The sequence below is a fragment of the Bradyrhizobium sp. SEMIA genome (genome assembly GCF_014844175.1).
Classification (GTDB): domain Bacteria; phylum Pseudomonadota; class Alphaproteobacteria; order Rhizobiales; family Xanthobacteraceae; genus Bradyrhizobium; species Bradyrhizobium arachidis.
The window spans coordinates 2,885,064-2,940,615 of the sequence record NZ_CP046601.1 but is presented as its reverse complement, the minus strand read 5'-3'; the positions used below and the strand labels follow the sequence as shown (position 1 = coordinate 2,940,615).

50 protein-coding genes, 9 pseudogenes and 1 riboswitch (2 of these 60 only partly in view) are annotated in these 55,552 nt (G+C 65.4%); of the genes and pseudogenes, 22 read left to right on the top strand and 37 right to left on the bottom strand.

All coding sequences use genetic code 11. From position 1 onward, the window contains the following. Positions 1–75: pseudogene (mutL, locus tag FOM02_RS14385) on the bottom strand (DNA mismatch repair endonuclease MutL) (it extends 1,159 nt beyond the left edge of the window). A gap of 253 nt (positions 76–328) precedes the next feature. On the opposite strand from mutL, the gene FOM02_RS14380 reads away from it, so the two are divergent. Next, positions 329–646 carry a ribbon-helix-helix domain-containing protein gene (locus tag FOM02_RS14380; RefSeq protein WP_027563069.1) on the top strand — a complete coding sequence of 106 codons (318 nt, stop codon included), beginning with the start codon at positions 329–331 and terminating at the stop codon, positions 644–646. Positions 647–872: 226 nt separating this feature from the next. On the opposite strand, the gene FOM02_RS14375 is transcribed toward FOM02_RS14380, so the two are convergent. The 4 genes from FOM02_RS14375 to FOM02_RS14360 are packed head-to-tail and all read right to left on the bottom strand — an operon-like array spanning position 873 to position 3,844. Then, the gene (locus FOM02_RS14375) at positions 873–2,441 is read right to left on the bottom strand and encodes a GMC family oxidoreductase (RefSeq protein ID WP_265441846.1); all 1,569 of its coding nucleotides are present in this window, start codon (positions 2,439–2,441) and stop codon (positions 873–875) included. A gap of 27 nt (positions 2,442–2,468) precedes the next feature. Beyond that, entirely contained in the window at positions 2,469–3,017 is a 549-nt protein-coding gene (locus FOM02_RS14370) for a hypothetical protein (RefSeq protein ID WP_027563067.1), read from the bottom strand. Between the two features lie 44 nt (positions 3,018–3,061). After that, complete coding sequence (locus FOM02_RS14365) at positions 3,062–3,457, bottom strand: VOC family protein (protein ID WP_027563066.1); 396 nt, start codon at positions 3,455–3,457, stop codon at positions 3,062–3,064. Next, on the bottom strand, positions 3,458–3,844 hold the full coding sequence (locus FOM02_RS14360; protein WP_027563065.1) for a c-type cytochrome: 387 nt from the start codon (positions 3,842–3,844) through the stop codon (positions 3,458–3,460). Between the two features lie 305 nt (positions 3,845–4,149). On the opposite strand from FOM02_RS14360, the gene FOM02_RS14355 reads away from it, so the two are divergent. Beyond that, positions 4,150–4,452 (top strand): hypothetical protein, encoded by a 303-nt coding sequence (locus tag FOM02_RS14355; RefSeq protein WP_027563064.1) that lies wholly within the window; start codon positions 4,150–4,152, stop codon positions 4,450–4,452. Positions 4,453–4,504: 52 nt separating this feature from the next. Here FOM02_RS14355 and arfB read toward each other — a convergent pair whose 3' ends face one another. The 7 genes and pseudogenes from arfB to FOM02_RS14320 all read right to left on the bottom strand — a co-directional run bounded on the left by arfB (position 4,505) and on the right by FOM02_RS14320 (position 13,401). After that, positions 4,505–4,933: an alternative ribosome rescue aminoacyl-tRNA hydrolase ArfB gene (gene arfB, locus FOM02_RS14350; RefSeq protein WP_265441845.1), complete on the bottom strand. Its 429-nt coding sequence runs from the start codon at positions 4,931–4,933 to the stop codon at positions 4,505–4,507. 120 nt (positions 4,934–5,053) lie between these two features. Beyond that, positions 5,054–6,404 (bottom strand): annotated as a pseudogene (locus FOM02_RS14345) (M16 family metallopeptidase). Further along, a pseudogene (locus FOM02_RS14340) lies at positions 6,401–7,689 on the bottom strand (M16 family metallopeptidase). Before FOM02_RS14340 ends, FOM02_RS14345 begins: the two co-directional pseudogenes overlap by 4 nt. Positions 7,690–7,890: 201 nt before the next feature. Then, positions 7,891–8,616 (bottom strand): hypothetical protein, encoded by a 726-nt coding sequence (locus FOM02_RS14335; RefSeq protein WP_027563060.1) that lies wholly within the window; start codon positions 8,614–8,616, stop codon positions 7,891–7,893. 96 nt (positions 8,617–8,712) lie between these two features. Next, positions 8,713–9,207 carry a signal peptidase II gene (gene lspA / locus FOM02_RS14330; RefSeq protein ID WP_027563059.1) on the bottom strand — a complete coding sequence of 165 codons (495 nt, stop codon included), beginning with the start codon at positions 9,205–9,207 and terminating at the stop codon, positions 8,713–8,715. A 10-nt stretch (positions 9,208–9,217) separates the two neighbouring features. Then, complete coding sequence (gene ileS, locus FOM02_RS14325; RefSeq protein ID WP_027563058.1) at positions 9,218–12,226, bottom strand: isoleucine--tRNA ligase; 3,009 nt, start codon at positions 12,224–12,226, stop codon at positions 9,218–9,220. Between the two features lie 203 nt (positions 12,227–12,429). Then, entirely contained in the window at positions 12,430–13,401 is a 972-nt protein-coding gene (locus tag FOM02_RS14320) for a bifunctional riboflavin kinase/FAD synthetase (protein WP_027563057.1), read from the bottom strand. Between the two features lie 229 nt (positions 13,402–13,630). On the opposite strand from FOM02_RS14320, the gene FOM02_RS14315 reads away from it, so the two are divergent. After that, entirely contained in the window at positions 13,631–14,026 is a 396-nt protein-coding gene (locus FOM02_RS14315) for a response regulator (RefSeq protein ID WP_027551917.1), read from the top strand. A 115-nt stretch (positions 14,027–14,141) separates the two neighbouring features. Here FOM02_RS14315 and FOM02_RS14310 read toward each other — a convergent pair whose 3' ends face one another. The 3 genes from FOM02_RS14310 to FOM02_RS14300 all read right to left on the bottom strand — a co-directional run bounded on the left by FOM02_RS14310 (position 14,142) and on the right by FOM02_RS14300 (position 18,195). Next, positions 14,142–14,996 carry a TIGR01459 family HAD-type hydrolase gene (locus FOM02_RS14310; RefSeq protein WP_027563056.1) on the bottom strand — a complete coding sequence of 285 codons (855 nt, stop codon included), beginning with the start codon at positions 14,994–14,996 and terminating at the stop codon, positions 14,142–14,144. A gap of 15 nt (positions 14,997–15,011) precedes the next feature. Next, positions 15,012–16,487 (bottom strand): EAL domain-containing protein, encoded by a 1,476-nt coding sequence (locus FOM02_RS14305; RefSeq protein ID WP_027563055.1) that lies wholly within the window; start codon positions 16,485–16,487, stop codon positions 15,012–15,014. Positions 16,488–16,632: 145 nt separating this feature from the next. After that, positions 16,633–18,195, bottom strand: coding sequence for a winged helix-turn-helix domain-containing protein (locus tag FOM02_RS14300; protein WP_027563054.1), 1,563 nt, complete (start codon positions 18,193–18,195; stop codon positions 16,633–16,635). 123 nt (positions 18,196–18,318) lie between these two features. Between FOM02_RS14300 and FOM02_RS14295 the strand changes: the two genes are divergently transcribed. Next, a complete protein-coding gene (locus FOM02_RS14295) occupies positions 18,319–19,152 on the top strand; it encodes a class I SAM-dependent methyltransferase (protein WP_027563053.1) in 834 nt (277 codons plus the stop codon). Positions 19,153–19,202: 50 nt separating this feature from the next. Here FOM02_RS14295 and FOM02_RS14290 read toward each other — a convergent pair whose 3' ends face one another. The 7 genes and pseudogenes from FOM02_RS14290 to uvrC form a co-directional block, all read right to left on the bottom strand. Then, positions 19,203–20,333 (bottom strand): YihY/virulence factor BrkB family protein, encoded by a 1,131-nt coding sequence (locus FOM02_RS14290; RefSeq protein ID WP_027563052.1) that lies wholly within the window; start codon positions 20,331–20,333, stop codon positions 19,203–19,205. A gap of 1 nt (position 20,334) precedes the next feature. Beyond that, positions 20,335–20,921, bottom strand: a pseudogene (locus FOM02_RS14285) (phage holin family protein). 90 nt (positions 20,922–21,011) lie between these two features. Further along, on the bottom strand, positions 21,012–21,992 hold the full coding sequence (prmB, locus tag FOM02_RS14280) for a 50S ribosomal protein L3 N(5)-glutamine methyltransferase (RefSeq protein ID WP_027563050.1): 981 nt from the start codon (positions 21,990–21,992) through the stop codon (positions 21,012–21,014). Beyond that, positions 21,992–22,459 carry a molybdenum cofactor biosynthesis protein MoaE gene (locus FOM02_RS14275; protein ID WP_027563049.1) on the bottom strand — a complete coding sequence of 156 codons (468 nt, stop codon included), beginning with the start codon at positions 22,457–22,459 and terminating at the stop codon, positions 21,992–21,994. Before FOM02_RS14275 ends, prmB begins: the two co-directional genes overlap by 1 nt. A gap of 4 nt (positions 22,460–22,463) precedes the next feature. Beyond that, positions 22,464–22,715: a molybdopterin converting factor subunit 1 gene (gene moaD / locus FOM02_RS14270; protein ID WP_027563048.1), complete on the bottom strand. Its 252-nt coding sequence runs from the start codon at positions 22,713–22,715 to the stop codon at positions 22,464–22,466. After that, positions 22,712–23,329, bottom strand: a complete 618-nt coding sequence (gene pgsA, locus FOM02_RS14265) for a CDP-diacylglycerol--glycerol-3-phosphate 3-phosphatidyltransferase (protein WP_027563047.1) — start codon at positions 23,327–23,329, stop codon at positions 22,712–22,714. The genes moaD and pgsA overlap by 4 nt, the downstream gene beginning before the upstream one ends. A gap of 93 nt (positions 23,330–23,422) precedes the next feature. Beyond that, positions 23,423–25,467 (bottom strand): annotated as a pseudogene (gene uvrC, locus FOM02_RS14260) (excinuclease ABC subunit UvrC). Between the two features lie 247 nt (positions 25,468–25,714). Here uvrC and FOM02_RS14255 point away from each other — a divergent pair. Continuing rightward, a pseudogene (locus tag FOM02_RS14255) lies at positions 25,715–26,337 on the top strand (outer membrane protein). 71 nt (positions 26,338–26,408) lie between these two features. Here FOM02_RS14255 and FOM02_RS14250 read toward each other — a convergent pair. The 4 genes from FOM02_RS14250 to FOM02_RS14235 form a co-directional block, all read right to left on the bottom strand. Then, on the bottom strand, positions 26,409–26,624 hold the full coding sequence (locus FOM02_RS14250) for a cold-shock protein (RefSeq protein ID WP_008544396.1): 216 nt from the start codon (positions 26,622–26,624) through the stop codon (positions 26,409–26,411). 250 nt (positions 26,625–26,874) lie between these two features. Continuing rightward, a complete protein-coding gene (locus FOM02_RS14245; protein ID WP_027563044.1) occupies positions 26,875–27,735 on the bottom strand; it encodes a 23S rRNA (adenine(2030)-N(6))-methyltransferase RlmJ in 861 nt (286 codons plus the stop codon). Between the two features lie 159 nt (positions 27,736–27,894). Beyond that, positions 27,895–28,587 (bottom strand): ribonuclease T2 family protein, encoded by a 693-nt coding sequence (locus FOM02_RS14240; RefSeq protein WP_027563043.1) that lies wholly within the window; start codon positions 28,585–28,587, stop codon positions 27,895–27,897. A 118-nt stretch (positions 28,588–28,705) separates the two neighbouring features. Continuing rightward, positions 28,706–29,167 (bottom strand): hypothetical protein, encoded by a 462-nt coding sequence (locus FOM02_RS14235; RefSeq protein WP_027563042.1) that lies wholly within the window; start codon positions 29,165–29,167, stop codon positions 28,706–28,708. A gap of 182 nt (positions 29,168–29,349) precedes the next feature. Here FOM02_RS14235 and FOM02_RS14230 point away from each other — a divergent pair, with 182 nt between their 5' ends. Both FOM02_RS14230 and FOM02_RS14225 read left to right on the top strand, forming a co-directional pair. Further along, positions 29,350–29,643 carry a hypothetical protein gene (locus tag FOM02_RS14230; RefSeq protein WP_027563041.1) on the top strand — a complete coding sequence of 98 codons (294 nt, stop codon included), beginning with the start codon at positions 29,350–29,352 and terminating at the stop codon, positions 29,641–29,643. Between the two features lie 45 nt (positions 29,644–29,688). Beyond that, the gene (locus FOM02_RS14225) at positions 29,689–30,219 is read left to right on the top strand and encodes a DUF3617 domain-containing protein (RefSeq protein ID WP_265441843.1); all 531 of its coding nucleotides are present in this window, start codon (positions 29,689–29,691) and stop codon (positions 30,217–30,219) included. 90 nt (positions 30,220–30,309) lie between these two features. On the opposite strand, the gene FOM02_RS14220 is transcribed toward FOM02_RS14225, so the two are convergent. The 3 genes from FOM02_RS14220 to FOM02_RS14210 are packed head-to-tail and all read right to left on the bottom strand — an operon-like array spanning position 30,310 to position 32,987. Beyond that, entirely contained in the window at positions 30,310–31,698 is a 1,389-nt protein-coding gene (locus FOM02_RS14220) for an ATP-binding protein (RefSeq protein ID WP_027563039.1), read from the bottom strand. Positions 31,699–31,716: 18 nt separating this feature from the next. Then, entirely contained in the window at positions 31,717–32,448 is a 732-nt protein-coding gene (locus FOM02_RS14215; RefSeq protein ID WP_027563038.1) for a response regulator, read from the bottom strand. Continuing rightward, positions 32,445–32,987, bottom strand: a complete 543-nt coding sequence (locus tag FOM02_RS14210; RefSeq protein ID WP_027563037.1) for a MarR family winged helix-turn-helix transcriptional regulator — start codon at positions 32,985–32,987, stop codon at positions 32,445–32,447. Before FOM02_RS14210 ends, FOM02_RS14215 begins: the two co-directional genes overlap by 4 nt. 340 nt (positions 32,988–33,327) lie before the next feature. On the opposite strand from FOM02_RS14210, the gene FOM02_RS14205 reads away from it, so the two are divergent. The 6 genes from FOM02_RS14205 (at position 33,328) to FOM02_RS14180 (ending at position 38,599) form a co-directional block, all read left to right on the top strand. Then, a complete protein-coding gene (locus FOM02_RS14205) occupies positions 33,328–34,410 on the top strand; it encodes a branched-chain amino acid aminotransferase (protein ID WP_027563036.1) in 1,083 nt (360 codons plus the stop codon). A gap of 135 nt (positions 34,411–34,545) precedes the next feature. Beyond that, positions 34,546–35,070, top strand: coding sequence for a YegJ family protein (locus tag FOM02_RS14200; RefSeq protein WP_027563035.1), 525 nt, complete (start codon positions 34,546–34,548; stop codon positions 35,068–35,070). 252 nt (positions 35,071–35,322) lie between these two features. Beyond that, positions 35,323–36,843, top strand: a complete 1,521-nt coding sequence (gene hisS, locus FOM02_RS14195; RefSeq protein ID WP_027563034.1) for a histidine--tRNA ligase — start codon at positions 35,323–35,325, stop codon at positions 36,841–36,843. 115 nt (positions 36,844–36,958) lie between these two features. Continuing rightward, positions 36,959–37,162 carry a tautomerase family protein gene (locus tag FOM02_RS14190; protein ID WP_008144861.1) on the top strand — a complete coding sequence of 68 codons (204 nt, stop codon included), beginning with the start codon at positions 36,959–36,961 and terminating at the stop codon, positions 37,160–37,162. Between the two features lie 277 nt (positions 37,163–37,439). After that, positions 37,440–38,069 (top strand): glutathione S-transferase family protein, encoded by a 630-nt coding sequence (locus tag FOM02_RS14185; protein WP_027561228.1) that lies wholly within the window; start codon positions 37,440–37,442, stop codon positions 38,067–38,069. Positions 38,070–38,206: 137 nt separating this feature from the next. Beyond that, complete coding sequence (locus FOM02_RS14180) at positions 38,207–38,599, top strand: thioesterase family protein (RefSeq protein ID WP_027563033.1); 393 nt, start codon at positions 38,207–38,209, stop codon at positions 38,597–38,599. A gap of 115 nt (positions 38,600–38,714) precedes the next feature. On the opposite strand, the pseudogene proC reads toward FOM02_RS14180, so the two are convergent. Then, positions 38,715–39,554 (bottom strand): annotated as a pseudogene (gene proC / locus FOM02_RS14175) (pyrroline-5-carboxylate reductase). Between the two features lie 236 nt (positions 39,555–39,790). Then, positions 39,791–40,291: a YbjN domain-containing protein gene (locus FOM02_RS14170; RefSeq protein WP_027563031.1), complete on the bottom strand. Its 501-nt coding sequence runs from the start codon at positions 40,289–40,291 to the stop codon at positions 39,791–39,793. 403 nt (positions 40,292–40,694) lie between these two features. Next, a riboswitch (FMN riboswitch) is annotated at positions 40,695–40,853 on the top strand. A gap of 74 nt (positions 40,854–40,927) precedes the next feature. On the opposite strand from FOM02_RS14170, the gene FOM02_RS14165 reads away from it, so the two are divergent. From FOM02_RS14165 to FOM02_RS14125, 9 genes are all read left to right on the top strand, one after another. Beyond that, entirely contained in the window at positions 40,928–41,485 is a 558-nt protein-coding gene (locus FOM02_RS14165; protein WP_027563030.1) for a 6,7-dimethyl-8-ribityllumazine synthase, read from the top strand. Positions 41,486–41,789: 304 nt separating this feature from the next. Then, a complete protein-coding gene (locus FOM02_RS14160; RefSeq protein ID WP_027563029.1) occupies positions 41,790–42,980 on the top strand; it encodes an MHYT domain-containing protein in 1,191 nt (396 codons plus the stop codon). A gap of 340 nt (positions 42,981–43,320) precedes the next feature. Beyond that, positions 43,321–44,184, top strand: a complete 864-nt coding sequence (locus FOM02_RS14155) for an FAD binding domain-containing protein (protein ID WP_265441841.1) — start codon at positions 43,321–43,323, stop codon at positions 44,182–44,184. A gap of 11 nt (positions 44,185–44,195) precedes the next feature. Further along, positions 44,196–44,696, top strand: a complete 501-nt coding sequence (locus FOM02_RS14150) for a (2Fe-2S)-binding protein (protein WP_027563027.1) — start codon at positions 44,196–44,198, stop codon at positions 44,694–44,696. Beyond that, a complete protein-coding gene (locus FOM02_RS14145; protein WP_027563026.1) occupies positions 44,693–47,113 on the top strand; it encodes an aerobic carbon-monoxide dehydrogenase large subunit in 2,421 nt (806 codons plus the stop codon). The genes FOM02_RS14150 and FOM02_RS14145 overlap by 4 nt, the downstream gene beginning before the upstream one ends. Positions 47,114–47,115: 2 nt before the next feature. Next, positions 47,116–47,982: an AAA family ATPase gene (locus FOM02_RS14140; protein ID WP_027563025.1), complete on the top strand. Its 867-nt coding sequence runs from the start codon at positions 47,116–47,118 to the stop codon at positions 47,980–47,982. Beyond that, a complete protein-coding gene (locus tag FOM02_RS14135) occupies positions 47,979–49,187 on the top strand; it encodes a vWA domain-containing protein (protein WP_027563024.1) in 1,209 nt (402 codons plus the stop codon). Before FOM02_RS14140 ends, FOM02_RS14135 begins: the two co-directional genes overlap by 4 nt. An 11-nt stretch (positions 49,188–49,198) precedes the next feature. Beyond that, the gene (locus FOM02_RS14130) at positions 49,199–50,035 is read left to right on the top strand and encodes an XdhC family protein (protein ID WP_027563023.1); all 837 of its coding nucleotides are present in this window, start codon (positions 49,199–49,201) and stop codon (positions 50,033–50,035) included. Positions 50,036–50,041: 6 nt separating this feature from the next. Beyond that, positions 50,042–50,500, top strand: a complete 459-nt coding sequence (locus FOM02_RS14125; RefSeq protein ID WP_027563022.1) for an SRPBCC family protein — start codon at positions 50,042–50,044, stop codon at positions 50,498–50,500. Between the two features lie 101 nt (positions 50,501–50,601). Here FOM02_RS14125 and FOM02_RS14120 read toward each other — a convergent pair whose 3' ends face one another. From FOM02_RS14120 to FOM02_RS14095, 6 genes and pseudogenes are all read right to left on the bottom strand, one after another. Further along, complete coding sequence (locus tag FOM02_RS14120) at positions 50,602–51,555, bottom strand: ribose-phosphate pyrophosphokinase (protein WP_167380762.1); 954 nt, start codon at positions 51,553–51,555, stop codon at positions 50,602–50,604. 194 nt (positions 51,556–51,749) lie between these two features. Beyond that, a pseudogene (locus tag FOM02_RS14115) lies at positions 51,750–52,378 on the bottom strand (hypothetical protein). Between the two features lie 198 nt (positions 52,379–52,576). Then, a complete protein-coding gene (gene pgeF / locus FOM02_RS14110; protein WP_027563019.1) occupies positions 52,577–53,344 on the bottom strand; it encodes a peptidoglycan editing factor PgeF in 768 nt (255 codons plus the stop codon). Continuing rightward, positions 53,344–54,459, bottom strand: coding sequence for a class I SAM-dependent methyltransferase (locus FOM02_RS14105; RefSeq protein WP_027563018.1), 1,116 nt, complete (start codon positions 54,457–54,459; stop codon positions 53,344–53,346). The genes pgeF and FOM02_RS14105 overlap by 1 nt, the downstream gene beginning before the upstream one ends. A 21-nt stretch (positions 54,460–54,480) precedes the next feature. Beyond that, positions 54,481–55,326, bottom strand: coding sequence for a prolipoprotein diacylglyceryl transferase (gene lgt, locus FOM02_RS14100; RefSeq protein WP_027563017.1), 846 nt, complete (start codon positions 55,324–55,326; stop codon positions 54,481–54,483). Between the two features lie 14 nt (positions 55,327–55,340). Then, positions 55,341–55,552, bottom strand: a pseudogene (locus tag FOM02_RS14095) (dienelactone hydrolase family protein) (it continues 531 nt past the right edge of the window).

Genomic DNA, 55,552 nt, shown 5'->3' with positions numbered 1-55,552 from the left:
GCTCGCCGGACGCTCGACCACCTCGCCGGCGGCGATGCGGTTGACGACCTGCTCTGGCAATTGGCGGACGGGCATGGGCTCTGGGCTTGGGCTTGCGATCTGGATTCGCTGGCGGCGGCAATCTTAAGCCGTGTTGCGTCAAAAGCATGTGTTGGGCAACAGCGGTGTCGCGGCCTGGGGAAGAGGGCTGCCTATCACATTGAAGACATTGGACGTTCAAGAAAATCGCGCAAGCCGGATCATGCGATTTCCAGTGACCGTCCTGATTGTGGGGTGCGTGGCCGCGGTGTAGCATCGTGAAAAAATGGCAACAGGACGGGAGGACGCCATGTGCCATCTCTTCGCGCACCAGCCCCAACGCGACTACGAATCCCAGACCCGCTCTTTGCGGATCGGCGGGCACTGCACCTCGATCCGGCTTGAGATGGCATTCTGGGACACGCTGGAGGAGATCGCGGCCAAGGAGAGCATGAGCCTCGGCAAGTTCCTGACCACGCTCTACAACGAGGTGCTCGACCACCACGGCGAGGTCAACAATTTCGCCTCGCTGCTGCGGTGTTCGTGTTTGATCTATCGCTCCCGGAGCACGGTGCCGGTGCCGGAGTTCAAGCCCACGGTGGCGCAGATTCTCGACGCGGCCGAGTAGCCGCTACAGCGAGAGCCGTATCCACAATCTCGGTGTCGTCCCGGCGAACGCCGGGACTCATACCGCGGAATCCATCGAGCGCAGGTGATCTGAGTACCGGACGGCTGATTTTCGTCAAACTGCTCCCTGTGGTTATGGGTCCCCGCTTTCGCGGGGACGACATCTTGGGTGGGGATAGGTAATCCCTCTTCATCGCCGTCCGGGCGATCGCGATGGCAACCTGAGGTCAAATCTCCTTCTTCTGCATCGCGCCCGCAATGTAATCCGCCTGGCGGATCGCCAGCGCCACGATGGTCAGCGTCGGGTTGCAGGCCGCGCCGCTGGTGAACTGGCTGCCGTCGGAGACGAACAGGTTCTTGATATCGTGGCTCTGCCCGAACTTGTTGACTACGCCGTCGCGCGGCTTCTCGCTCATCCGGTTGGTGCCGAGGTTGTGCGTGCTCGGATAGGGCGGTGTCGGATAGGTCACGGTGGCGCCGACGGCATCATAGACCGCGGCACCCTGCTTGTAGGCATGTGCGCGCATCGCGATGTCGTTGGGATGGTCGTCGAAGTGCACGCTCGCAACCGCCTGCCCGTGCTTGTCCTTCACGACCGGGTCGAGCGTGATGCGGTTGGTTTCCTGCGGCATGTCCTCGCCGACCAGCCACATGCCGGCCATCCTGGGATAGCCGTCGAGCGCCGACGTGAACGAACGGCCCCAGGCGCCGGGGTTGAGGAACGCGGCCATGAAGGGCAGGCCGATCGACAGCGTCTCCATCTCGTAGCCGCCGACGAAGCCGCGCTTCGGATCGTTGACGGATTCATCGCGGATGATGCCGGCCATGGTGGTGCCGCGATACATGTGCACCGATTTCTCGAACACGGCGTAGACGCTGCCGGTCATGTGCCGCATGTAGTTGCGCCCGACCTGGCCCGATGAGTTGGCAAGGCCGTCGGGGAACATGGTCGAGGCGCTGTTGAGCAGCAGCCGCGGGCTTTCGATCGAATTGCCGGCGACCGCGACGATACGCGCCTTCTGGCGCTGCATCGCCCCGCTCTCGTCGGCATAGACGACGCTGGTCACTTTGCCGCTCGCGTCATGCTCGATCTTGACCACCATGCTGCTTGGGCGAACTTCAAGGTTGCCGGTCGCCTCGCCCTTGGGGATCTCGGTGTAGAGCGTCGACCATTTGGCGCCGGACTTGCAGCCCTGGAAGCAGAAGCCGATCTGCTGGCAGGAGCCGCGGCCATCGCGCGGCTGGCTGTTGATCGCCATGTTGCCGGTGTGCACGGTCTTGTAGCCGAGCTTCCTGGCGCCGGCCTCCAGCACCTTGAAGTTATTGTTGCCGGGAAGTCCGGGAATGCCGTTGGTTCGGGTCACGCCCATCTTGTTCTCGGCCTTGGCGTACCATGGCTCCATCTCGGCCAGCGTGACCGGCCAGTCCAGAAGGTTCGCGCCGGGAATGTTGCCATAGGTGCTCTTCACCTTGAACTCGTGCTCGTCGAAGCGGAGCGAGGCGCCGGCCCAATGGGTCGTGGAACCGCCGACTGCCTTGACGATCCAGGCGGGCAGGCCCGAGAAGTCTTTCGCAACGCGCCACGTGCCGGACGTGGTGCGCGCATCGGTCCAGGCGAGCTGGGAAAAACTCTCCCACTCGTCATTGACGAAATCCTGGTTCTCGATGCGGGGACCTGCTTCCAGGATGACGACCTTGACGCCCTTCTGCGCGAGCTCGTTGCCCAGCGTGCCGCCGCCGGCACCGGAGCCGACGATCACCACAACGCCGCTGTCGTTCAGATCGAATTTTGCCATCTGCGTTCTCCTGAACCTGGGTGGCCTTTAAGCCTTCGGCAGCCAGTCGATATCGGCGAAGCCGCGGTTGATGTAGCCGCCATGCTCGGCGGAGGAGCCCTCGTAGCCGAACCGCGGCCAGACCTCTTTCTGGTTGTAGAGCGAGACGACGAGGTCGCCGCGCACCTTCTGGAAGAAGTCGCTTCCCTCGATCTCCTTCAGCAGCACCACGCGATCGGCTTCCCATTGCACCTCGGCATAGGGCGCCTTGTGACGATCCTTCGCGTTCTGATCGAGCCTTGCGATGCCGTCGCTGATGAGAGCCTTGACGGCGGGATCCTTGGCCGCCTTGCCGTCCCACGGCTTGATCGCGGTGATGTAGTAGCTGTCGCCGAGCACATCGTGCGGATAGATGTCGCGCGCGACCTTCAGCAGCGTCTTCATCGTCGCGGGCGAAAGCGCGGTGGCATCGTCGGCCCAGGCGCTCTCGATGCTGACACCGACGCTGGTGGCTGCGGCCACGACCGGCACGGCGGTCGCCGCGCCCTTGAGAAAGACGCGGCGGCTGTGCTTGCTTCGACGATCGACTTCTCTCATGGCATTCCTCCGTGGATTTTTGTGATTTGGGTTTTTGAACTTGATCAGCCGAAGCGTCCGCCCCGCTGGATCACCTCGATCTTGTAGCCGTCGGGATCGCTGACGAAGAAGAAGCGCGCCAGCGTCCTGCCGTCGTGCTTGAAGTCGCGTAGCGGCCCTGGAGCGAGCTTCTCGCGCTCGAAGCGGGCGTGTTCGGCGTCGAGATCCTCGACCACCACCGCGAGGTGGCCGTAGCCGTCGCCGAGCGCATATGGCTCCTTGCGATCGAAATTGACCGTCAGCTCGACCTCAAAAGGTGAGGAGGGGTGACGCAGATAGATCAGGGCGAAGTCCGCGAATTTCAGATGGTCGGCGACCTCCAGGCCGAAGGCGCGCCTGTAGAAGTCGAGCGAGCGTGCCTCATCCAGCACGCGGATCATGGAATGAACGGGTTTTGCCATTCAGTTCTGCTCCTTGAGGTAGGCGATGATGGCGGCGCGCGTCTCCGGCTTGGCCTGCCGGTACACCATGGTCACGCCGGGAACGACGGCTTGCGGATTGGTCAGCCATGCATCGAGCCTGGTCTCGTCCCAGGCGAAGTCCGCCTTCGCGAGGGCGTCCGAGTATTTGAAGCCCTCGACCTTGCCGGCTGGGCGGCCGACGATCTTCACCAGTGGCGGCCCTTGCCGCGTCGGCTCCGATGCGCTTGTGGTGTGGCACACCGCGCATTGCTGCTTGAACAGCGTCGCGCCGTCCGGCGACCTTGCGGCCGGCAACGGCATTTGCGCATCGGCGATCCGCACCACCAGCACCATCGCGGTGCACAATCCCAGCACGATTGCGCGCATCGTCAAGGCTCGCCCGTCCACATCAAATCCAGCGTGCGCAAACTCTAGGCGTCGCCAAAGATGCGGTGGTAGTAGCGGGCTATTTCGCTGCGCGCGGAGATGTGCGCGGCATGTGGTGTTCCGCGCTGCCTTATATGCGGAGCACAATTCCGCGAAAGCGCCGTCAAATCCCTAAACGATCACCACACCATGCGCATTGCATGTCGACCGCGCCGCTTGAACTCTTTGCGCGATGCGATGGCCGGTGCAGACGAGCGGCGTGGGAGCCGCCGAGCCATTCATCGCGAAAAATCCAGGAGAAATGGATGAAGTTGGTGAAGACCTCGATGATCGCATGCGCCCTGTCGGCTCTCATTGCGACGCCCGTTCTCGCGCAAGGCGCGCCGCCTGCCAAGACCGGCGGCACCGTGCAAAGCAAGCCGATGCAAGGCACGATGGGCAGTGGCGATGAGGAGATGAACGCTCAGCCCGGCGCGGCGGGTGAGAAGACCGGCATGAAGTCGACCAAGGGTACCCGCGGCACGGTCGGCACCACGGGCAGCGCTGTGCACAAGGGGACCGCCGACGATGCCGCGACTGGCGGTGCAGCCCCGTCCAAGCGTTACTAGTCCCGCTGGCTGAAATGGCAAAACTCCGGTCGCCATGCGGCCGGAGTTTTCGCTAGTTGCTTGCTAATCGTTTGAAGCGGCCGCCGCGGCCGGCCTTGACGTCGCTGCGGCGCTTCTTGCCGTCGAGCCGGCGCTGTTTGGAGGCGTAGGTCGGCCGCGTCGCGCGGCGCGGCGTCGGGCGCACCATGGCCTCCTTGAGGATCTCGACGAGGCGGTCGATGGCGTCCTGGCGGTTGCGCTCCTGGGTGCGGAAGCGCTGGGCGTGGATCACGATCACGCCGTCCTTGGTCATGCGCTGGCCGGCGATGCGGGCGAGCCGGATGGCTGCGTCCTCCGGGATGGTCAGCTTGCCTGTGTCGAAGCGCAGTTGCGCCGAGGTCGCGACCTTGTTGACGTTCTGCCCGCCCGGGCCGGAGGCGCGGACAAAGCCGATCTCGATGTCGTCCTCGTCGATGACGAGGTCGCGGGATATCCGCAGCATGATGGCACCATTTCTGATGTCCGGACATATCGCGGACGTCCACGTTCGGCAATGGCGCCGACAAAAACGCAAATGGCCGGGCTAAGCCCGGCCATTTGATGAACCGCATAGGGAAGGGGGTCAGTTCGACTTCGTCGCCGGTGCTGCCGCCGGCTGCGCGGCCGACCACCACGGTCAGCAGGCCCTGGCCCCACAGCCGCTTGGCGGCCGCCTTGGCGTCGTCCAGCGTCACCGCGTCGACTATGGCGTTGCGCTTCTCGATATAGTCGATCGGCAGCTTGTCCTGCTGGTACTGCAGCAGCGCCTGGGCGAGCTTGGAGGAGGTGTCGAGCGCCAGCATCTGGGAGCCCTTGAGGTAGGACTTGGCCTCGTCGAGCTCCTTCTGCGTCGGGCCCTCCTCGGCGATGCGGCGCACCTCCTTGTCGATGGCATCGATGGTGTCGCCGGCACGGTCGGCGCGGGTGCCGGTGTTGCCGATGAAGACCGCCGAATGTTCCATCCAGAGCAGCGATTCGAACACCGAATAGGCGAGGCCGCGCTTCTCGCGCACCTCGCGATAGAGCCGCGAGGACAGTCCGCCGCCGCCCAGGATGTGGTTGACGACATAGGCCGCCATGAAGTTCGGATCGCTGCGCTTCACGCCGGGGCCGCCGAAGGTGATGACGGTCTGCGGCACGTCGAGCGTCACGAAGGTGCGCTGCGGCGGCTTGGCCGCCTCGATGTCCGGGACCGGCGTGAGGTTAGCCTTGGCGGGAAGACTGCCGAAGGTGTGGTCGAGCAGCTTGCCGAGGGTCTCGGGATCGACGTCGCCAACCACCGCGACCTTCAGCCCGTCCTTGGCGAGCACGCGGCCGACATAATCCTTCAGATCGGCGACCGAGATGGTCGGCACGCTGTCGAGGGTGCCGTTGGTCTGCCGCCCATAGGGATGATCGCCGAAGGCGACCTCGAGGAACTTGCGGCTCGCCAGCGAGGTCGGGTTGGTGGTCTCGCGGCGCAGGCCGGAGAGAACCTGCGAGCGGATGCGCTCGACATCGGCAGTGTCGAAATGCGGCGAGGTCAGCGCGCTCCTGAGCAGGTCGAAGGCCTCGTCCTTGTTGTCGCGCAGCATGCGCAGGCTGCCGCGGAACGTGTCGCGGGTGGCGCTGAAGGAGAGCTCGATGGCGCGGCGGTCGAGCCGCTCATGGAAGGTCTTGGAGTCGAGATCGCCGGAGCCTTCGTCAAGCAGGTCACCGACGAGGTTGGCGACACCCGACTTGTCCTTGGGATCCTGTGCCGAGCCGCCGGCAAACGAATATTCCATGGCGATGAGTGGCACGGTCGCGTCCTGGACGAACCAGGCCTCGATGCCGCCGGGGGAGACCAGGCGCTGGATCTTTGCGGCCGCTTGCGATGGCGAGATGCTCGCGAGCGCGAGCGCCGCGCCGGTGGCAAGGGAGAATGCAACGCGTCGAAGGAAGGGATAGGTCACGAACGCTTCTCCTCGCGCTTGGCGGTGGCGGTGTCCTTGATCAGATAGCCGGTCACCGATCGCTTCTTCTCGAGCCATTTCTGCGCAACTGCGCGCACCTGTTCGGCGGTGACCGCGCGGATGCGGTCCGGCCAGCTCCTGATATCCTCGATCGAAAGGCCCGTGGTCAGCGCGCCGCCATACCAGCGCGCGAGCACCGCCTGATTGTCCTGGGCGTAGATCGCTTCGGCAATGAGCTGGGTCTTCACCCGCTCGAGGTCCTCGGCGCGGATCGGGTTCTGCGCGATGTCGGCGATGACGCCGTCGATCACCTGCTCGACCTCGGTAAAGCTGACGCCGGGCTTCGGCGCGGCCGAGATCGCGAACTGGGTCGGGTCGAGCGAGATGCTCGAATAGCTGGCGCTGGCGGAGACCGCGAGCGGCTTGTCGACGACGAGGGCGCGGTAGAGATAGGAGTTGCTGCCGCTGCCCATCAGCTGCGCCAGCACGTCGAGCGCTGCGCTTTCGCCGGCGCGCGGTCGCGGACGCGCCGCGCCGGGATCGCGGGCTGGGCGGGGATCGCGCCGAAATTGCGCTCGACCAGCGGGCGGATGTCGGCGGCCTCGACGTCACCGGCGATCACCAGGATCGCGTTGTTCGGCGCGTAGAAGCGGCGGTAGAAGGCGAGCGCATCCTCGCGATCGAGCTTCTCGATTTCCTGGTGCCAGCCGATCACCGGCCGGCCGTAGGGATGGTTGAGATAGAGCGCGGCCATGATCTGCTCGTTGAGCCGCGCGTCCGGATTGTTGGCGACGCGCATGTTGTACTCTTCGAGCACGACGTCGCGCTCGGGCAGCACGTTCTCGTCCTTGAGGATCAGGCCGGTCATGCGGTCGGCCTCGAACTCCATCATGGTCGGCAGCTGCTCTTTCGGAACGCGCTGGTAGTAGTTGGTGTAGTCGACCGAGGTCGAGGCGTTCTCGTTGCCGCCGACGCGGAGCACGGTCTGGGAGAATTCGCCGACCGGATGTTTCGAGGTGCCCTTGAACATCAGATGCTCGAGGAAGTGCGCGAGGCCGGACTTGCCCGGCGTCTCGTCGGCCGAGCCGACCTTGTACCAGATCATCTCGGTGACCACGGGCGTGCGGTGATCCGGGATCACCACGACCTGCATGCCGTTGCCGAGCGTAAAGCTGGCGGGCGGGGCCGATGTCACAGTGGTCTGAGCGAGGGCGCTGGCTGAGAGGACGCTCGTCGAAAGCAGCGCGGCAAGAAGGCAGGCAGCCGATCGGTAAGAGGACATCATCATCCTTATGAAAGGCCGAGGTCCGGATGTCCGGCTCGGTGGCGCGGTATGCTACACCGCGCGGCTGAGGCTTCGCGTCACGAAGCAGAGAACGCAACGGGTAGGCAAGTTACTGATAGGCAATTTATCGATTGCGTCCGGCGTGCAGGGGCCGCCGGTGCCAGGTCCGCTTCGGTCAGGATGTCGCAGCGGACAGGAACGCTATTGTTCCTTGTCCTTGCCCGACATGATGTCGAAGTAGGTCTTTTTCGTATTGTCCTTGCCGGCGCCGTAGGCGTAGTTCGGCGAAGGCGTCTGGTAGCCCGGCGGGGGCTCGACCAGGGACTGGCGCGGCGGCTCGCTGGTGAATTGCTTTTCTTCGGGCGTGCCGCCCTTCATCATGCCCCACAGGCCGCCCGTGAAACCGAGCTGGGCGGGGCTCAGCGACGGATTGGAGTTCGTGCCCGGCTGAATCGGATCGTTGCTGGTACGCTCGGGGGCTGCGGTCCTGCCGACTTCCATCTCGGCCGGTGAAAGCGTGCGGCCCGCCTGCCAGCTCTCGGTTGCCTTGACGGCCTTCTTCCGCGCGGCGATGGCCTCCTTGCGGCGCTTCTCGTCGGGGTCCTTTGGCCAGTTCGGCGCATTCTTGGCCTGGGCGCCGGCCGGCGGCGGCAGGTCGAGCTTCGGCGGCACGACCAGCGGCGAGCGCTCGCGGTATTCGATGCCGGGCTTTTCCATGCTCTTGGCGCCGATGCCGGACATCAGATTGTCGATGAGCTTCTCTTCGAAGGTCATCCCGTCATCTTCATCATCGTCGTCACCGGCGCGGGCGGCGCCTGCTGCCATGACGAGACCGATGCCGAGCGCGACAGCGGACACTTTCAACGCCCGCCAGAGCCCGCCTTGGGGATCTCGAACCATTGAACCGCTGGTCTTCGAGCTGCGCATCACTGTACCTGTTCCATATTGTGGCAGATTGCCGCTCGCTCGCGGCCTAACCCTCGCAAAAACAGGGTTCCACCTGCCGGTCCGTATCGGCCGGGATCAGGGCGCTTTTGCGGCGGGTACCCCCAGGAAGGAATCATACAATAGCCCCGCCACCCCAGCAACGATGGCCACGTCGGCGAGGTTAAACACGTACCAATTATAGGTATTTCCGGCTATCTCGACGTGGAGCAGGGCGAAATCGACCACCGCGCCATAGGCGAGGCGATCGATGCCGTTGCCGATCGCGCCCCCGATGATCAGGCCGAGCGCGACCGTCGCCAGCAGGGTCTGCGAGCGGGCCATCCAGATCGCCAGCGCCACCACGGCGATGACCTTGACCGCCATCAACGCGATCTGCGCCGCCTGGCCGTCGTTCTGGAGCCAGCCGAAGCTGATGCCGATGTTCCAGGCCAGCACCAGGTCGAAGAACGGCGTCACCCGCACCACGCCGCGACGGGCGAGGTCGAACACGTTGAGCAGCCAGAGTTTCGAGGCCTGGTCGAGGATGACCGTGACCACGGCCGAGAGGATGCCGGCGCGGAGCGGGGTCATGGCTGGCCGATCAGACGCTCACGCCCAACGCCTTCCATTCGCGCAGTGCCTGAGCATCGCGCGGGGTGACGTCGGGATATTCGGCGTCCTCGCCGACGGTCGGCGAGATCTTCCAGGAGCGGGCGCATTTGGTGCCGACCGCCTTCTCGACCACGACCGCGACGCCGGGCACGGCATCGAGGCGGAACGCGCTCGCCGGCGCCTCGCCCTCGCGCACCTCGTAGTTCGAGGTGATGCAGACTTCGGCGAGATCGACATCGAACAGCGTCATCATCATGTCCCTGTCGGCGACATAGATCACCGGCGAGGCCTCCAGCGACGAGCCGATGTTCTTGGCCGCGCGCTCGAGCTCGAGCGCGCCGGTCACGACGCGGCGAATGTCGCGGATCGTCTCCCACTTTGCGGCGAGCTTGTCGTCGCGCAGCTGCTCGATGTCGGTCGGGAACAAGGTCAAATGGACCGACGGCTCCGCGTTGGGGCGGAACATCCGCCAGGCCTCATCCGTCGTGAAGCTCAGGATCGGCGCGAGCCACTTCAAGAGAGCATCGCACAACAGCTCGATGGCGGTGAGCGCCGCCTTGCGCGCCACCGAGGACGGCGGATCGCAATACAGCGTGTCCTTGCGGATGTCGAAGTAGAACGCCGACAGCTCGGAGTTCATGAAAGCCGACAGGCTTGCGACCACGGTCTTGTAATCGAACGCGGCATAGGCCTTGCGGATGGTTTCGGCATGGCCGGCCAGCTCGTGCAGCATCAGCCGCTCGAGCTCGGGCATGTCGGCATAGGCGACCTTCTCGCTTGCCTTGAAGTGATGCAGCGTGCCGAGCATCCAGCGGAGCGAGTTGCGCAGCTTGCGATAGGTCTCGATGGTGTTCTTCAGGATCTCCGGGCCGATGCGCTGGTCGTCGGCATAGTCGGTGGCGCAGACCCACAGGCGCAGGATGTCCGCGCCGGAATCCTTGATCACCTTCTGTGGCTCGACAGTGTTGCCGAGCGACTTCGACATCTTGCGGCCGTTCTCGTCGAGCGTGAAGCCGTGGGTCAGCACGATGTCATAGGGCGCGCGGCCGCGCGTGCCGGCGCTTTCCAGCAGCGAGGAGTGGAACCAGCCGCGATGCTGGTCGCTGCCTTCGAGATACATCACGGTGTCTTCGCCGCCGTCGACCTTGCGGAAGATGTTGCCGAGCTGCGGGAAGTTCTGGCGATCCTCGAGCACGAAGGCGTGCGTGGACCCGGAATCGAACCAGACGTCGCAGATGTCGTCGACCTTCTTCCAGTCTTCGCTCGCGCGGGAGCCGAGGAAGCGCTCGCGGGCGCCGTCCATGTACCAGGCGTCGGCGCCTTCCTCCATGAAGGCTTCCGCGATGCGCTGGTTGACGATCTCGTCCTGGAGGATCTCGGCAGAGCCGTCGGCCTTCTCGCGCACGAATACGGCGATCGGCACGCCCCAGGCGCGCTGGCGCGAGATCACCCAGTCCGGACGATTGGCGATCATGCCGTTGATGCGGTTCTCGCCCGACGGCGGCACCCATTGCGTCACCGAGATCGCATGCAGCGCGCGGGCGCGCAGCGTGTCGCCCTTCTTCGCATGACCGTTCTCGCTGACGTCCTTGTCCATCGCGATGAACCATTGCGGCGTGTTGCGGAAGATCACCGGCTTCTTCGAGCGCCAGGAGTGCGGATATTGGTGCTTGAGACGGCCGCGCGCGAGCAGCTTGCCGCCCTCGATCAGCGCCTTGATCACGGCCTCGTTGGCGTCGCCCTTCTCGCCCTTGTCGTTGAGCACGCGCTTGCCGGTGAAGCCGGGGGCCTGTGCGGTGTAGGCACCGTTCTCGTCGACGGTATAGGGGATCGCAGTCGAGATGCCGCGCGCATCGAGCTCGCGGGTGTTGGCCATCCAGACGTCGAAGTCCTCGCGGCCGTGGCTCGGTGCGGTGTGCACAAAGCCGGTGCCGGTGTCGTCGGTGACATGCTCGCCGGCGAGCAGCGGCACGATGAACTCGTAACCGCCGCCGAGGCCGCGCAGGGGATGGGCGCATTCGACCGCGTCCAGCGTGTCGCCGGGAATGTCGCGCACCTTCTCGTAAGAGGTGACGCGCGCCTGTTTGAACACCTCTGCGGCCAGCGCATCGGCCAGGATCAGGAGATCGCCGGTCTTGGCCCAATTGTCGGCGGGCGCGTCCGTGACCTTATAGAGGCCGTAGGCGATCTTCGGCGAGAACGAGATGGCGCGGTTGCCCGGCAGCGTCCAGGGCGTCGTGGTCCAGATCACGACCGAGGCATTGGCGAGCGCGCCATGCGCAGGCGAGGTGACCGGGAATTTCGCCCAGACCATGTCGGAGGTGTAGTCCTCGTACTCGACCTCGGCTTCCGCGAGCGCGGTCTTCTCGACCACGCTCCACATCACCGGCTTGGAGCCGCGATAAAGCGTGCCGTTGGCCGCGAACTTCATCAGCTCGCGCGCGATCTGCGCTTCGGCCGGATAGCTCATGGTTTGGTAGGGATGATCCCAATCGCCGATGATGCCGAGGCGCTTGAACTCCTCGCGCTGCACGTTGATCCAGTGCGTCGCATAGGCACGGCATTCTTTCCGGAACGCCACCATCGCGGCGGAGTCGCGGAAATCGGGCTTCTGCTTGCCCTTCTTGCGGTAGTTGTCCTCCTCGATCTTCCATTCGATCGGCAGGCCGTGGCAGTCCCAGCCCGGCACATAATTGGAGTCGAAGCCGAGCATCTGCTGGCTCTTGGTCACGACGTCCTTGAGGATCTTGTTCAGCGCATGGCCGATATGGATATTGCCGTTGGCGTAGGGCGGGCCGTCATGCAGCACGAATTTGGCGCGGCCTTCGGCGTCCTTGCGCAGCTTGTCGTAGAGACCGATGTCGTTCCAGTATTTCAGGATCTCCGGCTCGCGCTGCGGCAGGCCGGCGCGCATCGGGAATTCGGTCTGCGGCAGGAACAGGGTCTTCGAATAGTCTTTGGCTTCAGACTTTTGGGACTTTTGCGGCTTTTCGGACATGAGGCTGACTGGCTCGGAAGGGCGCGGGAACGGATGGCGATTGGGAATCGCGGGGTGAAACGTCAAAATCCCGGTCTTGCGCCGAGCCTTCAGGCTCAGGCGGAAGCCGGGCCGCTAATCCCTATGATGCGCCGCGCAAACATGGGCCCTCCATAGCAGCCGGGCGAGGCAAGCGCAAAGGTTCGGCGGGCCGGATTCGGGCCTCAATCGATCACGCCGAGCCGCGGAAACGCGTCGGGGGCGGCGGCCAGCATGGCGCGGGCGCGGGCGGAATCGTCGTCCATCTGGCGGATCAGGGCCTCCAGGCTGTCGAATTTCAGCTCCTCGCGGATGAAGCCGACGAAGGCACAGTCGAGCGTCTGGCCGTAGAGGTCGCCCTTGAAGTCGAACAGGAAGATTTCCAGGAGGGGCGCGCCATTATCAAAGGTTGGGCGGCGGCCGAAGCTCGCCACCCCATCCAGCCGCTCAGGCCCGCGGCCGACCCGCACCGCATAGATGCCGTGCTTGAGCCCGCAATTGGCATCCAACTGGATATTGGCGGTGGGGTAGCCGAGGTCGCGGCCACGCTTCTCGCCGTGGATCACCTCGCCGGTGACGAACCAGGGCGCGCCCAGCATGGTGGTGGCATCATTGAGCAGGCCTTCGGCGAGCGCGATCCGGATCGCGCTGGAGGACACTGGCCGCTCGTCGATGTCGATATGCGGCTGCACGTCGACCTCGATGCCAAGCCGGGGCGCCTCGTTGACCAGCAGGCTCGGCGAGCCGACGCGACCTTTGCCGAAATGGAAGTCGTAACCGACCGCGATGCCGCTGACGCCGAGGCGCCCGATCAGGTCATGGTGAATGAAGTCTTGCGCGCTGGTGCCGGCGCGCGCCTTGTCGAAGGTCATGACCACGGCGCCGGCGAGCCCGGTGCCGGCCAGTAGCCGCAGCTTGGCCCGTTCATCCGTCAAGCGGAATTGCGGGGTGTTGGGGCTGAAAAACCGCCGCGGATGCGGCTCGAAGGTCAAGGCCAGCGCAGGGCGGCCATGCGCCCGGCCCATTTCCAGGGCCGCGGCGATCACGGCCCGATGGCCGAGATGAACGCCGTCGAAATTGCCCATGGCGACCACGGCGCCCCGGGGAATGGCGGAATCCGGCGTGCTGTCGCGGATAACGGTAAAAGGCGGAGCCATCAGGGGAATTCTCGGAGCCGGCGGGACCGGCCGGGACCGTGGCGCGACCGGCCGGATGAAGTCAAGCGGGAGGGTGCGGCCGAATTGAACACGATTTCAATTCTTCGAAGGCGTCCCCAGTTAACGGGCTGTTTAACGCCTTGATGCTAGTCCTTGATCGTGGAACCGCCGGGCTCCGGTCTGGCAGGTCCGATCGTAATATTCCTGGGTATGCGTTGGGGGAGTCGAGATGGCGGTTGATTTGTCGATGCCGGTTCTGGTGGTGGATGACTATAGCACCATGATCCGTATCATCCGGAATCTGCTGAAGCAGCTTGGCTTCGATAATATCGATGATGCCAGCGACGGTTCGGCGGCGCTGAACAAGATGCGCGGCAAGAAGTACGGGCTCGTGATTTCCGACTGGAACATGGAGCCGATGACGGGCTACGACCTGCTGCGCGAAGTGCGCGCCGATCCGAACCTCGCCACCACGCCGTTCATCATGATCACGGCGGAATCGAAGACCGAGAACGTGATCGCGGCCAAGAAGGCCGGCGTGAACAATTACATCGTCAAGCCGTTCAACGCGGCGACGCTGAAGACCAAGATCGAGGCGGTCTTCCCGGACATGGCGAGCGCGTAAGCGCTAAAGCTGCCAGCTGAATTCGGAGGGCCCGGGCTTTGTCCCGGGCTTTCTGTGCTGGGTTCGTCATTCCGGGTTCGCGCTTCGCGCGCCCCGGAATGACAGAGCTAGAAAATCACCACTTCAATTCGCGCATCAGCGCCTTCGGCGGATGGCCGAACAATTCCATCACCGAGTTCGGGTCGAGCTGGTCGAGGCCCTCGAACTCCTCGGCATGGATGCCGCGGGTGACGAACAGGCAGTCGATGCCGAACTCACGCGCGCCGGTCAGGTCGGTGCGGACGGAATCGCCGATCGCCAGCACCTTCTTCCGGTCGATCATATGGCCCTGGCGTTCGCCGGCGAGCCGCATCGCGCGCTCGTAGATCGGCCGGTGCGGCTTGCCGTAGAAGATCACCTCGCCGCCGAGCTCCCGATAGAGCTCCGCGATGGCGCCGGCGCAATAGATCAGCCGGTCGCCGCGCTCCACGACGATGTCGGGGTTGGCGCAGACCAGCGTCAGCTTGCGCTCGCGCGCCTTCAGCATCATGCCGCGATAGTCTTCCGCCGTCTCGGTCTCGTCGTCATAGAGGCCGGTGCAGACAATGTAGTCGGCCTCTTCCAGCGGCGCGGTGGTCGCATCGAGGCCGCGGTAGATCGAATTGTCGCGCTCGGGGCCGAGCCAGAACATCTTGCTTCCGGGATGCTCGGCGACATAGAGCCGAGTCAGATCGCCCGATGACACGATGGCGTCATAGGTCTCGTCGGCGACGCCGAGCTTGCGCAGTTGCCGCTGCACGGAGTCGGCCGGGCGCGGCGCGTTGGTGATCAGGATCACCGTACCGCCGCGGCTGCGATAGGTATGCAACGCCTCGCAGGCTTCGGGGAAGGATTCGAGGCCGTTATGAACCACGCCCCAGATGTCGCTGAGCACGACCTCGACGCCGCCCACGAGCTCGCGCAGGCCTTGGGCGAAATGCAGCGTGGTCATGACGTGTGTGGCCGATCAGATGCGGCGCGCGAGCGCGGCGTTACCGGTGATGCGCTGTGACGGAGCTGCGGCTGACGTCGCGCTTGGGCTGGGGGAAGCGGAGCCATTGGATCCCTGAATGTCCTGCGCCTGGTTCGGCGCGGCCCCGCCGGTAGCAGATGCCCCCTCCGGCCGCAATGGCCGGGGCGGCGCGAACAGGAAGCCCTGGCCGAACCGCACGTCATAGTCGAGCAGATCGACCACGGCGCGCTCGCCCTCGATCCGCTCGGCGATCAGGTCGATGCCGAAACGGCCGAGCAGGTCGGAAAGATCGGACGGGTGGATGTCGGAGGCCGACGCCTGCCTGGGGTCGAGCAGCAGCGTCGCCGGCACCTTGATGAAGCGCACGCCACGATCGGCGAGCTCGCGCGGCTCGATCCTGAGATCGGTGACATGGTCGATCGAGAAGCGGAAGCCGCGCTGGGCGAGCGCGGCGAGGTTCTCGGTCTCGGCCGGGCCGAGATTGCGGAAGGTCGCCTGCTTGAACTCCAGCACCAGCGAGGGCGCCAGCGCCCGGTTGGCTTCGAGGAAGTCGAGGCATTGCGCGAAGGTGGTGGAATTGCCGAGCGTGGAGGCCGCCACGTTGCAGAACACGCCGACATCCTTGTTGCGCACCATCAGGCGCCGCAGCACCTGCACGCAGCGCAGCATCACCATGTTGTCGATGCGCCCGATCAGCCCGGAGGCCTCGGCGATGCTGATGAACTCCTCGGCCGCGATCAGCTGGTCGCGCTCGTCGCGCACCCGCGTCACGGCTTCGTAGAACCGCACCTTGCGCTGCGGCAGCGTCACCATCGGCTGAAGGAAGATGTCGATGCGGTTCTCGTCGACCGCGTTGCGCAGCGTTGCCAGCATTTGGGTCTGGTTGCGGCCACCGGCGGGAGCCTGATGGGCGGTCTGGGTATGGACCGCGGGTGCTGCCGGGCGCGATGGCGGAGTGGCAAGCGGGGGAGGTGCGACCGGCTTCTGATCGAACGGTGCGGCCAGATCGATTGGCGCCTCCGCTTCCAGACTTGCGACGGGAGCGGGAGAGGGCAGTGGCGCCGCGCCGGCCAGGAGATCCTCATGCGCCGACACTGTGGTGGCGAGCTGCTTGACCAGCCCGCCGAGCTCATTGATCTCGCCGACCACCGACTGGATGCGGTCGGAGTTGGTCGAATTGGACGAGGCGATACGTCCCTCGATCGCAGCGAGGCGGCGGCCGAACTCGGCGACCTGGCGGGCGAGGTCGGCGGTGCCGCGCGAGAGGTCGGCGATCTGGCCGCCGACATCGCTGCGGTCGCGCAGCCGCATCGACACCGCATTGTAGAGGATCAGGAAGGTCAGCGCGGTCAGCGCCACGATCGCGGATTCGGTTCCGCTGATGCCGGCGACCGAATAGAGCACCAGCCCGAGCGAGGCGGCGACCAGAACCATGCAGATGGCGATGAAGATCGTCGAAATGCGAATCATGCCGCGCGTTACGCCTCAAAGAGCTGACTGCCTCACCCCGGGAAAACACGGGTCGCGGTCCGAACCCCGTCACGCCTCATGCTCCCCCAAGCCGCACGAGCTTAACATCATTGTTGATTCGAGGGGATAGCGGCCTCGTAGCTGCTTATTTCAATCCGGCGCGGCGAAAGCCCTCGAGGTAGTGCTCGCGGTCGGCGGCGAGCTTGATCGGCATGAACTCGGCGATCCAGGCCAGCGACACGTTCGGCTGGGCGCGGCGGAGTTCCTCCAGGGCGGCATGGGCGATCCCGGCTTGCCCGGCCATGCCCGCGGCCGCGGTCAGCACCCGGTGTGCGCCGACGAAGTCGCTGCGCTGGCGCAGGGATTCCTGGGCGAGGCGGATGGCTTCCGGGTAGTCGCTACCGAGGAAGCGGGCATAGGCGGCGATGCCGAAATAGACGGGGGCATAGGGATCGCGCGGACTGAGGCGGATCGCCCTGCGCGCCGCCTCGTCGGCCTCCTGCCAGCGGCCGCAATAGCTCAAGGCCAGTCCATAATAGCCCTGTGCCAGCGCAAAATTCGGATTGAGCTGCAGCGCGGTCTCGAATTCGGCGAGCGAGTCGTCGAACCGCCGCGCGAACAGGTTGACGTGGCCGAGCGCGTTGTGCGCCCAGGCATCCTCGTCGTCGGCGCGGATCGCGGCGCGCGCCGCGCGCTCGGCGGCGGTGATGGCGCTCGCCATCTCCATCCAGCCCATATGCGCGGTGAACATGTAGCTGGTGCCGAGCAAGCCGAGCGCCTTGCCGTAGTTCGGGTCGAGCGCGATGGCCTTTTCGAGCAGCGCCTGCGCCACCACATGGTCCTGCCGCGTCACGCGCCAGTAGTGCGACAGCGCGCGCATCACGAGGTCCCAGGCGTCCATGCTGTCGGGCGGTTTGCGCTCGGCGCGAAAATTTTCGGCGGCGTAAAGTTGCGGCTCGATCGCGGCGACGATGGCTTCGGTGATCTCGTCCTGCACGGCGAAGACGTCGGCGAGCTCGCGGTCGTAGCGCTCGGCCCAGAGATGACTGCCGGTGGCGACGTCGTTGAGCTGTGCGGTGATGCGGACGCGCTCGCCGCCCCTGCGGACGCTGCCTTCGACGACATAGCGCACGCCGAGCTCTTCGGCGACCTGTCGCAGATGCACCGTGCGGCCCTTGTAGATGAAGGAGGAGTTGCGCGCGATGACGAAGAACCAGCGCAGCTTCGACAGCGCGGTGATGATGTCCTCGCTGATGCCGTCGGAGAAATAATCCTGCTCGGCCTCACCGCTCATGTTGGTGAAGGGCAGGACGGCGATCGCGGGACGATCAGGCAGCGGCAGTCCGGTCGGCGCTGCGGTCGTGGGCGCCAACAAGACCGCCGGCTTCGCTGCATCCGAGCGCTCGATCACCGCGCCGACGAAGCGCACGCCCTTGCGTGCGATGGTGCGGATCAGCCGCTGCTCCTCGCCATTGTCATTGACCGCGCGCCTGGCGGCATTGATCCGGCTGGTCAGGGTCGATTCCGAGACGACGCGGCCGTTCCAGACCGCGTCGAGCAGATTGTCCCGCGTCACCACGCGCTCGCGGTTGCGGACGAGATAGATGATGAGATCAAACACCTGAGGTTCGAGCGCGATGAGCGCATCCGCCCGCCGCAATTCGCGGCGCTCGGGATCGAGCACGAAATCCTCGAACTGAAACGTCACAATCCCTCCTCGGCTCCCGCGCGGAAATCAAGGCGGCCTCAGCGTAAAATAACGCCGCTCTCAAGGCCAGCGATGCGCATGCGCCCTATCGTCCCGGCGTTTTCAACCCGCAGGAGATTGCTCATGTCGACATCCGCCGCACTCAAGCCAGCCACACCCGATCTTGCCGCCGTCAAGCAGCGCCAGCACGGCGCCTGGTCGTCCGGCGACTATGCCGTCGTCGGCACCACCTTGCAGATCGTCGGCGAGCAGCTCTGTGAGGCACTCGACATACGCGCCGGCAGCAAGGTGCTGGACGTCGCCGCCGGCAACGGCAATGCGACATTGGCCGCAGCACGGCGCTGGTGTGACGTCACATCCACGGACTATGTGCCGGCGCTGCTCAAGCGCGGGCAGGAGCGCGCGGCGGCGGACCATCTGACCGTCGAATTCCGCGAGGCGGATGCCGAGGCGCTGCCGTTTGCGGACAACAGCTACGACGTCGTGCTCTCGACCTTCGGTGTGATGTTCACGCCGGACCAGGACAAGGCGGCCTCCGAGCTCGCGCGGGTCTGCAAATCCGGCGGCAAGATCGGCCTCGCCAACTGGACGCCGCAGGGTTTCATCGGCCAGCTCTTCAAGACGATCGGCAAGCATATCGCCCCGCCGGCAGGCGTGAAGTCGCCTGCGCTGTGGGGCACCCCAGCTCGGCTCGAGGAGATGTTCGGCAGCAAGGCTTCCGAGATCGTGGCCGAGCCGCGCATGTTCGTGTTCCGCTACCGCTCGCCGGACCACTGGCTCGAAATCTTCAAGACCTTCTACGGGCCGACGCTGAAGGCGTTCGCCGCGCTCGACGAGAGCGGCCAGGCCGCGCTGAAGCGCGATCTCATGGCGCTGCTCGGCGAGTTCAACCATGCCGATGACGGCACGATCGTCGTGCACAGCGAATATCTGGAAGCGGTCATCACCAAGCGCTGAAATCGAGTGTGGTCAGGCCGGATCAACTCCGGCCTGATCGTTGTCCTCCGCTAGAACGGCGCGGTGGCGCCGACCGTGTCGGCCGAGACCGCCTCGCGGCTGCCGAGCGGCTTGGGGCGACCGGTCGTCGTGTCGCGCAGGGTCTGCCGCTCGATCTCCGAGTTCAGCTCGGCGCCGAACATGATGACGATCGCCGACATCCACATCCACATCATCAGGCCGATCGCCGCACCAAGCGAGCCGTAGGTCGCGTTGTAATTGGCGAAGGACGAGAGATACCAGGACAGCAGCGACGAGCCGGCGATCCAGAGAATGGCGGCGGTCAGCGCGCCGGGGCTCAGCCATTGCCAGCGCGGCGCATCGCGGCTTGGCGCGAAGCGGTAGAGGACGGCGAGCGCGACCATGAGAATCAGGAACAGCAGCGGCCAGCGCGCCAGCGCGACGATCAGCTTGCTCTCGGGGGCGATGCCGAGATGATCGAGCGCGAGCGGGAAGGCGACCACGGTGCCGACCATCACCAGGAGCGCGACGATGCCACCGACCGTGAAGGCCAGCGACACCAGGTTCAGCTTGATGAAGCTGCGCTTCTCGCGCTCCTCATAGGCGACGTTGAGCGCGTCGAAGATCGCCTTGACCCCGGCATTGGCGCTCCAGATCGCGAGCACGAAGCCGAACAGGAATGTGGCGCCGAGCGCCGTGTTGCCCTTCGACACCACGCGCCCGACCTGCTCCTCGACGATCTCAAACGTGCCCTGGGGCAGCATCATTGCCAGCTTCTGGAGGTTGTCGCTGATGGTGGCGGGATCGGCGAATAGTCCGTAGGACGAGACCAGCGCCGTGACGGCCGGAAAGATCGCGAGCAGGCCGAAGAACACGACGCCGCCGGCGGTGGCGAGCAGGCGATCGTCGTCGATGCGCTGATAGGTGCGCCAGAAGATGTCCTTCCAGCCGGCCCAGGGAATCGCGAACGGGCTTTTCGAGCGGCGGCCGTGGCCGGGCTGCGTCGCCGCGCTGGCCGGGCTGGTTTCCGGTGAGTTCGCCTCGCTGTTGCGGTGATCCTGCGGAGGTCCCGGACGGATCAGGCCGGAGTCCTGAAAGTAGCGCTCCGCCGTCAGCACGAAGACGGCAGTGGCCGCCACCAGCAGCCAGCTGTCGATCTGCTCGGAGCGCCGCACCAGCATGTCACGTCTCCATCCTTTGCCCGTGGCGCCGCCGGCGCGCGGCCGTGACGCCCAGCAACCCCACCGCCGCGAGCATCAGGCCGAGCTGCACGGGCCGGTTGGTGCGAACCGGCCGGCTCCTGTTGCCATGGCCGCGTTCGCCGGGTGCGAGCGGCGCGGGAGGATCGTCGTCGCCACCTCCTTCACGGCCTGCTTGACCGTTCCGCGCGGGATCCGCGGCGTCGCGATCGCCACGCGCAGGCGGCTCGCAAGCGGCACGATCGGCTTGGCCTTGCGCTTCATCTGCGCCATCGCGATTCCGGCACAGACCGCGGCCAGCACCAGCAGCACGGCGGCGACGGCGCCAAAGCCCCAGAATTGCCCGTAGGTGATCGCGACCCAGCGGTACAAGGCGACCAGCCCGACGAAAAATGCTGCGACAACGAACAGGCCGGCGACCGCGAACAGCCCGCCGGCCACGGCGTAGGATGTCACCTTGCCGGTTGCGTGGCTGGTCTGGTCACGCAGATAGGATTGAGCGGCGCGTTTGACGTGATTGAGCTTGAGCGCCACGCCGGCGCGTAACAATTCGCCCGATGGCGCGAGCATGCGGACACCCTCCGAGAGCGAGACAATGCATCGGGGGATGAACGTGGCCGAATTTGACTTGTTCCGTTGGACCGTGATCGCCGCGACGGATCAGCCGAGGTCGGCGGCCGAAATCCAGAATACCTCGCCTTCGGAGTCTTCCGTGTCCAGCCACAACAGCGGCAGTTCCGGGAAGGCTTCGTCAACCAGTTCGCGGCCGCGGCCGATCTCGCAGATCAGGCCGCCATTCGCCGTGAGATGATCGGGCGCGTCCTGCAGAATGCGGCGGACGACGTCCAGGCCGTCTGCCCCGCCATCGAAGGCGAGTTTTGGCTCGGCCCGGCATTCAGGCGGCAGCGCCGCCATGCCTTCGGCATCGACGTAGGGCGGATTGGTGATGATGAGGTCATATCTGGCATCGCCGAGCGGGGCGAACAGATCGCCGCGGTGGAGCGTGATGCGGTCATCGAGCCCGTGCTCGCTGACATTGCGCGCGGCGACCTCGAGCGCGCCCTTGGAGACGTCGACGGCATCGACCGTGGCGTTCGGGAAATGATGCGCGGCGAGAATCGCAAGGCAGCCCGAGCCGGTGCAGAGATCGAGCACGCGCTCGACCCCCGTGGGGTCGTCGATCAGCGAGCCGGGCTCGCCGTCGCCGCCGAAATGCGAATCCAGCAGCTCGCCGATGAAGGAGCGCGGAACGATGACGCGCTCGTCGACATAGAACGGCAGGCCACGCATGTAGATCTTGTTGACGAGATAGGCCGTCGGCTTCCGCGTGGTGATGCGCTGATGGATGAGATCGAGCAGGGTCTTGCCTTCCGCCGCCGTGACGCAGGCATGGCCAAAGATCTCGAACTGGTCGGGATGCAGATGCAAGACTTCGCAGACCAGGAACACGGCCTCGGCGACCGGATCGGTCGTGCCGTGCGCGAAGGCGAGCTTGGCCTCGGTGAAACGGCTCACCGCATAGCGGACGAAATCGATCAGCGTGAGCAGCTCGCCGCGAACGACCTTCGCGAGCTTGGGTGCCGCTTTCGCAAGTTTCGATGCGGCGCGGCCGCGCGTTGTTCTTTTCGATGCTCTTGCCATCAGGATTTCGTCCAGCGTGCGGCGGCCTCGTCGTCACGGGCGTGGGCCTCGACCCAGCCGGTCCCGGTGGCGCTCTCTTCCTTCTTCCAGAACGGGGCGCTGGTCTTGAGGTAATCCATCAGGAACTCGGCCGCCTCGAACGCCGCCCGGCGGTGTTGCGAGGCGGTGAGCACCAGCACGATGTTCTGGCCGGGCATGAACCGCCCGACGCGGTGGATGACCGTGACGCCGTTGAGCGGCCAGCGCGAGATGGCCTCGTCGACGTGGCGCTGGATCTCTTCCTCCGCCATGCCGGGATAGTGCTCGAGCGTGAGCGCCGAGATCTTCGAACTGTCCTCATCGGCGCGGCAGATGCCGGAGAAGCTCACGACTGCGCCGATGTCGGTGCGGCTCTTGGTCAGGACCGCGATCTCGCGCGCGATGTCGAAATCGTCTTCCTGGATGCGGATGGTGACGGGGCAGGTCATGAGCCTAGCCGCCGGTCATCGGCGGGAAGAACGCGATCTCGCGGGCGCCTGCGATCGCGGCGTCGGCCTTGACGTGGGCGTGGTCGATCGCGGCGCGGATCACCTTGGGCTTCTCGAAGGCATAGGCGTAAGCCTCGCTTTGGCCGGACAGCCAGGCGATCAGCTCCTCGACGGTGCGCACTGTTGCGGGCGGCTCGATGGTCTCCTCGGCCTTGCCGATGCGCTCGCGCACCCAGGCGAAGTATTTCACCTTCATCCCTCATCCTCCTTGATGAGGTGGTGGATGCCGGCGCGGAAATAGTCGTAGCCGGTGTACATGGTCAGCAGCGCCGAGGCCCAGAGCAGGACGAGGCCGATCAGCGAGACCACGGGGACGACCTCATCGCCGGCGGGACCTGCGAGCAGGAAGCCGATGGCGACGAGCTGAACGGTGGTCTTCCATTTGGCGAGCTTGGTCACGGGCACGCTGACGCGGAGCGCGGCGAGATATTCGCGCAGGCCCGAGACCAGGATCTCGCGGCACAGGATCACGATGGCGGCCCACAGCGACCAGCCATGGATGATGCCGTCGGCGGCCAGCATCAGCAGGCAGGAGGCGACCAGCAGCTTGTCGGCGATCGGGTCGAGCATCCGGCCGAACGCCGATTGCTGATTCCAGATCCGCGCGTAATAGCCGTCGAGATAGTCCGTCACCGCGGCGCCGATGAAGATGGCGACCGCGACCCAGCGCAGCCACAGCGGATAGTCCATGATCGACTGCGCATAGATGCATCCGACCACGACCGGGATCGCGGCGATCCGGCCATAGGTCAGGATGTTCGGGAGGGACATCGCGCGGCTGGTCGTCCCTCGTGTCGTGGCGATGTTCATCCGTCCTACCAATACCGCTGATGCCCTGAGGTCAACTGCTCCTCCCACTTGGGGTACGGGATGCGACGACCATATGACCCTGTCCCCTTTAGTTCATCCCGGCTGGGGATGGAAATACTCGAAAATCCGGCGGGCGCTCTCGGCGCTGACCCCCGGAACCTTGCCGAGATCGGCGATCGAGGCCCGTTCGATCTCCTTCAGGGTTCCGAAATGGTGCAGCAAGGCGCGTTTGCGCGACGGGCCGATGCCCGGAATCTCCTGCAAACCGGCCTCGCGGATGTCCTTCTTGCGCAGCTTGCGGTGTGAGCCGATGACGAAGCGGTGGGCCTCGTCCCGCAGCCGCTGGATGAAATAGAGCACGGGATCGCGCGGCTCCAGCTTGATCGCCTCGCGCTCCGGCATGAACAGGGTCTCGCGGCCGGCATCCCGGTCCGGCCCCTTGGCGACCGACATCAGCGACACCTGGGTCAGGCCGAGATTGGCAAAGATCTCCCGGACGGCGTTGAGCTGGCCGCGGCCGCCGTCGATGATGACGAGATCGGGCCATTGCGGGAAGTCGTCGTCTTTCGCCTTGCCGGAGGCGTCCTCGGGCGGATTGATCAGGCGCTTGAAGCGGCGCTCCAGCACCTCGCGCATCATGGCGTAGTCGTCGCCCGGCGTGAGCCCTTCCGACTTGATGTTGAACTTGCGGTACTGGTTCTTCACGAAGCCGTCGGGACCCGCGACGATCATGGCGCCGACCGCGTTGGTGCCCTGGATGTGGCTGTTGTCGTAGACCTCGATGCGCTTGGGCGCATGCGGCAGGCTGAGCGTGGTGGCCATCGCGTCGAGCAGGCGGCTTTGCGTCGCGGTGTCCGCGAGCTTGCGGCCGAGCGCCTCGCGCGCATTGGTCAGCGCGTGGGCGACCAGCTCCTTCTTCTCGCCGCGCTTGGGCGCGGTGACCTCGATCTTGTGGCCGGCCTTGATCGACAGCGCGTTGGCGAGCAGCTCGCTCTCCTCGATTTCGTGCGAGAGCAGGATGTTCTTCGGCGGCGGCTTGTCGTCGTAGAACTGGGCGAGGAAGGAGCCCAGCACTTCCTCGGGCGTGAAGGTCTTCTCCGCGCGCGGGAAATAGGCGCGGTTGCCCCAGTTCTGGCCGGTGCGGAAGAAGAACACCTCGACGCAGGAGAAGCCGCCCTCCTGGTGGATGGCGAACACGTCGGCTTCCTCCACGGTGCGCGGATTGATGCCCTGCTGCGACTGGATCGCCGACAGCGCAGCGAGGCGGTCGCGGTAGAGCGCGGCGCGCTCGAATTCGAGCTCGCCGGAGGCCTTCTCCATCTCGCCGGCAAGCTCCTGCTTCACCGCATGGCTCTTGCCGGAGAGGAAGTCGGTCGCTTCGCGCACCAGCGTCGTATAGCCGCCGAAGTCGATCTCGCGGGTGCAGGGACCGGCGCAGCGGCGGATCTGGTACAGCAGGCAGGGCCTTGTGCGGCTCTCGAAGAAGGAGTCCGTGCAGGAGCGGATCAGGAACGCGCGCTGAAGCGCGGTGATGGTGCGGTTGACGGCGCCGGCGGAGGCGAACGGGCCGAAATAGCGCCCGGGCCGGGTCTGCGCGCCGCGATGCTTGAGGATCTGCGGCGCCCAATGGTCGCCGGTGATCAGGATATAGGGAAACGATTTGTCGTCGCGCAGCTGCACGTTGAAGCGCGGCCGCAGCTGCTTGATGAGATTGGCTTCCAGCAGCAGCGCCTCGGTCTCGGTGTTGGTCGAGACGATCTCCACGGTCACCGTGGCCGCGATCATGCGCAGGATGCGCGCCGGCTGCGGCGCGCTCTGGCGCGCATAGTTCGACAGGCGCTTTTTGACGTTCTTGGCCTTGCCGACATAGAGCACGTCGGCATTGGCATTGAGCATGCGGTAGACGCCGGGCGAGGTCGGGGCGAGCCGGACCGCGCGCTCGATCGCCTCATGGCCGGTCGCCAGCGGGCCTTCGCCGACCGCGCCGCTCTCTTCGAGGATGTCAGGCAGCAGCGCGTCGTCCTCGTCCTCGCCGCCGGTGGTGGCGGGATCGAGGTCCGGCGGCGTCAGGCTCCGTCGGCAAGGCGGGCCGGTTTGCGCGCGCGCTCGTCCGGACTGTCGGGGGAATCGTGAACCATGGAGCGAATTTAGGCGCTGGGGGTGCCGATTTGAAGTTCCGGCCATGCCGCACGCACAGGCTGGCGGCGCAGTTCCCGGTAACGCTTGCTTAAGCCTGTTAACAGCGCGGTAACCCGGCTTAACAGGCCTTTTACTTAAAACTCTCGATAAATCTTACGCGAAAAAGTCGTGGTTCCGTAACCATGCGGTGGTCTCGCGCGGCGGCGCGGGCATCGCGGGGGACGGCAGTTGTGTTGGAGAGTACCGATGAAGTGGTTCGTTGTGGGCGCAGCCGCGTTGGTTGCAGCCGGCTGGACAGCTTCGGCAGAGGCCGCCGATCTCAATTACGGGCAGGGTGCGCCTTACACCGTCAATCAGCCCCTCAACGCGTATAGCTGGGCCGGTCCCTATCTCGGCGGCAACATCGGCTATGAGTGGGGCTCGGTCGACAACAATCCGGCAAAGCCGTCCGGCTTCGTCGGCGGCGTGCAGGCCGGCTACAATTTCCAGAACGGCCCGTGGGTGTTCGGCGTCGAGGGCGACATCCAGGCAGCCGGCGCCGACGACACGTTCGCGCCGTGGAAGTTCTCCAATCCGTGGTTCGCACGCTGCGCGGGCGCGGCGGCTATGCGTTCAGCAACGTGCTGTTCTACGGCACCGCCGGCCTCGCCTTCGGCGAGCTGCGCGCGCAGACTTTCGGCTGGACCGAGTCGCACACCAGCGCCGGCTGGACCATCGGCGCAGGCGCCGAAGTCGGCCTTGCGCCGAACTGGAGCGCGAAGCTCGAATATCTCTACATCAATCTGTCGACGAGCCAGTTCGCAATTACAGGCGTGTCCAACGGCTATAGCGCCAGCGTTGTGCGCGCAGGCGTGAACTATCACTTCTGATAGCTGAAGAAGAAAATACCGGACACCACCTCCCGGCCGCGCGCGGCCGGGATTTTTTTTAGTCAGGCGCGCTAGGAGAGGATGACCAAGTTAACCGCCTTCGGTCCCTTCCCCTTCTTGTCCGGTTCGACTTCGAAAGTAATACGCTGTCCTTCGGCAAGGTCCTTCAATCCCGCCCGCTCAACAGCGGTGATGTGAACGAAGACATCGCGACCGCCGTCGTCCGGCTTGATGAATCCGTAGCCGCGCTCGCCGTTGAAGAACTTAACCGTTCCCGTCATGGCCATCGGGAAACTCCCCCTCATTGCTCCTCCGTCGCGACGCAGACTCACGTCACGACATGACCGGGCCTTACGAAGCCCGGGAGCTGGCCATCCTTGAGCGGACCGTGCAGTCCGGTCGGATCTTTCTTAGGCCTTCACTCCGCCGCAACCATTCGCGGAAGCGGAACGTAAAGCCAGTCACGCAAACAGCATAATACGGTTCGTCGCAGATTGACTACCGCTCCTGCATCTTTTTCCCAAGAATGCCGGAGTGTTACGATCGAGGTACCTCTAATCGGAATCTGGCAGCGCCGCCCTGGCCGAGCGGCATTTCCAGCTCGGGCAGGATGGTCTTGAGCTCGCCTTGCAGCGTGTAGGGGGGATTGACAATCAGGAGTCCCGTGGATGTGAGCGCTGCGCCATCAAGCTGCGGCGCGACACTGAATTCGAGACGCAGACGTTTTCCCGGAGGCTTTGCTGCGGCTGCGAGCCGCGCCACCGATTGCGCCAGCGTGTCGGTGGCGCGCCGATTCTTGGCCGGATACCAGATTACATAGATACCGGTCGGCCATTTCGCGAAGGCGGCTGCGAAGGCTTCGCCGAGCTTTTCGAACTCATCTTTGGCCTCGAACGGCGGATCGATCAGCACGAGGCCGCGGCGCTCCTTCGGCGGCACGAAGGCCGGCAGCGCAACCCAGCCGTCGAGATCGACCACGCGCGCCTGTTCGTCGCGGCGCAGCACGTCGATCAGTGCCTTGCGCGCCTTCGGCTCGAGCTCGCAGGCAACGAGCCGGTCCTGCGGCCGCAGCAGGCCGCGCGCGATCAGCGGCGAGCCCGGATAAGCCTTGAGCTCGCCCTTCGGATTGAAGGCGCGGACGATGTCGAGATAGGGTTTCGTCAGCGCCGCGGTCTCGTTCGACAGACGCGCCTGCATCAGCCGCGCGATGCCGGTCAGCCACTCGCCGCTGCGCCGCGCCTCGTCGCTTTCGAGATCGTAGAGACCGGCGCCGGCATGGGTGTCGATGACGCGGAACGCCCCCGGCTTGTCCTGCAGGTAGGTGAGAATGCGCGCGAGCACGATGTGCTTGATGACATCGGCGAAGTTGCCGGCGTGGAAGGCGTGGCGGTAGTTCATGGCGCAGAGTTACGACATCGCGCGATGAAAGTAACTGCCGTCATTCCGGGGCGGTGCGCTAGCGCCGAACTATGGTGCGCAATTGCGCACCCGAGAATCTCGAGATTCCGGGTCTGGTGCTAACGCACCATCCCGGAATGACGACGAGAGCGTTGTGCCTCAACCGCCCCTGATCGGCGGCATCGTCACCTGGTCGCGGCGGCAGGCGCGGCGGTCGGTTTCCTCGCAGGCGCGGAATTGCAGATCCTTGCTGAGACAGATGCGCACTTCGGATAGCCGCGTCCGGTTGCAGGTGACCGAGACGGCGGCATTGCTCAGGCCTGGATTGGCCCTGATGAAGGCCTCCTCGACCTCCGCCGGCGCCACGGTCTTGGCCTGCGACAAGTCGAGATACTCGGCCGGAATCTTGATCGCGGCGCGCGCCTTGCGGATCGTCTCGAAATAGCTGCGGCCTTCGAGGCCCGAGCAGGTGCCGTGCTTGTCCCACTCGTTGAAGATCAGGCCCGGCGCCGGCATCAGATCGAGCATCGAGGAGACGATGTTGCGGTTCAGCCGCGGCGCCGGCCGCTGGCAATATTCGGGGAAACCGCTCTCATATTGCGGCCACAGGCCGTGCACCACGAAGGCGTAGGGTCGTCCGCTGCACTGGATCTGGGAGCGGCCGCCACGCTCCGCCGCCTCCTCGCAGAACGAGGGCGACCATGACAGCGATAGCACATAGAAATCGAATTCGCCGGGCGCGTTCTGCCGCTTGTCCTGGGCCTTGGCGCCGCCGGCCAGCATGACCAGCCCGGCAGCCAGGGTCAGCGAGATCATCAGGCGGGAGAACGAATGCAATCTGGAATGAAACATGGCGACGCCCCTCAACTAGACTGTGCAGTCAGCCTAGCAGGCGATAAGAACATTTCAAGAACAAAATTGATGCGAGCCACGTTCGGCCGCTTGATCGGGCCGAATCAGGCTTCTCGAATTACTGTCTGGCGGCGCGGCAGGCCGGATTGTAGGCCCAGTTGCGGTCGAGCCCGACCACGCACCATTCGACACCATTGCCGTAGCCGGCAAAGCCGCCGTCCTCGACGATCGAGAAATGCACCTTGCGCACCTTGCCGTCGTTGAGCATGGCATCGCCGGTGCAGTAGCGGCGCGGAATGTTGTCGGACTGCCAGGGCCGGAAGGCGACCTCGTGAACGGCGGCGAAGCCCGTGATCTTCAACGGAGAATTCCAGAACGAGCTTTCCTTCTCCCAGAACTGGCTGGCGATCGTCGGCAGCGCCCTGTCGCAATCGGCGACGGCGCCGTCATAGCGCGGCCCGCTCAGCCAGAAGTTCAGCTCGAGCGGATTGGCGGCCTTGGCCTCGCCGAGCGACAGCGCTCCGAACATGAGGCCGAACACGGCGGCGAAGCGGAGCGATTTCAGGGAGAGGGCGCGCATGGGCAATCCGGACAGCTGGTCTTGCGAAGGTGGGACGGTGCCGCGAAGGCCGGGCGGGGTCAAGTGCAGCGCGGCAACACTTGGCAAGGAGTTGACCGTAAGGGCGCGCCCGGCAGGGCTTGGGTTCTTTTCACTTCCATCCCGGCGCCGTAAACTGGCGCCAACCAATTGGAGTAACGGGAATGCGAATCATTGCGGCCGCGGGCCTTCTCGCCCTGGGTATTTTGGCGAGCCAGTCGGCGCGTGCTGACCTCCTTCCGGTCCCGCCGTTCAAGGGGAACGACACCGGCGGCATCATCGCTTATTCGATGGCGACGCAGGTCGATGCCCGTCAGGTCGCGGTCGATCACTGCGCGCGCTACGGCAAGGTCGTGAAATTCCTCGCGGTCCAGGCCTATGAGGGCGGCTACATCTCGTTCTCCTGCCGCTGGGTGCCCTATGGCGCCGCCGAACGGCCGATCCGCACGCTGTACTGAGGCGTCGGCCTAGCGCCGCCTCTCTCAAAGCCGGGAGCCTCCAACATGACGCGCAAACTCGCTTTGCTCGGCTCAAGCCTTTGCCTCGTCCTGTCGGCGGGCGCAGCCAGCGCCGACGACCTGCCGGTGCGCAAGGCCGGTCTCTGGGAAATGAAGATGGTCAGGAGCGGCTCGGCAATGCCTGAGATGACCATGCAGCACTGCACCGACGACACCGTCGACAAGGAGATGAGCAACAACGTCTCCCCGATGGCCAAGCAGATCTGTTCCAAGCAGGACATCAAGAAGACCGCGACCGGCTATGTCAGCGATTCCGAGTGCAACGTCGCCGGCATCAGCACGACCTCGCATGCCGAGATCACTGGCGATTTCAACTCGGCCTACACTGTGAAGACCTCCTCGCACGCGCAAGGCGGCGCTGCCGGTGCCGCGGGCCGCGATACCTCCATGACGTTAGAGGCGAAGTGGCTGGGCGCCTGCAAGCCGGACCAGAAGCCCGGCGACATCGTGATGCCCGGCGGCTTCAAGATGAACGTGCGCGACGTCGATAAGCTGAAGGCGCTGCTGCCGAAATAGGGCTGTCGTCCTTCCCCTCTCCCCTTGTGGGAGAGGGTGGCTCGCCGCGAAGCGGCGAGACGGGCGAGGGGTCTGTCTCCGCGGCGCCAGCTACACCGGGATCCTCACGCTCGCTCTCAATCCCCCCATCGGGCTGTCGCCGAGCGTGATGTCGCCGCCATGGGAGCGGGCGATGTCGCGGGCGATCGCCAACCCCAAGCCGGTACCGCCTTCGTCCTGGTTGCGGGCGTTGTCGAGCCGCAGGAACGGCTTGAACACTTCTTCGCGCAAGTGAACGGGAATGCCCGGGCCGTCGTCGTCGACGGTGACGGTGAGATAGCGGTGATCGCGCTGGCCGTTGATGGCGATCGCCTTGCCGTAACGCGCGGCGTTGGTGACGAGGTTGGCGAGGCAGCGCTTGAACGAGGCCGGCTTCACCGTCACCACGGGCAGGCCGTGGAACGCCACGGTCGCGGTGTGGCCGTGGCGCTCGGCGTCGCTGCGCAGCTCTTCGAGCGCCTGCGCCATGTCGGTCGGCTGCGACTGTTCGCCGGAATCGCCGCGGGCAAATGCGAGGTAATCCTCCAGCATCATTGACATCTCGTCGACGTCCTTCCGCATGCCCTCGAGCTCGGGATTCTCGCCGATCAGCGCCAGCTCGAGCTTGAAGCGGGTCAGGATTGTGCGCAGGTCATGGCTGACCCCGGCGAGCATCGCGGTCCGCTGCTCCATGGTGCGCTCGATGCGCGACTTCATCTCGATGAAGGCGACCGCCGCGCGCCGCACCTCGCGCGCGCCCCTGGGTCTGAAGTTCGGGGCTTCGCGGCCCTTGCCGAAACTTTCCGCAGCGTCGGCAAGGCGCAGGATCGGCTTGATCTGGTTGCGCAGGAACAGCACTGCGACGATCAAGAGGATCGAGGATGTGCCGACCATCCAGAACAGGAAGATCTCCGAGTTCGAGGCATACGCCGCACTGCGCTGCGCGAACACGCGCATCACGGCGTCATCGAGCTGGATGCGGATCTCGACCAGGTTGGAGCGGCCGACCGTGTCGATCCAGAACGAGCGGCCGATCTGGCGGCCGAGCTGCACTGACAGCGTCTGGTCGAGCAGCGAGAAGAACGGTTTCGGTCCCGGCGGCGGCATGTCGCCGGCGGGCAGGAAGTCGACCACGAGGCCGAGGCGCTGCTGCGCGATGCGGCGGATCTGGTCGCGGTCCTTGTCCTGCGGATAGCCCTTGTAGACATCGATCAGCGCGGCGATGTCCTGCACCACCGCGGCCGACAGGCGGCGCGTCACCGTGTTCCAGTGCCGCTCCATGAACACGAAGGCGACGACCGATTGCAGGATCACCATCGGCACGATCATGATCAGCAGCGCGCGGGCATAGAGGCCGGTCGGCATCCAGCCCTTGAACGCATTGCCCATCCAGCCATTGGCGGCCGAGACGCGGCCGGCGGCGCTCTTGAGCAGCGTCAGGCCGGTATCGATCGTGCTCATCGCTCGCGCTTCACTGATTTATGGCGAGGCCACCAGGCGGTAGCCGATGCCCCGCACCGCCTGGAGGAACAGCGGATTGGCGGGATCGGTCTCGATCTTGCGCCGGAGGCGGTTGATCTGCACGTCGACGGCGCGTTCGTTGACGCTGCCATTGCCGGTCAGCGCGCTGCGCGGCACGGTCTCGCCCGGTGTCTCCGACAGGATCCGCAGCATCTCGCGCTCGCGGTCGGTGAGGTGGATGACCTCCTCGCCCTGGCGCAATTCGCCGCGTTCGAGATGGTAGACATAGGGGCCGAATGCGATCTTCTCGACCGCCGCGGTTTGCGGCGGCGGGGCGGCGCGCTTGAGGATGTTGTTGATGCGCAGCGCCAGCTCGCGCGGCTCGAACGGTTTTGCCACGTAATCGTCGGCGCCGATCTGCAAGCCTTCGATGCGGGCTTCCGCCTCGTGCCGCGCGGTCAGCATCACGATCGGCACCGAGGACGAGGTCCGGATGAAGCGGGCGAGATCGAAGCCGGTTTCGCCGGGCATCATGACGTCGAGGATCAGCAGATCGAAATGCAGACTCATCAGCTTTGAACGCGCGTCGCTGGCGCTGGCGGCGGTCGAGACGCGGTAGCCTTCGGCCGCGAGGAAGCGCGACAGCAGATCGCGGATGCGGCGGTCGTCATCGACCAGCAAAAGATGCGGGGCGTCGTCGGCCGGTTGCACCGGCGGTCGGGCGAGCGTGGCAGCGAGCGGCACGGTCACTCCTTGCTGTCTTGATTGACGGAAGCGAAGATCGTCTCCAGCACCTTGTCCGGATCGTCGCGGTCGATCATCGCGCGCAGGAAACGCTTGACGGTCTCGGCGTCCTGCGGCGCCATCTCGGCGAGCGCTTTCGTGATCCGCGTGGTCTGGAGCCCGGCGAGCTTCTGCACCAGCGCCTCGCCCTTGGGCGTCGCGTAGAGCAGGCGCTGGCGGCGGTCATTGTCGCCGGTCTTCTGCACGATGTAGCCCTCGTCCAGCAGCTGCTTGAGCACGCGGCCGAGCGATTGCTTCGTGATCCTGAGGACGTCGAGCAGGTCGGCAACCTTCAGGCCGGGATAGCGATAAACGAAATGCATGACCCGGTGATGGGCCCGGCCGAAGCCGAACGCCTCCAGCTCCTGGTCGGGATCGCCGACGAAATCGCGATAGGCGAAGAACAGTAGCTCGATGATATCCCAGCGCAAATTGCCTCCGTCGCCTACGGCTGGCCGCGGCTCGGCGGCGTCTTGAGAGGGAGTCGCGAAATTTATGTCAGGCATATTGACGTATCTTGGGTTCAATGTTACAAAACGATCGACCCGTACGAAACTTTAGATCGTTTCGTATCGGGTGGCATCGAAGCAGAACGGCCGGAGTGAGCCGGACAGGCGGCGACGGCCGGAGCAGATCTACCGTGCGATTGTCGAGCGGCATTTCGGCAAAACATACTGGACTTCCGCCTTCCGCAAAAGCATGTCCTCGGCGACATGCTGGCCACGGAAACCGGCCGTAACATGGCTGGCGGCGGTCCGGCCAGTAACCCAATCAAGCCAGCCGGGCCCGGAAGCGGGCAGGCGGGCGCACGAAGCAGCGCCGCGACCGGCAGCGGGAGGCAAGGACATGAGCATGAAATTCGACATCCAGCCCGCATCCAATCCCACGCCAGAGAAGGACCGCGTCGCCAAGCTGGTGGACCCCGGCTTCGGGCGGGTCTTCACCGATCATATGGCTGTGGTCCGCTACAACCAGGCAAAGGGCGGCTGGTACGAGGCGAAGATCGAGGCGCGCGCCAACTTCCAGCTCGATCCGGCCGGCGCCGTGCTGCACTACGCCCAGGAAATTTTCGAGGGCCTCAAGGCCTACAAGCGCGACGACGGCGGCGTGAACCTGTTCCGTCCCGACGCCAATGCGCGCCGTTTCAAGGACTCCGCCGATCGCATGGCGATGGCGCAGCTGCCTGAGGACGTCTTCATCGAGGCGGTCGAGCAGGTCGTGCGCATCGATCGCGCCTGGATGCCGGGCGGCGAGGGCAGCCTTTATCTCCGCCCCTTCATGATCGCGAGCGAGACCTTCCTCGGCGTCAAGCCGTCGTCCGAATACATCTTCGCGGTGATCGCTTCGCCTGTTGGATCCTACTTCAAGGGCGGACCCGCGCCGGTCTCGATCTGGGTCTCGGAGAATTACACGCGCGCTGCCGTTGGCGGCACCGGCGCCGTCAAGTGCGGCGGCAATTATGCCGCGAGCCTGCGCGCCCAGGCCGAAGCGATCCAGCACGGCTGCGATCAGGTCGTCTTCCTCGACGCGGTCGAGCGCCGCTACATCGAGGAGCTCGGCGGCATGAACGTGTTCTTCGTGTTCGACGACGGCTCGCTTTCGACGCCGCCGCTCGGCACCATCCTGCCCGGCATCACCCGTGACTCCATCATCAAGCTCGCCCGCGATGCCGGCAAGACCGTGCGCGAGGAGTCGTACTCGCTCGACCAGTGGCGCAAGGATGCGGCCTCGGGCCGCCTGAAGGAAGCGTTCGCCTGCGGCACCGCAGCCGTGATCTCGCCGATCGGCAAGGTGCGCTCGGTGAGCGGCGATTTCGAGATCTCGGGCGGCGCCGCCGGCCCCGTCGCCATGGGCCTGCGCAAGCAGCTCATCGACATCCAGTACGGCCGCACCAACGATCCGCACAACTGGATCCGCAAGGTGTCGTGAGACCAAGTTGCGCGTTCCCCTCTCTCGCGCGGGAGAGGGGAAATGCGCAAGGTTTGTGGCTTATTGCGCACTGAACGTGCTGCTGCCGACAAGCGACAAAGCCAGGACACAACTAGCATCCTGGACATCGCGATCATGGCAACAAAACTCTCCCAGCCGCTGAAGTGGATCGTTCTCGCCGCCATCACCAGCGTCTCCGTGTTCGGCATCCTCACCATCGGACCCACGCCGGAAGTCGTCGCGCAAGACCGCTCGCCGATCGTCGACGTGCGCACCACCGATCCCGAGATGAACGCCGCGATCGCGCGCGCCCGCGGCACGCTGCCGACCTTCTGGGCCTCTTACGACGCGCCAAAATCGTCCGAGACCGGCCATTCCCTGAAAGTGCGCTTTTCGACCCGCAAGGGCGGGGAGCACATCTGGATCGCCGAGGTGAAGAAGCTGCCGAACGGGGCCTATTCGGGTTTCTTCGCCAACGAGCCGCGCGACCTGCCCGGCAAGCACGCGGGCGATGCGGTCAAGTTCAGCGAAGCCGACATCTCGGACTGGATGTTCATGCGCAACGGCAAGATCGTCGGCGGCGAAACCATCAAGCCGACACTGAAGTCGCTGCCGAAGGCGGACGCCGATGCGCTGAGGGCAAGGATGGAGCAGCCGTAAGTCTCTTCCCCTCTCCCCGCTTGCGGGGAGAGGGGAGGGTGAGGGGGAGTCTCCGCGGGGGCGGTGGCAGTTGGACTCGCGGAGAGTCCCCCCTCACCCGGATTGCATCTTCGATGCAATCCCCGGAATCCGCGCGTTCCGCGCGCATTCCGACCTCTCCCCGCAAGCGGGGAGAGGTGAAAAGGCGCCGTTTGCGGGTTGTAGGCCAACGTTGTAAGTCAACGTTGACTTACCTAGCTTGCAACGAACGACATGGCCGAGAAACCCAAAAAACCCCAGAAACTGAAGGCGCGCCTGCCGCGCGGGCTCGAGGATCGCGATCCCGCAGCGATCCGGGCGACGCGCGAGATGGTCGAGAAGATCCGCGCCGTCTACGAGCTCTACGGTTTCGAGCCGGTGGAGACGCCGGCGATGGAATACACCGACGCGCTCGGCAAGTTCCTGCCCGACCAGGACCGCCCGAACGAGGGTGTGTTCTCGTTCCAGGACGACGACGAGCAGTGGATCAGCTTGCGCTACGACCTGACCGCGCCGCTCGCGCGCTATGTCGGCGAGCGCTACGGCACCGATGGTCTGGTCCTGCCCTACCGCAGCTACCGGGTCGGCTACGTCTTTCGCAACGAGAAGCCCGGCCCCGGCCGCTTCCGCCAGTTCATGCAGTTCGATGCCGACACGGTCGGCTCGGCGACGCCGGCGGCGGATGCCGAGATCTGCATGATGGCGGCCGACACGATGGAGGCGCTCGGCATTGCGCGCGGCTCCTATGTCGTGAAGGTCAACAACCGCAAGGTGCTCGACGGCGTTCTGGAAGCCATCGGCCTCGGCGGCGACGAGAACGCCGCACGCCGCCTGACCGTGCTGCGCGCGATCGACAAGCTCGACAAGTTCTCCGCCGACGAAGTGCGCAAGCTGCTTGGTCCCGGACGATGGGATGGCGGTGAGGAAGGCAAGGGCGACTTCACCAAGGGCGCCAATTTGAGTGAGGCAGAAGCCGACGTCGTTCTCGCCATCACCAAGCCGCGCGACGATTGGAAAGAGGCGATTGCCGCGGCGGAAACCTACCTCGCCAAGAGCCAAGTCGGCCAGGCCGGCGTCAGCGAGCTGGAAGAGATTGCGAAGCTGGTGACGGCGTCGGGGTACGGCGCCGATCGCATCAAGATCGATCCCTCCGTCGTGCGCGGCCTCGAATATTACACCGGCCCCGTTTACGAGGTTGAACTGTTGCTGGAGACCAAGGACGAGAAGGGCCGCCCGGTGCGGTTCGGCTCGGTCGGTGGCGGTGGTCGCTACGACGGCCTCGTCTCGCGCTTCCGCGGTGAGCCGGTGCCGGCAACCGGTTTCTCGATCGGGGTGTCGCGCCTGCAGGCTGCGCTGACCTTGCTCGGCAAGCTCGACACGCGGCCCGAATTCGGCCCCGTCGTCGTCACCGTGTTCGACCGCGACCGCGTCGCCGACTATCAGAAGATGGTGGCATCCTTGCGCACAGCGGGCATCCGCGCCGAGCTCTATCTCGGCAATCCCAAGAACATGGGCAACCAGCTCAAATATGCCGACCGCCGCAACTCGCCTTGTGTGATCATCCAAGGCTCGGATGAGAAGGCGCGCGGCGAGCTGCAGATCAAGGATCTGATCGAAGGCGCGAAAGCCGCCGCCGCGATCGCCTCCAACCAGGAATGGCGCGAGACGCGGCCGGCGCAGTTCTCGTGCAGCGAGGCCGATCTCGTTTCAAAAGTGCGCGAGGTCCTCGCGCGCCATGACGTAAAGTGGGGATAGCCATTCCGGCAGGCCGTCATGCCCGGGCTTGTCCCGGGCATCCACGTCTTGTTTGATGCGCACCTTCATGAACGGCCGGGGTGTGCCCGGTCATCGCGACAGCAGGGAGAAGACAATGCCTGAGATCACCGTCAGCATGGCCGAGGGCCGCACCGACGAGCAGAAGGCCGGCATGATGCGCGACATCACCCAGGCGCTGGTGAAGAATCTCGGCGTCGACGCCGATGCCGTCGTCATCCAGATCAACGAAGCCCCGCTACGCCACAAGATGAAGGGCGGCAAGACCTTCGTGGAGCGCGCGGCGGCGGCGAAGAAATAGCCACTGCTCGTTCGGCAAATACAGGTGTCGTCCCCGCCTAGTGCGCAATTGCGCACGGGTGCGGGGACCCATAACCACAGGAAGTGGTTATCTGGCGAGCTGGTAACTCCGAGTCATCGCCAAACTCGATCCTGTGGTTATGGGTCCCGGATCGGCGCGCGCTTTAGGCGCGCTTGTCCGGGACGACACTGTGTATGAGGCCCCCTTGCGCCGCGCTGATCTTCTCGCGGAGACTGGACGGCCCTGCCGTGTCCAACGATCGAGAAGAGCGAGAACCATGTTCCTGATCGGCCAATATGATTCCCCCTTCGTCCGCCGTGTCGCGATTGCGCTGAAGCTTTACGGACTCGCCTTCGAGCACAGGCCGTGGTCGACCTTCGGCGATGCCGACAAGATCGCGCCGTACAACCCGCTGCGCCGCGTGCCGACCCTGGTGCTCGACGACGGCGAGGCGCTGATCGAGAGCGCCATCATCCTCGATTATCTCGACGAGCTCGTCGGCGAGGCGAAGGCAATGCTGCCGCGCGGCGGCGCCGATCGGCGCAAGCATTTGCGCATCTGCGCGCTCGCCTGCGGCCTCGGCGACAAGGCGGTGAGCCTGCTCTACGAGCGCGTGCTGCGGAAGGAGCAGCTCGCGCTGTGGGTCGAGCGCTGCCAGGCGCAGATTTTCGACGTGCTCGGTGTGCTCGAGGCCGAGCGCGCGAGGGTGACGACGCCGTACTGGCTCGGGATGCGCATCGGCCACGCCGATATCGCGGTTGCCTGCGTCACCCGCTTCACTCGCGAGGCGCATCCGCAGTTGTTCGATGCCGCGCGCTATCCGGCGTTGTCTGCCCATGCCGAACGCTGCGAGGCGCTGGCGCCGTTCAAGGAGATCGTGCAGCCGCTGGCCCCACCAAAGGGGTGAGTCTCCTCTGTCATTCCGGGGCGCGCCACTTGGCGCGAGCCCGGAATCCATAGTGCAGCGCGTGATGCGGACAAATGGATTCATCGGCGCGCGCTTTAGGCGCGCTTGTCCGGGACGACACTGTGTATGAGGCCCCCATGGACGCACGCGACTTCATCAAGGTCGGCATGAGCGCCGAGCGCACGCTGGTGGTGCCGGCCGAGCGCACGGTCGGGCATTTCGTGCCGGGCATGCCGATGGTCTATGCGACGCCCATGATGATCCTGGAGATGGAGATGACGTCGGGCGATGCGATCCGCGTCGCGCTCCAGCCGGGCTGGGTCACGGTCGGCACCGAGGTCGATATCCGTCATCTCGCAGCGGCGCTGGTCGGCGCGACGGTGCGGACCGCGGCCAAGGTCGTCGCGGTCGAGCGCCGCGTCATCCGCTTCGAGGTCGAGGCGTTCGAAGGCGCGCGCAAGCTCGGCGAGGGACGTCACGCGCGCGGGCTGGTCAATGTCGCGATGTTCAACAAGCGGCTGGGGGCGTAGCGGCAGCGCGCGGTGCCGTAGGGTGGGCAAAGGCGCAAAGCGCCGTGCCCACCATTCCTCCGTGATGGATACAGATCGTGGGCACGCTTCGCTTTGCCCACCCTACGGCACCTGTTTACTTCGCCAAATCCTTCGACCGCTGCGTCGCCGCCGCGATGGCGCGGATCATCAGTTCGCGCAAGCCCGGCTCGCCCATCAGCACGCCGAGCGCGGCGGCGGTGGTGCCGCCGGGCGGAGGTCACGTTCTGGCCGCGCAAGCCCGGCTCGCCCATCAGCACGCCGAGCGCGGCGACGGTGGTGCCGCCGGGCGAGGTCACGTTCTGGCGCAGCGTGGCGGAGGGGAACTCCGACTGATGCAGCAGCTCGCCGGAGCCGGCGACGGTCTCGCGGGCAAGCTTCGTCGCGAGCGCTTCGGGCAATCCGGCTTCGACCCCGGCGCGCGCGAGCTCTTCGGCGAGCAGGAACACATAGGCCGGGCCCGAGCCGGACACGGCGGTCACCGCGTCCATCAGGCCTTCATCCTCGACCCATTCGACTGAGCCGGTGGCGCGCAGCAATGCGTCGGCCACCGCGCGCTGAGCGGCGCTGACATTCTTTGCCGCGACTGCCACGGTGATGCCGCGGCTGATTGCGGCCGGCGTGTTCGGCATTGCGCGCACCACGGCACCGCCGATGACCTCTTCGAGCGAAGCGATCGTGGTTCCCGCCATGATCGAGACCACAGAGGTCTTGCCGGACACGAACGCTTTCAGCCTGGCGCCGGCCTCGCGGAACATCTGCGGCTTCACCGCGACGACCATGGTCTCGACGGTGCCTGCCGAGGTGACATCGGGATTGAGCGCGACGCCTTTTGCGGCCAGCGCGGTGATCTCGGGCGAGATGAAGGGATCGACCACCGCGACGCGGCGCGGGTCGAGCCGCCGGCCAGCCATCCGGTCAGCATCGCGCCGCCCATCTTGCCGGCGCCGGCGAGCAGGATGGTGCCGGTGATGTTTTGGAGAGTGCTGTTTGCCACTGCGATCACCCAAGCAAAAGGTGTCGTCCCTGCGAACGCAGGGACCCATAACCACAGGCGGTTCTAATGGATCGAGATGTTGGCAACAAGCCGCGTGCCACAAGGGATATCACGCGGTATGGGTCCCGGCGTTCGCCGGGACGACGGAGGAGGGAGGTGCGGCTCCCTCACGAAGCCTACGCCTCGCCCACCGTATCGAACATCGCAGCGTCCATGGCCTGCGCGGTGGTCTTACCGGCCCACACCACGAACTGGAACGCCGGGAAGTAGCGCTCGCAGGCATGGATGGCGCCGGCGAGCATGGCCTCGCATTGCGCGGTCGAGGCGGTGAGGCCGCCCGGCAGCACCAGCGCTTGGCGATGCATGATCATGCCGGTGTTGGTCCACAGGTCGAAATGGCCGATCCATAATTGCTCGTTGACCGCGGCGACGAGCCGCTGCACCTCGCCCCGGCGCGCGAGCGGAATCTTCATGTCGAACGCGCAGGCCAGATGCAGTGCCTCGATCTCGCCCATCCAGGTGAACGAGATCTGGTAGTCGGTCCATTGTCCCTTGGAGACAATGGTGAGTTCGTCCTCGCCGGAGCGTTCGAACGGCCAGTTGTTGCTGGCAGCGATATCCTCGACCACCGCGAGCGGGTGATTTCGGGAATCGATATTGCCTTCGAGCAGGGACATGCCGTCTCGACCTCTTACCTTCTTGTTGTCTTTGATACGCACGCGGTTGGGTCCGGCGCGCGCTCCCTAAACGTCGTCGATCCCGGGAGTCGCTTTCGCGATCTAGGATCGGCGCGGCCTGTCGCGGATCAACTGATGTGATTTGCGGAATCTGCGCAACTGGCTGCCGAGTCCGTCCACAAGCCAGGACTCCTTCGTCCACAGCTCATCTCTTGGCCACAATTCTTAACGACGAGAACAAACCGGAATCGGATTCCCTGAAAGCGCCAATCGTTAATTCCGCCGCGCGAGGGCCGGACCGCCATCGCGGCATGGGACCATGCGGTTTTCCCATGCGGAACACGCTTGCTGCGGCCCCGAACCGGCGTCATATTTCCTTTTAGGTCGCTCAATCCCGAGCGGCCGATGTTCTCAGGGCGGGGTGAAAGTCCCCACCGGCGGTAAGGGCCGAAAGGCCTAAGCCCGCGAGCGCCTTCCGCGAGGGTTATCCCGAAGGGAAGGGTCAGCAGATTCGGTGCAACTCCGAAGCCGACGGTCAAAGTCCGGATGAAAGAGAACGGTCGGTGGCAGACGCATCGCAAGGTGCGGCTGTTTGTCGTTCCGTGTGCCCTGATTCTGGTCCTTTGAAGGAAAGCCATGAATCAGATGTTGCAAGATCCCCAAACCGAAACGTCCGAAGCTATCCAACCGCCGGTTCCATCGAACCCGGTGACGGAGCATCCGCGCTTTGCCAAGCCGCAGCGGGTGGCCTTCGTGCAGGCCTGCTGGCACCGCGACGTGGTCGCGGAGGCCCGCATCGCCTTCATGAAGGAGGCCGAGGCGCGCCACCTCACCCATGTCGACGTGTTCGAGGTGCCGGGCTCGTTCGAGATCCCGCTGCACGCGCAGATCCTCGCCAAGACGCGGCGCTACACCGCGATCGTCGCGGCCGGCCTCGTCGTCGACGGCGGCATCTATCGCCACGAGTTCGTCGCCGACACCGTGATCAAGGCGCTGATGGACGTGCAGCTGCGCACCGAGGTGCCGGTGTTCTCGGCGGTGCTGACGCCGCAGCAATTCCACGAGACCGAGGTGCACTACGATTTCTTCCGCCGGCACTTCGCCATCAAGGGCGTCGAGGTCGCGGCGGCCTGTGCGGAGACGTTGCTCGGCCTCGAGCGCCTGCGCGGTCAGGTCGCAGCGGGGATTGTGTAGGGACGCAACGAGTCGCGCTTCTCATCCCGAGGAGCGCGACCCGTCACCCCCGCGCAATGGCGAAGCCATTGTCGCTGGAGGTGCTCGCCTCTTCGGCGAGCCTCGAAGGGCGACGGCCCGACTGCATCGGGGGCCGTGCATCCGTCGAGCTCCCCGTGAAGCGCTGTGCGCTTCACGGCTCGCACCTCAGGATGACGGATGAAACAGCCCCTCACACGCCGCTGATTGTCAATCCCGCCGCCGTCCCTGTAAGGTCGGCGGCGGGAGGAGGCCGTGCCGTGGAGACGGGGCGGCTGGCAAGATCATGTTCGAAGGACACGATCCCTATCTCGTCGCGCTCTCTGTGGCGATCGCGAGCCTGGGTGGCTATACCGGCTTTGCGCTTGCGGCTCGCATCCGCAACACGCCCGGCGTCAGCAACCGCGTGATGCTCGCGGGCGCGGCGGCGTTCCTGGCCGTCGGCATCTGGACCATGCATTTCGTCGGCATGCTGGCCGCGCCGCTGCCGCCCGACACGGTCTATCTGGTCCTTCCCACCATCATCTCCTTCCTGATCTGCGCGCTGGTGGTCGGCATCTCCTTGTTCTTCGTCTCGATCGGTGAGCCCAGCCTGAAGCGGGTGGCCTCATCCGCGGTCCTGCTCGGCGTCGGTATCGCCAGCATGCACTATGTCGGCATTCATGGGCTCGCCGGGTCGTTCGGCATCGTGCACAACCCGGCGATGGTGATGCTGTCGATCCTGGTCGCAATCGTCACCGCCTATGGCGGTCTGCGTGCGTTCCTGGCGCAGCAGGAGGGCGTCCGGCTGATTGTCAGCTCGATCGCATTCGGCATTGCCGTCTCCGGCATGCACTACACCGCGATGCTGGGCATGCATTTCGAGCCGCTGACCGGTCCTGCCCATCACCATCTCGGCGGCGGCCTTGCCGCGTCGCAGCAGATATTGTCGATCGTCGTGGCCGTGCTGTGCTTCGTGATCGCTGCCGGCTTCCTGCTCTCGCTGGTGCCGGATCGGCGGCAGACGGCAGCCTCTCCGGTGGCAGATTCGGTTTCGCCGCCGGTCGCTCCCGCCGAGCCGGTTATCCCGGCGGTGGCGCTGCGGCCAATGGGGCCACTCGGCGGCCTCGGCCAGCCGCCCCGCGCGCCGGCGCCGCGACTGCCAGTCGAGGGCGCCGACGGCACCCATTTCATCGACACCGCCAATATCCGCAGCGTCCGCGCGGATGCGCACTACACCCGCGTCCATGACGGCACCCGCGAGCGGATGTGCCCCTGGTCGATCTCGGAAGCGGAAGCCCAGCTCGATCCCTCGCTGTTCCTGCGGGTGCACCGCAGCCATATCGTCGCAATCCCCCATGTCGCGCTGGTTCGCAAAGAGGGTGACGGTGCCGTGCTCGAGCTCGACGGCCCCTCGCCGCACCGGGTGCCGGTCAGCCGGGCCAAGATCGCCGAGGTGAAGGCCCGGCTGGGGCTGGCGAACCGGCGGCAGGCGTAGAAGTCAGGAGGCGAGCTCTCTCGCTCCCTCGCCCCGCCTGCTCTTTCTTCGCCTCTTACGGGGAGAGGGTTGGGGCGAGGGGCCTCTCTCCACAGATGAGATCTTCGTTAGACCTGTACCCCCCTCACCCGGATTGCATCTTGCGATGCAATCCGACCTCTCCCCGCAGGCGGGGAGAGGTGAAGGGTCTCTCCCCCTGACGCAATTCGTGCTCTTCCACCCGCAATTCGTGCAAAAAGCCCGCCTTTGTGCCGCTCATGTTGCGGCTCGCCCCGCCGGGAGTGACCGTCCGTCCCAACGTCCGCGCCGTCACGCGCAGAGACGATCATGGGAGGAGACGATGATCCCGGGCTCATTCAGCTATTACCGGCCGGCGAGTGTCGCCGACGCCGTCAAACTTCTATCCGATCTCGGCGAGGACGCGCGGCCGCTGGCCGGCGGGCACAGCCTGGTGCCGATGATGAAGCTTCGGCTTGCCACCCCCGCCCATCTGATCGATCTGCACGGCATCGCCGCCCTCAAGGGCATCCGCCGCGACGGCAACAATCTCGTCATCGGCGCGATGACCACCCAGCATGAGCTGCTGGCCTCCGACGAGGTCGCCAAGGCGATGCCGATCCTGCATGAGGCTGCGCTTTTGATCGCCGACCCGCAGGTGCGCTACCGCGGCACGATCAGCGGCAATGTCGCCAACGGCGATCCCGGCAACGACATGCCGGCTCTGATGATGACGCTGGGAGCGACCTACCGCCTCGAAGGCGCCGGCGGCGCCCGCGACGTGGCGGCGGCCGATTTCTACCAGGGCGCCTATTTCACGGCGCTGGAGCCCGGCGAGATCCTGACCTCGGTCTCGGTGCCCGTGCCGGCGGCCGGCCACGGCTACGCCTATGAAAAGCTCAAGCGCAAGGTCGGCGACTACGCCACCGCGGCGGCCGCCGTCGTCCTCACCGTGTCCGGCGGCAAGGTCGCGACCTGTTCGATCGGCCTCACCAATGTTCACGAGACGCCGTTGCTGGCTGTCGATGCCGCCAAGGCGGTGATCGGCACCAGCCTCGATGCTGCGACCTTGAAGAAAGCCGCTACGGCAGCCGAAGCGATCATGGCGCCGGCCGCGGATGCGCGCGGGCCGATCGAATACAGAAAGCATGTCGGCGGCATCATGGTGACGCGGGCGCTGCAGCGCGCAGCAAGCCGAGCGAAATAAGGGAGGGATCGATGGCCAAAACACATGTGACCATGAAGGTGAACGGCGCCGAAGTCGAAGGCCTCGTCGAGCCGCGCACGCTGCTGGTCCACTTCATCCGCGAGAATCTCGGGATGACCGGCACCCATATCGGCTGCGAGACCACGCATTGCGGCGCCTGCACCGTCGATATCGACGGCATGTCCGTCAAATCCTGCACGATGTTCGCGGTGCAGGCGCAAGGAAGCGACATCACCACGATCGAAGGCATGGCCAATGCCGACGGCACGCTGTCGGCGCTTCAGGAAGGTTTCCGCATGATGCACGGCCTGCAATGCGGCTTCTGCACGCCCGGCATGATCATGCGCGCGCATCGGCTGCTGAAGGAAAACGCCTCGCCGAGCGAGCAGGAAATCCGGATGGGCATCTCCGGCAATATCTGCCGCTGCACCGGCTACCAGAACATCGTCAAAGCCATTCAATACGCGAGCGCCAAGATCAACGGCGTGGAATTCCGGGAGGCCGCAGAATGAACGACATGACTCCCACGCGGGAACAACGCGAAGCCGCACTCGAAGGCATGGGCTGCAAGCGCAAGCGTGTCGAGGACATCCGCTTCACGCAAGGCAAGGGCAATTACGTCGACGACGTCAAGCTGCCGGGCATGCTGCATGGCGACTTCGTCCGCTCGCCGCATCCGCACGCGCGCGTCAAGAAGATCGACGACAGCGAGGCGCTGAAGGTGCCGGGCGTGCTCGCGGTGATCACCGCCGAGACGCTGAAGACCGTCAACCTCGCCTGGATGCCGACGCTTGCCGGCGACGTTCAGATGGTGCTCGCCGACGGCAAGGTGCTGTTCCAGAACCAGGAGGTCGCTTTCGTCGTCGCTACCGACCGCTACGCGGCCGATGACGGCATCAACAAGGTCGTGGTCGAATACGAGCCGTTGCCGCCGCTGGTCGATCCCTTCAAGTCGATGGATCAGGATGCGCCGGTGCTGCGCGAGGACCTCGCCGGCAAGACCTCGGGCGCGCACGGCCCGCGCAAGCATCACAACCACATCTTCGAGTGGACGGTTGGCGACAAGGAGCTGACCGACGCGGCCTTCAACAAGGCCGAGGTCAAGATCAAGGAGATGATCTCCTACCACCGCACCCATCCGTCGCCGCTGGAGACCTGCCAGTGCGTCTGCTCCTTCGACAAGATCAAGGGCGAGCTGACGATCTACGGCACCTTCCAGGCGCCGCATGTGATCCGCACCGTGGTGGCGCTGATCGCGAAGCTGCCGGAGCAGAAGATTCACGTCATCGCGCCCGATATCGGCGGCGGCTTCGGCAACAAGGTCGGCGCCTATCCCGGCTATATTTGCGCGGCCGTGGCCTCCATCGTGACAGGCAAGCCGGTGAAATGGGTCGAGGACCGCATCGAGAACCTCACTGCGACCTCGTTCGCGCGCGATTATCACATGACCACCGAGATCGCCGCGACGAAGGAGGGCAAAGTCACGGGGCTTCGTGTCCACGTGCTCGCCGATCACGGCGCGTTCGATGCCTGCGCCGACCCGTCGAAATGGCCGGCCGGCTTCTTCAACATCGTCACCGGCTCCTATGACTTCCCGACCGCGCATCTGGCGGTGGACGGCGTCTATACCAACAAGGCGCCCGGCGGCGTCGCCTACCGTTGCTCGTTCCGCGTCACGGAGGCCGCCTATTGCATCGAGCGCGCCATGGATATCCTGGCGCAGAAGCTCAACATGGACCCGGCGGAGCTGCGGCTGAAGAACTTCATCAAGACGGAGCAGTTCCCGTATCACTCGGCGCTGGGCTGGGAATACGATTCCGGCGACTACCACACCGCCATGCGCAAGATGATGGAGACGACCGGCTACGCCGCGCTCCGGAAGGAGCAGGCGGAGAAGCGCGCGGCGTTCGCGCGCGGCGAGACCCGCGAGATCATGGGCCTGGGGGTCTCCTTCTTCACCGAGATCGTCGGCGCCGGGCCGTCGAAAAACTGCGACATCCTCGGCATCGCGATGTTCGACTCCTGCGAGATCCGCTTGCACCCGACCGGTGCAGGCATCGCGCGCATGGGCACCAAGAGCCAGGGCCAGGGTCACGAGACCACCTGGGCCCAGATCATCGCGACCGAGATCGGCATTCCCGCCGACAACATCATGGTGGAGGAGGGCAACACCGACACCGCGCCCTACGGGCTCGGCACCTATGGCTCGCGCTCGACGCCGGTGGCCGGTGCGGCAATTGCGATGGCTGCGCGAAAAATCAAGGCCAAGGCGCAGATGATCGCGGCCTACAAGCTCGAGGTCCATGAGGACGATCTCGAATTCGACATCGACGGTTTCCGGGTGAAGGGTCTGCCGGAAAAATTCATGTCGATGAAGGATATCTGCTGGGCAGCGTACAACTCGGTGCCGCCGGGCATGGAGCCGGGGCTGGAAGCGGTCAGCTATTACGATCCGCCCAACATGACCTATCCATTCGGCGCGTATCTCTGCGTGATGGATATCGACGTCGACACCGGCGTGTACAAGATCCGGCGTTTCTACGCGCTCGACGATTGCGGCACCCGCATCAACCCGATGATCATCGAGGGACAGGTGCATGGCGGCCTCACCGAAGCCTTCGCCATCGCGATGGGCCAGGAGATCCGCTACGACGAGGCCGGCAACGTCGTCACCGGCTCGTTCATGGACTTCTTCATGCCGACCGCGGTGGAGACCCCGCATTGGGAAACCGATTTCACCGTCACCCCGTCGCCGCATCACCCGATCGGCGCCAAGGGCGTCGGCGAAAGCCCGAATGTCGGCGGCGTGCCGGCCTTCTCCAACGCCGTGAATGATGCGTTCTCGTTCCTGGGCTCGACGCACATCCAGATGCCGCACGATTTCTGGCGCAACTGGAAGGCGGCGAAGGATCTGGGCGCGGTGGCGTAACGATGAAAGGCCGTGACGAGATCGCACAAGCCTTGGCTGCATCGGGCTACATCGCCGATGCGGACCTCGCGACTGCGATCTCGCTGATGCAATTGCTGCGGCGTCCGCTGCTGCTCGAAGGCGAGGCGGGCGTCGGCAAGACCGAGGTGGCGAAGGCGCTGGCAAAGGTGCACGCGACCGAGCTGATCCGCCTGCAATGCTACGAAGGGCTCGATCAGTCTGCCGCACTTTACGAGTGGAACTACCAGCGCCAGCTGCTGGCGATCCAGGCCCATCGCGGCAGCGACAGCATCGAGGACCAGGTGTTCTCGGAAAAATACCTGCTGGAGCGCCCGCTGCTCGCCGCGATCCGCCGCGCCCAGGCGCCGGTGCTGCTGATCGACGAGATCGACCGTGCCGACGACGAGTTCGAGGCTTTCCTGCTCGAGCTTCTGTCCGACTTCCAGGTCTCGATCCCCGAGCTCGGCACCATCCCCGCCATCACGATCCCGCATGTCGTGCTGACCTCGAACGGCACGCGCGAACTGTCGGACGCGCTGCGTCGCCGCTGTCTCTACCACTACGTCGACTATCCTGACGTCGACCGCGAGACCCGCATCATCCTGGCGCGCGTCGCCGGTGCGAGCCCATCGCTCTCGCTCCAGATCGCACGCATGGTCGAGGGCGTGCGCAAGGAGGAGCTGCGCAAAGTCCCTGGTGTCGCGGAGACGCTGGACTGGGCCGCAGCCCTCGTCGGGCTCGACGTCCGCGACCTCCACGACGCGCCGGAGACCGTGCACGAAACGATGGTCTGCTTGCTCAAGACCCAGGAGGACCGTGCCCGTGTCACGGGCGAGGTCACGCAACGCCTGCTGGGGAAGGTTGCATGAGCTGCTGCGGCTCCAGTCCCGGCTATGACGACCTCGACGAGGTCTCCCGCTTCGTGTCCGCGAGGCTTGCCGCCTTCCTGCGCACGCTGCGCGACGCCGGCTTTCGCATCGGGCTGGCCGAAGGGCAGGATGCGGCGACGCTGATGTCAGCGGGATACGCGGCGCGACCCGGCCTGTTGCGTGCCGCGTTCAAGCATCTGTTCTCGGCGCGCAAGTCGGACTGGGAGAAGTTCGACGGGCTGTTCGATGCGTTCTGGCTGGGCAAGCGCGTGCGCTCGCGCTCCCGGACGATTGGTTCGACGCCGGGCATCAGTAATCCCTCGTTGAAGAGCCTGCAGGACAGGTCGGCGGAGCAGGGCGGCAGCCAATCCGTCACCGATCAGCTTCCCTCCTCCGACGATGCGCCGGAAGGCCGCTTCGGCGAGGGCCGCATGGAAGGTGCCTCGCGCGCGGACAATCTTGCCGAGGTCGATTTCAGGAAGCTCAGCGATCCCGATCAAGTCGCGCAAGCGCATGAGGCCGCAGCGCAGCTCGCCAAAGCGATGCGAACGCGCCTGACCCGGCGCGATCTGGCGCGACGACGCGGTTACCGGTTCGACCTCCGGCGCACCATCCATCGCAACATCAGCCACGGCGGGGTGCCGATCAGCCTCGTCAAGCGTCGGCGCAAGGACAAGCCGCTGCGGCTGGTCGTGCTGCTCGATGCCTCGGGCTCGATGAGCATGTACACGTCAGTGTTCCTGCGCTTCATCCACGGTGTGCTCGACCAGTTCCGCGAGGCCGAGGCGTTCCTGTTCCACACGCGGCTCGCTCATGTCTCCGACGCGATGAAGGAGAAGGACGCCGGCCGCGCGCTCGACCGGCTCTCGATCATGGCGCAGGGCGCCGGCGGCGGCACCAGGATCGGCGAGTCCCTGCAGACCTTCAACCGCTGGCACGCTGCCCGCGTGATCCATTCGCGCAGCTGCGTGATGATCGTCTCCGACGGCTACGAGACCGGCGACGCTGCCTTGCTCGGACGAGAAATGGCAGCGCTGCACCGGCGATGCCGCCGCATCGTCTGGCTCAACCCGATGATGGCCTGGGAGGGCTATGCGCCCGAGGCGCGCGGCATCAAGGCGGCCCTGCCGCATGTCGATCTCTATGCCCCCGCCAATTCGCTGAACAGCCTGCGTGCGCTCGAGCCTTATCTGGCAAAACTCTGAGGGATGTTGCGATGACCGCCCCTATCGAAGTGCTGGATCTCGTCGCGCAGATGAAGGCCGCGGAGCGTGCCTTCGTGCTCGCGACGGTGGTGCGGACGGTGTCGGTGACCGCGGCGAAGGCTGGCGCCAAGGCGATCATTGCGGCCGACGGCACCATCGTCGCGGGTTGGATCGGCGGCGGCTGTGCCAGGGGCGCGGTGCTGAAGGCGGCCCGCGAGGCGCTCGCCGACGGCGTGCCTCGCATGGTCTCGGTGCAGCCCGAAAACCTGCTGGCCGAGCTCGGCGTCAGCGCCGGCGAGAGCCGCGACGGCATCCGCTTTGCCAGCAATATGTGCCCGAGCAAGGGCACCATGGACATCTTCGTGGAGCCGGTGCTGCCGCATCCCTCGCTGGTCATTCTCGGTGCAAGCCCCGTAGCGCTGTCTCTTGCGGCGCAGGCGCGCGTGCTTGGCTATCACGTCACGCTCGCGGCGCCTGCTGCGGAGCTCGCGGCGCCGCCGGATGCCGATGCGATCATCGACGGCTACCAGCTCGGCGAGCTCAACGATGCCAAACGCTTCGTCGTGGTCTCGACGCAGGGCAAGGGTGATGAAGCGGCGCTCCGCGCGGCGGTCGCGACCAAAGCCGACTATCACGCCTTCGTCGGTAGCCGTCGCAAGATGGCTTCGCTGCGCGCAAAACTCGTTGCCGAAGGCGCCAGCGCCGCTGCGATCGATGACTTCAAGGCGCCTGCCGGGCTCGATCTCGGCGCCATCACGCCGGAGGAGATCGCCATGTCGATCCTCGCCGAGATCACCAGGGAACGGCGGCGCGGCCAGCGCGCCAGTCAAGCAGCAACCAGAGAGTGACCGATCATGCAGATGAACGACAGCCAGCGTATTCCTGCCTCGCGTGAACAGGTGTGGGCGGCGCTGAACGATCCTGCTGTGCTGAAGCAGTGCATTCCCGGCTGCCAGTCGCTCGAGGTGACCGCGCCGAACGAGATGACGGCGACGGTGGTGTTCAAGGTCGGTCCGGTGAAAGCGACCTTCAGCGGCAAGGTGACGCTGTCCGATCTCGATCCGCCCAACGCCTATCGCATCTCGGGCGAGGGCTCCGGCGGCGTCGCCGGTTTTGCCAAGGGCGGCGCGGTGGTGCGGCTGGAATCCGAGAGCGCCGAGGTCACGGTGCTGCACTACGAGGTCGACGCGCAGATCGGCGGCAAGCTCGCCCAGCTAGGGGCGCGGCTGATCAACTCGACCGCGACGAAGCTCGCCGGGGAGTTCTTCAAGTCGTTTGCCGAGGTAGTGAGCGCGAAGGCCGAGGCAGGCTAGCTCTCGTAGGGTGGGCAAAGCGCAAGCGTGCCCACGATCTCATCCCTATGCGCCTTTGCCCACCCTACGATTTCGCCGCCAGCGGTGAGAGCCGAAAACGATCAGTCGAACAGGCTCGACACCGACTCTTCCGCCGCGGTGCGCGCGATGGCGTCGGAGATCAGGCTGCCGATCGGCAGCGTGCGGATGTTCGGCGCCTTGGTCACCGCGTCGGTCGGCAGGATCGAGTCGGTGATCACGAGCTCCTTCAGCTTGGAGCCCGCGATGCGGGCGGCCGCGCCGCCGGAGAGCACGCCATGGGTGATGTAGGCGTAGACGTCCTTGGCACCCTTGGCGATCAGCGCGTCGGCCGCGTTCACCAGCGTGCCGCCGGAATCGACGATGTCGTCGACGAGGATACAGGTGTAGCCGGCGACGTCGCCGATCACGTTCATGACCTCGGATTCGCCCGGACGCTCACGGCGCTTGTCGACGATGGCGAGCGGGGTGTTGATGCGCTTGGCGAGGCCGCGCGCGCGGGCCACGCCGCCGACGTCGGGCGAGATCACCATCACCTTGGAGAGATCGAACTTCTCCTTGATGTCGCGCACCATCAGCGGCGCCGCGTAGAGATTGTCGGTCGGGATGTCGAAGAAGCCCTGGATCTGGCCGGCATGGAGGTCGAGCGTCATGACGCGGTCGACGCCGGCCTGCGTGATCAGATTGGCGACGAGCTTTGCCGAGATCGGCGTGCGCGAACCCGACTTGCGGTCCTGCCTTGCGTAGCCGAAATAGGGCAGCACCGCGGTGATGCGGCGCGCCGAGGAACGGCGCAGCGCGTCGGTGATGATCAAGAGCTCCATCAGATGGTCGTTGGCCGGGAACGAGGTCGACTGGATGATGAAGGCATCCGAGCCGCGGACGTTCTCCTGGATCTCGACGAAGATCTCCATGTCGGCGAAGCGCCGGACCACCGCCTTGGTCAGCGGCAGGTCGAGGCCCTGCGCGATGGCCTGGGCGAGAGCCGGATTGGAGTTGCCGGCGACAAGCTTGATGGAGCCGTTCTTGGCCGACATGGACGCTTCCTCCCGCGCTTTGCTGGATACGACGTTCAACATCAGAGAATACCCACTGGGAGCACGGTTACGACGAGCGAGCAAATATCAGGCCGAAGCGTGCAATGGCAACCCGGGATGCTACGTTTTCCCTTCGAAAATCCTGAGTCGGGCCAACGGCTTGGCGGCAAACTGAGCCCGTGGTTTAGCGGGGGTTATTGCGCGGCATAGCCGAGCGCCGAGACCGGCATCTCAGGCGCGGCGCGGCCGGAACGGCGCTCGCCACCGCTGGTCCCCGCAAGCCGGGAGCGGCGCCCGGGGCATCCGGCGTCCCGTTGATCATGTTGGAAAGTCCGCTGAATCCGGCCTGGGCGATCTTCCGCAGCACGAGGTCGTCGGCCGCAGTCCAAGGATCGCGGGTCGCATCGCGGCCGCCCTTGGCGGAGGTAGGTTCCTCGCCGGAGAGGCGCAGCGCCCGCTGCTGGTTGGCGTCGTAGACGTCCCAGACCCAGGCGATCACGGTCTTGCCGCGGACGACCTGGGCGGAGAGGTAGCTGCGCACACGGTAGGCGGCCGTCCCCTCGCGGGAGACCACGGACAGGCTGCGCAGCTTGGATTCGCTGTCGAGCACGCCGACCATGCGGTCGAAAACCTGTGGCGGCGGCCCGTCGATCGATTCGAAGGCCACCGTCGCTCCTGACCCGGTGCTCGGCGCCATCGCGTAGGAGTTGGCCGCACTGCCGCCGCCACCGGCGCAGCCGCCAAGCGCGGTCGCCGCTGCCAGCAGCATGACCGCCAGCACGCGCGAACCCGCGCGGCCCAAGATGAATGACGCATCCCTCATTATGGAGGGCAGCGATATCGTTAAAATGCATTAACGTCTAGGGCAGAGGCGACACAGACCACTGTCGTCGCGCCTGTCCACCGTCATTCCGGGGCGATGCGCAAGCATCGAACCCGGAATCTCGAGATTCTCAGGTGCGCAATTGCGCACCATAGTTCTCGCTACGCGAGCCCCGGAATGACAGGGTTGCCCTTGTGTTCACCCCTCCAGCGCGATCGCGTGGATGTGGCGGCCGTAATCCGGCTCCTTGCGATGCACCGAGCGGCGGTAGCTGAAGAAGCGCTCATCGGCGTAGGTGTCGAGGCCGAGATCGTCGATCATCAGGATGCCGGCAGCTTCGAGCCGCTTGCGGATGAAGCCAGCGAGATCGAACATCGCGTGTCCCTCGCGCACCGAGGGGATGAAGAACATGGCATTGTCCGCATCGGCCTCGATGAAGCGCGCCACGAACTCGTTGCCGACCTCGTAGCTCTCCTGCCGGATCAAGGGGCCGATCGCGGCGATGATGCCGCTGCGCGTGGCACCGAGTTTTTCCATCGCCGAGATCGTTGCTTCCAGCACGCCGGTGAGCGCGCCCTTCCAGCCGGCATGCGCGCCGCCGATGACGCGCGCGTTTGGATCGACGAACAGCACCGGCCCGCAATCGGCGGTGGAGACGCCGAGCGCGATGCCGGGCGTGTTCGTCACCAGCGCGTCGCCCTTCGGGCGCGGCCCGCTCGGCCACGGAAGTTCGGCAACGCGCACGTCGGGCGAATGGATCTGGTGCAGGCTGAGGAAGCGCTCCGGCGCGACGCCGACATGCTCGGCCATGCGGCGGCGGTTCTCCGCGACGAGGGCCTGATCGTCGTTGGAGCCGAGCCCGCCGTTCAACGCGGAATAGATGCCGCTGGAGACGCCGCCCTCGCGGGTGAAGAAGGCGTGGCGCAGGCCGGGCACCGCCGACAGCAGCGACGAAGTGAGAGTCATCAATTGCCTCCGGCCTGCTCGAGATCGCTGAGGCCGGCAATGCCCGACAGCCGAGGCTCGGAGATGCCTAGCACCTTGAACATCGAGCCCATGCCGCTGCGTCCGGTATCAGTGAGGCGCTTCAGCGCCACGGAAATGTCGGTGGCGACTTCCGGCGTCGCCTTCTGCATCAGGGCGGCGGCGCGGGTGTCGATGCCGACGCGCTTGAGGAAGTCGCCCTGCGTCACCGGACCGTGGACGCGCGCGCCGACGTCTTCCGCCGCACGCGCTAGCGCCTGGAAGTCGACATGGGCGGTGACGTCGGCCTGTCCCGGCGCCTTCAAGGGATCGGTGAAGGTGTGGCGCGCGATCGCCTGGAAGGTGTCGCCGGCATCGCTGCGCAGATGGCCGTAGTCGATGATCAGTGCCGCCCCGTCCTGGTCGCGCACGCGCGTCGCAAGCTTCATGATCTCGGCATCCGGCCGCCATTCGAACACCGCGCCGACGGGGGCGGCGCGCACCAGCGGCGGCAGCAGCACGTCGAAGCGCGGCGTCGGCTCGGCCGCCGCGCCGAATTGAAGCTTGCCGTTGGGATCGAGCTCGATCACGCGCTCGTGCCAGCCGTTCTCGTAGCGAACCATCTGGTGGATCGGCAGCACGTCGAAATATTCGTTGGCGAGGATGATGCTCGGCCCCTCCGGCACGTCGTCGATGCTGTCGTGCCATTCGATGTTGCGCACGCCTTGCAGCGTTGCACTTTGCCGATCGCGCAGCACGGGATTGACCTCGACCATGTGGACATGGAGAGCCTGGTAGAGCGGCGGCAGCACGCGCAGCGCACGGAGCGCATCCGCCATCATGGTGCCGCGGCCGGGGCCGAGCTCGATCAGCCGCAGGAATTGCGGGGAGCCCATCTGCTTCCATACCGAGGCGGTCCACAGGCCCAAGAGCTCGCCGAACATCTGGCTGACCTCCGGGGAGGTGGTGAAGTCGCCTTCACGTCCGAGCGGGTCACGCGAGACGTAGTAGCCGTAGCGCGGATGCATCAGGCACAGTTCCATGTACCGCCAGACCGGCATCGGGCCCGAGGATTTGATCAGCGCCTTGATCTCGTTGAGGAGCGGCTGGTCGGTCACGGCGTGCTTTCTCGAAATGAATTAACGAACGACCTTGATCGGCCCCGGCGCACCGCGCCTGATTGCCCATACAATAAGTATGCCCCCGACAATAAGCATCGGGATCGACAACAGCATGCCCATGGTTAACCCGCCCCAGAGGAACCCGAGCTGGACGTCCGGCTCGCGGAAGTGCTCGCCGGCGATCCGGGTCAGGCCATAGATCAGGATGAAGGCGCCGAGGATCATGCCGGGTCGCTTCAGGGCACCGCAGCGGATCATGATCGCGAGCACGGTGAAGAGCAGGATGCCCTCCATGCCGGCTTCGTAGAGCTGGCTTGGATGGCGTGGCAGCTGGGTGGGATCGTTCGGGAAGATCATCGCCCAGGGCAGGCTGGGATCGGTGGCGCGGCCCCACAATTCGCCATTGATGAAATTGGCGATGCGCCCGAGCAGGAGTCCGATCGGGGCGACGGCGGTGGTGATGTCGCCGAGCGACAGGATCGAGACGTGGTTGCGATAGGCGAACCACATCACCGCGATGACGCAGCCGAGAAAGCCGCCATGGAACGACATGCCGCCCTCCCACAACCGGATGATCGCGGCGGGGTGCTCCATGAAGAAGGGCAGATTGTAGAACAGCACATAGCCGGTGCGGCCGCCGAGGATGATGCCGAGCGTGACCCACAGGATGAAGTCGTCGATCTGCGCCAGCGAGATCGGCGCCGGCCCGCCCCACAGGCGCTCGTTCTTCAGCAGCGAGCGCGCATAGAGCCAGCCGAACACGATGCCGCAGATATAGGCCAGCGCATACCAGCGGATCGCGAACGGGCCGATCTCGATCGCGATCGGCTTGAAGGCGGGGAAGTCGATCAGCAGAAAGGGCATCAGGCCTTCTATGTCTAGACAAGATTGCGGCGATAGAGCGCCAGCAGGCGCTCCCAATGCCGCTCGGCGGCGTCGCGGTCGTAGACCGGGCGCTTGGGAAAGGCAAAACCGTGATGCGTGCCGGGATAGATCTCGACCTCGGCCTTCGTGCCGTTCTTGGCGCCGCTCATGCCCTGCCTGACCTTTTCGATGACCTCCATGGGCGCATAGATGTCGGTCTCGGCGC

What these genes read in the sequence shown, in the direction of transcription:
- FOM02_RS14380 (WP_027563069.1), top strand. Translation starts at nt 329, where the DNA reads ATGTGCCATCTCTTCGCGCACCAGCCCCAACGCGACTACGAATCCCAG.
- FOM02_RS14375 (WP_265441846.1), bottom strand. Translation starts at nt 2,441, where the DNA reads ATGGCAAAATTCGATCTGAACGACAGCGGCGTTGTGGTGATCGTCGGC.
- FOM02_RS14370 (WP_027563067.1), bottom strand. Translation starts at nt 3,017, where the DNA reads ATGAGAGAAGTCGATCGTCGAAGCAAGCACAGCCGCCGCGTCTTTCTC.
- FOM02_RS14365 (WP_027563066.1), bottom strand. Translation starts at nt 3,457, where the DNA reads ATGGCAAAACCCGTTCATTCCATGATCCGCGTGCTGGATGAGGCACGC.
- FOM02_RS14360 (WP_027563065.1), bottom strand. Translation starts at nt 3,844, where the DNA reads ATGCGCGCAATCGTGCTGGGATTGTGCACCGCGATGGTGCTGGTGGTG.
- FOM02_RS14355 (WP_027563064.1), top strand. Translation starts at nt 4,150, where the DNA reads ATGAAGTTGGTGAAGACCTCGATGATCGCATGCGCCCTGTCGGCTCTC.
- arfB (WP_265441845.1), bottom strand. Translation starts at nt 4,933, where the DNA reads ATGCTGCGGATATCCCGCGACCTCGTCATCGACGAGGACGACATCGAG.
- FOM02_RS14335 (WP_027563060.1), bottom strand. Translation starts at nt 8,616, where the DNA reads ATGCGCAGCTCGAAGACCAGCGGTTCAATGGTTCGAGATCCCCAAGGC.
- lspA (WP_027563059.1), bottom strand. Translation starts at nt 9,207, where the DNA reads ATGACCCCGCTCCGCGCCGGCATCCTCTCGGCCGTGGTCACGGTCATC.
- ileS (WP_027563058.1), bottom strand. Translation starts at nt 12,226, where the DNA reads ATGTCCGAAAAGCCGCAAAAGTCCCAAAAGTCTGAAGCCAAAGACTAT.
- FOM02_RS14320 (WP_027563057.1), bottom strand. Translation starts at nt 13,401, where the DNA reads ATGGCTCCGCCTTTTACCGTTATCCGCGACAGCACGCCGGATTCCGCC.
- FOM02_RS14315 (WP_027551917.1), top strand. Translation starts at nt 13,631, where the DNA reads ATGGCGGTTGATTTGTCGATGCCGGTTCTGGTGGTGGATGACTATAGC.
- FOM02_RS14310 (WP_027563056.1), bottom strand. Translation starts at nt 14,996, where the DNA reads ATGACCACGCTGCATTTCGCCCAAGGCCTGCGCGAGCTCGTGGGCGGC.
- FOM02_RS14305 (WP_027563055.1), bottom strand. Translation starts at nt 16,487, where the DNA reads ATGATTCGCATTTCGACGATCTTCATCGCCATCTGCATGGTTCTGGTC.
- FOM02_RS14295 (WP_027563053.1), top strand. Translation starts at nt 18,319, where the DNA reads ATGTCGACATCCGCCGCACTCAAGCCAGCCACACCCGATCTTGCCGCC.
- FOM02_RS14290 (WP_027563052.1), bottom strand. Translation starts at nt 20,333, where the DNA reads ATGCTGGTGCGGCGCTCCGAGCAGATCGACAGCTGGCTGCTGGTGGCG.
- prmB (WP_027563050.1), bottom strand. Translation starts at nt 21,992, where the DNA reads ATGGCAAGAGCATCGAAAAGAACAACGCGCGGCCGCGCCGCATCGAAA.
- FOM02_RS14275 (WP_027563049.1), bottom strand. Translation starts at nt 22,459, where the DNA reads ATGACCTGCCCCGTCACCATCCGCATCCAGGAAGACGATTTCGACATC.
- moaD (WP_027563048.1), bottom strand. Translation starts at nt 22,715, where the DNA reads ATGAAGGTGAAATACTTCGCCTGGGTGCGCGAGCGCATCGGCAAGGCC.
- pgsA (WP_027563047.1), bottom strand. Translation starts at nt 23,329, where the DNA reads ATGAACATCGCCACGACACGAGGGACGACCAGCCGCGCGATGTCCCTC.
- FOM02_RS14250 (WP_008544396.1), bottom strand. Translation starts at nt 26,624, where the DNA reads ATGGCCATGACGGGAACGGTTAAGTTCTTCAACGGCGAGCGCGGCTAC.
- FOM02_RS14245 (WP_027563044.1), bottom strand. Translation starts at nt 27,735, where the DNA reads ATGAACTACCGCCACGCCTTCCACGCCGGCAACTTCGCCGATGTCATC.
- FOM02_RS14240 (WP_027563043.1), bottom strand. Translation starts at nt 28,587, where the DNA reads ATGTTTCATTCCAGATTGCATTCGTTCTCCCGCCTGATGATCTCGCTG.
- FOM02_RS14235 (WP_027563042.1), bottom strand. Translation starts at nt 29,167, where the DNA reads ATGCGCGCCCTCTCCCTGAAATCGCTCCGCTTCGCCGCCGTGTTCGGC.
- FOM02_RS14230 (WP_027563041.1), top strand. Translation starts at nt 29,350, where the DNA reads ATGCGAATCATTGCGGCCGCGGGCCTTCTCGCCCTGGGTATTTTGGCG.
- FOM02_RS14225 (WP_265441843.1), top strand. Translation starts at nt 29,689, where the DNA reads ATGACGCGCAAACTCGCTTTGCTCGGCTCAAGCCTTTGCCTCGTCCTG.
- FOM02_RS14220 (WP_027563039.1), bottom strand. Translation starts at nt 31,698, where the DNA reads ATGAGCACGATCGATACCGGCCTGACGCTGCTCAAGAGCGCCGCCGGC.
- FOM02_RS14210 (WP_027563037.1), bottom strand. Translation starts at nt 32,987, where the DNA reads ATGCCTGACATAAATTTCGCGACTCCCTCTCAAGACGCCGCCGAGCCG.
- FOM02_RS14205 (WP_027563036.1), top strand. Translation starts at nt 33,328, where the DNA reads ATGAGCATGAAATTCGACATCCAGCCCGCATCCAATCCCACGCCAGAG.
- FOM02_RS14200 (WP_027563035.1), top strand. Translation starts at nt 34,546, where the DNA reads ATGGCAACAAAACTCTCCCAGCCGCTGAAGTGGATCGTTCTCGCCGCC.
- hisS (WP_027563034.1), top strand. Translation starts at nt 35,323, where the DNA reads ATGGCCGAGAAACCCAAAAAACCCCAGAAACTGAAGGCGCGCCTGCCG.
- FOM02_RS14190 (WP_008144861.1), top strand. Translation starts at nt 36,959, where the DNA reads ATGCCTGAGATCACCGTCAGCATGGCCGAGGGCCGCACCGACGAGCAG.
- FOM02_RS14185 (WP_027561228.1), top strand. Translation starts at nt 37,440, where the DNA reads ATGTTCCTGATCGGCCAATATGATTCCCCCTTCGTCCGCCGTGTCGCG.
- FOM02_RS14180 (WP_027563033.1), top strand. Translation starts at nt 38,207, where the DNA reads ATGGACGCACGCGACTTCATCAAGGTCGGCATGAGCGCCGAGCGCACG.
- FOM02_RS14170 (WP_027563031.1), bottom strand. Translation starts at nt 40,291, where the DNA reads ATGTCCCTGCTCGAAGGCAATATCGATTCCCGAAATCACCCGCTCGCG.
- FOM02_RS14165 (WP_027563030.1), top strand. Translation starts at nt 40,928, where the DNA reads ATGAATCAGATGTTGCAAGATCCCCAAACCGAAACGTCCGAAGCTATC.
- FOM02_RS14160 (WP_027563029.1), top strand. Translation starts at nt 41,790, where the DNA reads ATGTTCGAAGGACACGATCCCTATCTCGTCGCGCTCTCTGTGGCGATC.
- FOM02_RS14155 (WP_265441841.1), top strand. Translation starts at nt 43,321, where the DNA reads ATGATCCCGGGCTCATTCAGCTATTACCGGCCGGCGAGTGTCGCCGAC.
- FOM02_RS14150 (WP_027563027.1), top strand. Translation starts at nt 44,196, where the DNA reads ATGGCCAAAACACATGTGACCATGAAGGTGAACGGCGCCGAAGTCGAA.
- FOM02_RS14145 (WP_027563026.1), top strand. Translation starts at nt 44,693, where the DNA reads ATGAACGACATGACTCCCACGCGGGAACAACGCGAAGCCGCACTCGAA.
- FOM02_RS14140 (WP_027563025.1), top strand. Translation starts at nt 47,116, where the DNA reads ATGAAAGGCCGTGACGAGATCGCACAAGCCTTGGCTGCATCGGGCTAC.
- FOM02_RS14135 (WP_027563024.1), top strand. Translation starts at nt 47,979, where the DNA reads ATGAGCTGCTGCGGCTCCAGTCCCGGCTATGACGACCTCGACGAGGTC.
- FOM02_RS14130 (WP_027563023.1), top strand. Translation starts at nt 49,199, where the DNA reads ATGACCGCCCCTATCGAAGTGCTGGATCTCGTCGCGCAGATGAAGGCC.
- FOM02_RS14125 (WP_027563022.1), top strand. Translation starts at nt 50,042, where the DNA reads ATGCAGATGAACGACAGCCAGCGTATTCCTGCCTCGCGTGAACAGGTG.
- FOM02_RS14120 (WP_167380762.1), bottom strand. Translation starts at nt 51,555, where the DNA reads ATGTCGGCCAAGAACGGCTCCATCAAGCTTGTCGCCGGCAACTCCAAT.
- pgeF (WP_027563019.1), bottom strand. Translation starts at nt 53,344, where the DNA reads ATGACTCTCACTTCGTCGCTGCTGTCGGCGGTGCCCGGCCTGCGCCAC.
- lgt (WP_027563017.1), bottom strand. Translation starts at nt 55,326, where the DNA reads ATGCCCTTTCTGCTGATCGACTTCCCCGCCTTCAAGCCGATCGCGATC.